The 57,671-nt window shown below is 62.9% G+C and carries 49 protein-coding genes and 1 pseudogene (1 of these 50 running past the window's edge); 25 read left to right on the forward strand and 25 right to left on the reverse strand.

All coding sequences use genetic code 11. The annotated features are described in order from the left end of the window. The first annotated feature begins 136 nt into the window (after positions 1-136). The 4 genes from VGH41_RS06960 to VGH41_RS06970 all read left to right on the forward strand — a co-directional run bounded on the left by VGH41_RS06960 (position 137) and on the right by VGH41_RS06970 (position 1,765). Entirely contained in the window at positions 137-397 is a 261-nt protein-coding gene (locus VGH41_RS06960) for a colicin immunity protein (protein ID WP_331596618.1), read from the forward strand. A 327-nt stretch (positions 398-724) separates the two neighbouring features. Beyond that, on the forward strand, positions 725-1,057 hold the full coding sequence (locus VGH41_RS06965; RefSeq protein WP_331596619.1) for a DUF6984 family protein: 333 nt from the start codon (positions 725-727) through the stop codon (positions 1,055-1,057). A gap of 154 nt (positions 1,058-1,211) precedes the next feature. Further along, the gene (locus VGH41_RS26585) at positions 1,212-1,454 is read left to right on the forward strand and encodes an EndoU domain-containing protein (RefSeq protein ID WP_414696618.1); all 243 of its coding nucleotides are present in this window, start codon (positions 1,212-1,214) and stop codon (positions 1,452-1,454) included. After that, entirely contained in the window at positions 1,451-1,765 is a 315-nt protein-coding gene (locus VGH41_RS06970; protein WP_331596620.1) for a hypothetical protein, read from the forward strand. The genes VGH41_RS26585 and VGH41_RS06970 overlap by 4 nt, the downstream gene beginning before the upstream one ends. Positions 1,766-1,828: 63 nt before the next feature. Here the strand turns inward: VGH41_RS06970 and VGH41_RS26590 are convergent, their stop codons facing one another. Beyond that, positions 1,829-1,930, reverse strand: coding sequence for a SymE family type I addiction module toxin (locus VGH41_RS26590; protein WP_414696619.1), 102 nt, complete (start codon positions 1,928-1,930; stop codon positions 1,829-1,831). Between VGH41_RS26590 and VGH41_RS26595 the strand changes: the two are divergent. After that, positions 1,901-2,191 (forward strand): annotated as a pseudogene (locus tag VGH41_RS26595) (hemagglutinin repeat-containing protein); the annotation flags it as partial. The gene VGH41_RS26590 and the pseudogene VGH41_RS26595 sit on opposite strands and share 30 nt — an antisense overlap. Before the next feature lie 47 nt (positions 2,192-2,238). Here VGH41_RS26595 and VGH41_RS06975 read toward each other — a convergent pair. The 9 genes from VGH41_RS06975 to bcsD form a co-directional block, all read right to left on the reverse strand. After that, entirely contained in the window at positions 2,239-3,162 is a 924-nt protein-coding gene (locus VGH41_RS06975) for a dihydrodipicolinate synthase family protein (RefSeq protein ID WP_331596621.1), read from the reverse strand. A 25-nt stretch (positions 3,163-3,187) separates the two neighbouring features. Next, positions 3,188-4,915 carry an IlvD/Edd family dehydratase gene (locus VGH41_RS06980; protein WP_331596622.1) on the reverse strand — a complete coding sequence of 576 codons (1,728 nt, stop codon included), beginning with the start codon at positions 4,913-4,915 and terminating at the stop codon, positions 3,188-3,190. Positions 4,916-5,166: 251 nt separating this feature from the next. Continuing rightward, positions 5,167-10,017, reverse strand: coding sequence for a cellulose synthase subunit BcsC-related outer membrane protein (locus VGH41_RS06985; RefSeq protein WP_331596623.1), 4,851 nt, complete (start codon positions 10,015-10,017; stop codon positions 5,167-5,169). Beyond that, positions 10,008-11,180 carry a cellulose synthase complex periplasmic endoglucanase BcsZ gene (gene bcsZ / locus VGH41_RS06990; RefSeq protein WP_331596624.1) on the reverse strand — a complete coding sequence of 391 codons (1,173 nt, stop codon included), beginning with the start codon at positions 11,178-11,180 and terminating at the stop codon, positions 10,008-10,010. The genes VGH41_RS06985 and bcsZ overlap by 10 nt, the downstream gene beginning before the upstream one ends. Before the next feature lies 1 nt (position 11,181). Next, positions 11,182-13,650, reverse strand: a complete 2,469-nt coding sequence (gene bcsB, locus VGH41_RS06995) for a cellulose biosynthesis cyclic di-GMP-binding regulatory protein BcsB (RefSeq protein WP_331596625.1) — start codon at positions 13,648-13,650, stop codon at positions 11,182-11,184. Between the two features lie 66 nt (positions 13,651-13,716). Next, positions 13,717-15,927: a UDP-forming cellulose synthase catalytic subunit gene (gene bcsA, locus VGH41_RS07000; protein ID WP_331596626.1), complete on the reverse strand. Its 2,211-nt coding sequence runs from the start codon at positions 15,925-15,927 to the stop codon at positions 13,717-13,719. Next, a complete protein-coding gene (gene bcsQ / locus VGH41_RS07005) occupies positions 15,924-16,712 on the reverse strand; it encodes a cellulose biosynthesis protein BcsQ (RefSeq protein WP_331596627.1) in 789 nt (262 codons plus the stop codon). The genes bcsA and bcsQ overlap by 4 nt, the downstream gene beginning before the upstream one ends. Then, positions 16,709-17,575 carry a cellulose biosynthesis protein BcsP gene (gene bcsP, locus VGH41_RS07010; RefSeq protein ID WP_331596628.1) on the reverse strand — a complete coding sequence of 289 codons (867 nt, stop codon included), beginning with the start codon at positions 17,573-17,575 and terminating at the stop codon, positions 16,709-16,711. Before bcsP ends, bcsQ begins: the two co-directional genes overlap by 4 nt. 80 nt (positions 17,576-17,655) lie before the next feature. After that, the gene (bcsD, locus tag VGH41_RS07015) at positions 17,656-18,111 is read right to left on the reverse strand and encodes a cellulose biosynthesis protein BcsD (RefSeq protein ID WP_331596629.1); all 456 of its coding nucleotides are present in this window, start codon (positions 18,109-18,111) and stop codon (positions 17,656-17,658) included. A gap of 594 nt (positions 18,112-18,705) precedes the next feature. Here bcsD and VGH41_RS07020 point away from each other — a divergent pair. Both VGH41_RS07020 and VGH41_RS07025 read left to right on the forward strand, forming a co-directional pair. Continuing rightward, positions 18,706-19,854 carry a GGDEF domain-containing protein gene (locus VGH41_RS07020; RefSeq protein WP_331596630.1) on the forward strand — a complete coding sequence of 383 codons (1,149 nt, stop codon included), beginning with the start codon at positions 18,706-18,708 and terminating at the stop codon, positions 19,852-19,854. A 210-nt stretch (positions 19,855-20,064) separates the two neighbouring features. Then, entirely contained in the window at positions 20,065-22,392 is a 2,328-nt protein-coding gene (locus VGH41_RS07025; RefSeq protein ID WP_331596631.1) for a bifunctional diguanylate cyclase/phosphodiesterase, read from the forward strand. Positions 22,393-22,401: 9 nt separating this feature from the next. Here the strand turns inward: VGH41_RS07025 and VGH41_RS07030 are convergent, their stop codons facing one another. Next, positions 22,402-23,448, reverse strand: coding sequence for a LacI family DNA-binding transcriptional regulator (locus VGH41_RS07030; protein WP_331596632.1), 1,047 nt, complete (start codon positions 23,446-23,448; stop codon positions 22,402-22,404). 194 nt (positions 23,449-23,642) lie between these two features. On the opposite strand from VGH41_RS07030, the gene VGH41_RS07035 reads away from it, so the two are divergent. From VGH41_RS07035 to VGH41_RS07065, 7 genes are all read left to right on the forward strand, one after another. Then, positions 23,643-24,794 (forward strand): sn-glycerol-3-phosphate ABC transporter ATP-binding protein UgpC, encoded by a 1,152-nt coding sequence (locus VGH41_RS07035; RefSeq protein WP_331596633.1) that lies wholly within the window; start codon positions 23,643-23,645, stop codon positions 24,792-24,794. Between the two features lie 11 nt (positions 24,795-24,805). Then, positions 24,806-26,800, forward strand: a complete 1,995-nt coding sequence (locus VGH41_RS07040; protein ID WP_331596634.1) for a beta-galactosidase — start codon at positions 24,806-24,808, stop codon at positions 26,798-26,800. A gap of 71 nt (positions 26,801-26,871) precedes the next feature. Beyond that, on the forward strand, positions 26,872-28,125 hold the full coding sequence (locus VGH41_RS07045; RefSeq protein ID WP_331596635.1) for an ABC transporter substrate-binding protein: 1,254 nt from the start codon (positions 26,872-26,874) through the stop codon (positions 28,123-28,125). A gap of 78 nt (positions 28,126-28,203) precedes the next feature. Beyond that, positions 28,204-29,160, forward strand: a complete 957-nt coding sequence (locus VGH41_RS07050) for a sugar ABC transporter permease (RefSeq protein WP_331596636.1) — start codon at positions 28,204-28,206, stop codon at positions 29,158-29,160. Positions 29,161-29,170: 10 nt separating this feature from the next. Beyond that, positions 29,171-30,022, forward strand: a complete 852-nt coding sequence (locus tag VGH41_RS07055; RefSeq protein ID WP_331596637.1) for a carbohydrate ABC transporter permease — start codon at positions 29,171-29,173, stop codon at positions 30,020-30,022. A gap of 153 nt (positions 30,023-30,175) precedes the next feature. Next, positions 30,176-30,763 (forward strand): hypothetical protein, encoded by a 588-nt coding sequence (locus tag VGH41_RS07060; protein ID WP_331596638.1) that lies wholly within the window; start codon positions 30,176-30,178, stop codon positions 30,761-30,763. Positions 30,764-31,174: 411 nt separating this feature from the next. Then, positions 31,175-32,623 carry a catalase gene (locus tag VGH41_RS07065; protein WP_331596639.1) on the forward strand — a complete coding sequence of 483 codons (1,449 nt, stop codon included), beginning with the start codon at positions 31,175-31,177 and terminating at the stop codon, positions 32,621-32,623. A 114-nt stretch (positions 32,624-32,737) separates the two neighbouring features. Here VGH41_RS07065 and VGH41_RS07070 read toward each other — a convergent pair whose 3' ends face one another. Further along, positions 32,738-33,187, reverse strand: a complete 450-nt coding sequence (locus VGH41_RS07070) for a hypothetical protein (RefSeq protein ID WP_331596640.1) — start codon at positions 33,185-33,187, stop codon at positions 32,738-32,740. 228 nt (positions 33,188-33,415) lie between these two features. Between VGH41_RS07070 and norR the strand changes: the two genes are divergently transcribed. Then, positions 33,416-35,008 (forward strand): nitric oxide reductase transcriptional regulator NorR, encoded by a 1,593-nt coding sequence (gene norR, locus VGH41_RS07075; protein ID WP_331596641.1) that lies wholly within the window; start codon positions 33,416-33,418, stop codon positions 35,006-35,008. Between the two features lie 30 nt (positions 35,009-35,038). Here norR and VGH41_RS07080 read toward each other — a convergent pair whose 3' ends face one another. The 4 genes from VGH41_RS07080 to VGH41_RS07095 form a co-directional block, all read right to left on the reverse strand. Beyond that, complete coding sequence (locus tag VGH41_RS07080; protein WP_331596671.1) at positions 35,039-35,476, reverse strand: carboxymuconolactone decarboxylase family protein; 438 nt, start codon at positions 35,474-35,476, stop codon at positions 35,039-35,041. 141 nt (positions 35,477-35,617) lie between these two features. Next, positions 35,618-37,087 (reverse strand): PLP-dependent aminotransferase family protein, encoded by a 1,470-nt coding sequence (locus tag VGH41_RS07085; RefSeq protein WP_331596672.1) that lies wholly within the window; start codon positions 37,085-37,087, stop codon positions 35,618-35,620. Between the two features lie 215 nt (positions 37,088-37,302). Next, positions 37,303-37,905: an NAD(P)H:quinone oxidoreductase gene (wrbA, locus tag VGH41_RS07090; RefSeq protein ID WP_331596642.1), complete on the reverse strand. Its 603-nt coding sequence runs from the start codon at positions 37,903-37,905 to the stop codon at positions 37,303-37,305. A gap of 417 nt (positions 37,906-38,322) precedes the next feature. Further along, the gene (locus tag VGH41_RS07095; RefSeq protein WP_331596643.1) at positions 38,323-38,970 is read right to left on the reverse strand and encodes a VTT domain-containing protein; all 648 of its coding nucleotides are present in this window, start codon (positions 38,968-38,970) and stop codon (positions 38,323-38,325) included. Positions 38,971-39,237: 267 nt separating this feature from the next. Here VGH41_RS07095 and VGH41_RS07100 point away from each other — a divergent pair, with 267 nt between their 5' ends. After that, positions 39,238-39,777 carry a GNAT family N-acetyltransferase gene (locus VGH41_RS07100; protein ID WP_331596644.1) on the forward strand — a complete coding sequence of 180 codons (540 nt, stop codon included), beginning with the start codon at positions 39,238-39,240 and terminating at the stop codon, positions 39,775-39,777. A gap of 103 nt (positions 39,778-39,880) precedes the next feature. Here VGH41_RS07100 and VGH41_RS07105 read toward each other — a convergent pair whose 3' ends face one another. The 4 genes from VGH41_RS07105 to VGH41_RS07120 all read right to left on the reverse strand — a co-directional run bounded on the left by VGH41_RS07105 (position 39,881) and on the right by VGH41_RS07120 (position 42,457). Next, the gene (locus tag VGH41_RS07105) at positions 39,881-40,942 is read right to left on the reverse strand and encodes an alkene reductase (protein ID WP_331596645.1); all 1,062 of its coding nucleotides are present in this window, start codon (positions 40,940-40,942) and stop codon (positions 39,881-39,883) included. Positions 40,943-41,038: 96 nt separating this feature from the next. After that, positions 41,039-41,341, reverse strand: a complete 303-nt coding sequence (locus tag VGH41_RS07110) for a metalloregulator ArsR/SmtB family transcription factor (RefSeq protein ID WP_331596673.1) — start codon at positions 41,339-41,341, stop codon at positions 41,039-41,041. Between the two features lie 315 nt (positions 41,342-41,656). Then, positions 41,657-41,890 carry a hypothetical protein gene (locus VGH41_RS07115; protein ID WP_331596646.1) on the reverse strand — a complete coding sequence of 78 codons (234 nt, stop codon included), beginning with the start codon at positions 41,888-41,890 and terminating at the stop codon, positions 41,657-41,659. Positions 41,891-41,992: 102 nt separating this feature from the next. Next, positions 41,993-42,457: an Lrp/AsnC family transcriptional regulator gene (locus VGH41_RS07120; RefSeq protein WP_331596648.1), complete on the reverse strand. Its 465-nt coding sequence runs from the start codon at positions 42,455-42,457 to the stop codon at positions 41,993-41,995. Positions 42,458-42,591: 134 nt separating this feature from the next. Between VGH41_RS07120 and VGH41_RS07125 the strand changes: the two genes are divergently transcribed. Then, positions 42,592-43,221, forward strand: coding sequence for a LysE family translocator (locus VGH41_RS07125; RefSeq protein WP_331596649.1), 630 nt, complete (start codon positions 42,592-42,594; stop codon positions 43,219-43,221). Positions 43,222-43,261: 40 nt separating this feature from the next. Here the strand turns inward: VGH41_RS07125 and VGH41_RS07130 are convergent, their stop codons facing one another. Continuing rightward, complete coding sequence (locus VGH41_RS07130; RefSeq protein ID WP_331596650.1) at positions 43,262-43,444, reverse strand: DUF1289 domain-containing protein; 183 nt, start codon at positions 43,442-43,444, stop codon at positions 43,262-43,264. Between the two features lie 166 nt (positions 43,445-43,610). Between VGH41_RS07130 and VGH41_RS07135 the strand changes: the two genes are divergently transcribed. Beyond that, positions 43,611-43,931: a YnfA family protein gene (locus VGH41_RS07135; protein WP_331596651.1), complete on the forward strand. Its 321-nt coding sequence runs from the start codon at positions 43,611-43,613 to the stop codon at positions 43,929-43,931. Between the two features lie 28 nt (positions 43,932-43,959). Here the strand turns inward: VGH41_RS07135 and VGH41_RS07140 are convergent, their stop codons facing one another. Continuing rightward, a complete protein-coding gene (locus VGH41_RS07140; RefSeq protein ID WP_331596652.1) occupies positions 43,960-44,466 on the reverse strand; it encodes a DUF1993 domain-containing protein in 507 nt (168 codons plus the stop codon). Positions 44,467-44,803: 337 nt separating this feature from the next. Between VGH41_RS07140 and VGH41_RS07145 the strand changes: the two genes are divergently transcribed. From VGH41_RS07145 to VGH41_RS07160, 4 genes are all read left to right on the forward strand, one after another. Then, a complete protein-coding gene (locus tag VGH41_RS07145) occupies positions 44,804-46,360 on the forward strand; it encodes a S53 family peptidase (RefSeq protein WP_331596653.1) in 1,557 nt (518 codons plus the stop codon). A 128-nt stretch (positions 46,361-46,488) separates the two neighbouring features. Further along, complete coding sequence (locus tag VGH41_RS07150; RefSeq protein ID WP_331596654.1) at positions 46,489-48,153, forward strand: S10 family peptidase; 1,665 nt, start codon at positions 46,489-46,491, stop codon at positions 48,151-48,153. 386 nt (positions 48,154-48,539) lie between these two features. Next, complete coding sequence (locus VGH41_RS07155) at positions 48,540-49,037, forward strand: hypothetical protein (protein WP_331596655.1); 498 nt, start codon at positions 48,540-48,542, stop codon at positions 49,035-49,037. A 542-nt stretch (positions 49,038-49,579) separates the two neighbouring features. Then, a complete protein-coding gene (locus tag VGH41_RS07160; protein ID WP_331596656.1) occupies positions 49,580-49,846 on the forward strand; it encodes an RNA-binding protein in 267 nt (88 codons plus the stop codon). A gap of 101 nt (positions 49,847-49,947) precedes the next feature. On the opposite strand, the gene nadE is transcribed toward VGH41_RS07160, so the two are convergent. Next, positions 49,948-50,799, reverse strand: a complete 852-nt coding sequence (gene nadE / locus VGH41_RS07165) for an ammonia-dependent NAD(+) synthetase (RefSeq protein ID WP_331596657.1) — start codon at positions 50,797-50,799, stop codon at positions 49,948-49,950. Positions 50,800-51,058: 259 nt separating this feature from the next. Between nadE and VGH41_RS07170 the strand changes: the two genes are divergently transcribed. Continuing rightward, positions 51,059-52,072, forward strand: a complete 1,014-nt coding sequence (locus VGH41_RS07170) for a L,D-transpeptidase (RefSeq protein WP_414696616.1) — start codon at positions 51,059-51,061, stop codon at positions 52,070-52,072. A 6-nt stretch (positions 52,073-52,078) separates the two neighbouring features. Here the strand turns inward: VGH41_RS07170 and VGH41_RS07175 are convergent, their stop codons facing one another. Both VGH41_RS07175 and VGH41_RS07180 read right to left on the reverse strand, forming a co-directional pair. Continuing rightward, positions 52,079-52,951, reverse strand: coding sequence for a DMT family transporter (locus VGH41_RS07175; RefSeq protein ID WP_331596659.1), 873 nt, complete (start codon positions 52,949-52,951; stop codon positions 52,079-52,081). A gap of 136 nt (positions 52,952-53,087) precedes the next feature. Continuing rightward, entirely contained in the window at positions 53,088-54,656 is a 1,569-nt protein-coding gene (locus VGH41_RS07180) for an ABC1 kinase family protein (protein ID WP_331596660.1), read from the reverse strand. A gap of 164 nt (positions 54,657-54,820) precedes the next feature. On the opposite strand from VGH41_RS07180, the gene VGH41_RS07185 reads away from it, so the two are divergent. Then, positions 54,821-55,576 carry a DeoR/GlpR family DNA-binding transcription regulator gene (locus tag VGH41_RS07185; RefSeq protein WP_331596661.1) on the forward strand — a complete coding sequence of 252 codons (756 nt, stop codon included), beginning with the start codon at positions 54,821-54,823 and terminating at the stop codon, positions 55,574-55,576. Between the two features lie 672 nt (positions 55,577-56,248). Beyond that, a protein-coding gene (locus tag VGH41_RS07190; protein ID WP_331596662.1) for a hypothetical protein crosses the window boundary here: on the forward strand, positions 56,249-57,671 show its 5' portion. 5,081 nt of this gene lie beyond the right edge of the window; the window shows 1,423 of its 6,504 coding nt (coding positions 1-1,423); its start codon is at positions 56,249-56,251; its stop codon lies beyond the right edge, outside the window.

Genomic DNA, 57,671 nt, shown 5'->3' on the forward strand with positions numbered 1-57,671 from the left:
TTCAGATCAGCGACAAGACCGATCCGGAATGGATCGTTGACAGCCGAATTCAATGGAAGAGCAAAGAATGATCATTGATAGAACGAAGCGATACGTCGATGCAAACGACTACTTTTCGCACAATGGAAGTATCGTCATGAAGCTTTCGACCGAAGCAGCAATCGCTGTCTGTGCCGAGGCTGCGAAACGTGGGTTTGTCGTATCACGCATAGAGGGTGGAATATGGCGCAACCCCGGGTTCGAGGCTCGCATAGATTGCATTTGGGACGGTGCGGAGCCACCAGTTGATCCGAACAAGGCACATGTGAATAATCTCACCGCGATCGAATTTATCCGCTCAGAGTCAGCCGAACATGACACGTTCATAGTCACGGCACCATCGATAGCCGGGTGGTGATCGGGGTATGTGCCGGGTAATGCGACGCTCAATAATGGAAACGGCGACGAGCACGCCATAGACAGTGCAGCATACGGCAACCCGAATATTCAGTTCGGGGCCAATGACAATCAGAGCAGCCACACCTTCCGTCACGCAATCAGCGGCGGCTACGATGCCACCGCGGTTCAAAATGCCGTGTGAGTGACCTCAATAACGTTAGGGCGTTGCTACCTCAGGGGCAGTACACGGGCACCGTCGTTGTGAACGGGACGACATTCACCGACAGTTCCTACAAGCTTCCCGACGGTAGATTAACGTCGGACGTATTACACCACCGAGATGAGCATGAACACTGTGAGACCGCTGAGAGATGCTGAGAAGGCGCTGCTAACCCACTTGATCGTTGGAAAACTTCGAGCAGCGCATCTTCTCAGTTCCATCTCCGACGCACTTGTTGAAGAAATGAACGACGGCGGAATGGGGGGCTTGCGCTTTTGTGCTTCGGATGCAAGGCCGCGTTGTCTTGGGGAGCAGTTGGTCGAAAGAGAATTCGTCGATAGCGATGGCATACAAGTTATGGTTGTCGTCAACTTGGATGAGCACGGTAATCTTTACGAGCTTGATATGTGGAAGGTTGACTTTTCCCCACTGAAACAGTTCCCGACCGTGACCAAGTGATTTCGCATGCAGCTATACGACTTCGGAGTATGTACCGGGTTATGCGACTCTAAATAGCGGGAACGGTGATAGTGAGAGCGGCAATAACTCGCTTCTTGACTCGAACGCAGAAACGCATGTTCTCTATGGCGATGGGCCGACTTTTGGCGGGCATCTGTCGGGCGTTGGGAAGCCAGGAAAATCGGAGTTTCCTCCTGCGTGGAGTCCGCAGGATATTACCAACGCCATTTCTGATATAGCCACAGATCCGAAAACGCAGTGGTCTAAGCCGTCAGGAAATGGTTATGTAACACGGGCCGGCACAATCAATAGTGTGGATATCAAGGTGGTCGTCGATCCGAGCAAAGGGCGTATTGTGACTGGTTATCCAACAAATTTGCCGAGAAATCCGAAATGACAAATCAATCAGATCACGAAATCATTGAAATTAACTTAATGCTTGTTCTGGAGGAAATGGAGGGGCAGCCAGAAGTGGGCAACTCTTATCCGCCAGACGGAATTTCATACGAAGATGAGATGGTGCAAATCCGGGAGTTTATTGACCTGGCTGGAGAGTATGGACTTGCGTTCGAATATATAAATGGTGCATTAGAACGCTTCCCGTACAGGATTTCAGGTAAGGCGGCCATCAAGTTACTAGAGGCTGGACTGCTCATGGGATTCAAGTCTGAAAACGATGAGGATAAGAGATTTGATAGAAGGAAATAACTTGGTTTGACAATGGAGATAAACCCGGCCGGCCGTGGCCGGGTCTGTTGGTTGTAGCGTCATTCAATCCGGCGTGATGACGAGCCTGCCGTACTGGACCTCGATCCTTACGCACTGCCCGGGCGGGAAGGCGGCGTGCTCCAGCCACATGCCGGCGATGCGCAGTCACGTAAAAAGACCCTGGTCGCAAGAGTCTGCCGGTACACGGTTGACGGGAACAGGCTTGCGACGACCGACCGGGAATCAGACGTCACGAACAACGCGAGTCCGGTTGGCTCGATCAACGGCAATCCCTCGATCCAGGCGGGCAACACCCTGCATGTGACGGGCAGCGATCTAGTCGCAGGCCAGAACGTTACGGGCACGGCGGAGAACATCATCATCGATGCCGCGACCGATACCGCGCAGCGCTCTCAGACGCAGAAAACGCGTTCAGCACGATTGGTGGAGCGGTCAGATTCCAGTATGCCCCCTCAACCCAACACCCCCAGCCTCTGCGCAAACCGCCGCGCTGCCTCCAGCCCGAAGCGGCTCGGCTGCAATGTCGCAGCGCGGTCGTATTCCACGTCGAAGCCCATGCGCCATGCCGCGATGCGTTTTCCGTAGCAGACCAAAGTATCCAGCGACTGCATGACAAACACGATGGCGGGGAGCACCTCGCGATATAACTGCTCAGCCCGCGCCTCGTCGCCGCTCGCAAAGGCCTCGTAGATGCGTTGCTGCCAGTCGAAGCAATCAGGCGCCACGATCATGCCCGCGCATCCGGCGCGCAGATTGTCGAGCAGCTCCAGTCCACCGCGTCCGTTTAGCACAGGCATCAAATGGCCGATTCTCGCGACAGTCTGCGCCAGTACGATCGACGGCCCCTCGCCTTTGAGGAGGCGAAAATTGGAGCACTGTGCAGCGAGCCTTTCGAGACTTTCGGGCGAGAGGCCCACACCCAGATATTCGGGGGCATTCTGAATACCCACCGGCACGTCGAAACCTTGCATGACCGCAGCAAAGAAGTCGAAATAGAACGCTTCCGGCCGAGGCGCCTCGCCGGCGAGCAACGCGGGCGGTTGCAGGATCAGCCATGTCGCGCCCTGGGCGACCGCAAAACTCGCGAGGTCGCGTTGCGCGTCCACCGTCGCGCCGCTAATCGTGACTGCTAGCGGCAACCTGCCGCCGCTGTCCTCGACCGCCCAACGAATCACCTGCTCACGCTCGCTACGCGAGAGCTTGTTGACCTCGGTGGCAAGGCCGAGCATGGCCACGCCAGGTGCGCCGGCGTTTGCGATGGCCTGCATTTGCCGGCGCATCGCGGTGCGATCGAGCTGATTGCTGCGATCGAAGAACGCATACAGGATCGGATAGATACCGGCAACGCCTGAAGATGGTGTGCTTGACGGGTTCATGGCATCAGGTACTCGGCTTGACTGTTCAATGCGAATCGCGCGGCACTTCGGCACCGCTGGAGCCGACCAGGAAATCCAGATCGGCACCGAGATTGGCTTGCTGGACGCTATTGACATACAGCTTGTACCAGCCGCGCCTAGGCGCCTCGGGCGCTTTCCATGCGGCCCGGCGGCGCGCCAGTTCCGCGTCGTTGACATCGAGGTGCAGCCGTCTTCCCGCAACATCGAGTTCGATCATGTCGCCGTTCTTGACCAGTGCGAGGGTGCCTCCGGCGGCGGCTTCCGGTGCGACGTGCAGGACCACCGCGCCGTATGCCGTGCCGCTCATGCGGCCGTCGGAGATGCGTACCATGTCGGTAATCCCCTGTTTCAGCACCTTGGTCGGCAAGGGCATATTGCCGACCTCGGCAAAGCCGGGGTAGCCCTTCGGTCCCGCGCCTTTGAGGACCATCACGCAACTGGCGTCGATATCCAGGTTCTCGTCGTTGATACGCGCGTGCAGATCTTCGACGCTCTCGAACACCACCGCGCGTCCGCGATGCTGCAACAGCGCCGCAGTGGCCGCGGAGGGCTTGATGACGGCGCCGTCCGGTGCAAGATTGCCCTTGAGCACCGCAATGCCGGCCTTGGCCTTGAAGGGCTCCGCCAACGGAAAAATCACCTTGCGATCGAAGCATTCGGCTCGGCTGACGTTGTCCCAGAGGGTCTTGCCGTTGACTGTCAAGGCGTCGCGGTGCAGCAAGTCGCCGTTACCCAACTCGCGCAACACGGCGGGCAGGCCGCCCGCGTAGTAAAAGTCTTCCATCAGAAACTCGCCCGAAGGCTGCAGGTTCACGAGGCACGGCACGTCCGAGCCGCGCTCCCAGTCTTCGAGCGTCAGCTCAACGCCGATGCGTCCCGCAATGGCCAACAGATGCACCACTGCATTCGTCGAACCGCCGATCGCGGCGTTGGCACGTATTGCGTTCTCGAAAGCGGCGCGCGTCAGGATCTTGCTCATGACGAGGTCTTCACGGACCATTTCCACGATGCGGCGTCCCGCCATGTGTGCCAGAACCTGGCGGCGCGCGTCGACGGCGGGAATGGCCGCGTTGTGCGGCAATCCCATGCCGAGCGCCTCGACCATGCTGGCCATCGTCGACGCGGTACCCATGGTCATGCAATGACCCCGCGAGCGATTCATGCAGCTCTCCGCTTCCACGAATTGCTCCATGTTCATCGTGCCCGCCCGCACCTGCTCGGACATTTGCCAGACTCCCGTGCCGGAGCCGAGCGTCTGGCCGCGATAGCGACCGTTGAGCATCGGGCCGCCGGAGACGGCGAGGGTCGGCAGATCGCACGATGCCGCGCCCATCAGCAGCGCCGGCGTGGTCTTGTCGCATCCGCATAGCAGGATCACACCGTCAATCGGATTGCCGCGGATCGACTCCTCGACATCCATCGACGCCAGATTGCGAAACAGCATGGCCGTAGGCCGCAAATTCGATTCGCCGAGCGACATGACCGGAAACTCGACCGGAAAGCCACCGGCCTCGTATACGCCTTTTTTGACGTACTCGGCGAGTTCGCGGAAGTGGGCGTTGCACGGCGTCAGTTCAGACCACGTGTTGCAGATGCCGATGACCGGTCTGCCGTCGAAGAGATGATGCGGCAGCCCCTGGTTTTTCATCCAGGAGCGGTGAATGAAGCCGTCTTTGTCCGCTTTGCCGAACCAGGCCTCGCTGCGCAACGGCTTTTTGATGGCAGTGCTCACGGTCGTCTCCTCACATGCGTGAATGATTTGGATGACGCGGAGCGGAAGGCTTTGGCTCCGGCTCCATCCGCTAAGGGTGTCGCGGCTACCTCGCCGACTGATTTTACTCCGCTCGACCCGGCCGGCCTGCGGGCAGGGAAGACCTCGCAAAAGCGCTGGCATGCAAGAAAGGCCGCTTGGAACGAAAAAAGCCGCGCGTGCATCGAGCACGTGCGGCTTTCACCCAATCCCGGCCTCAACGATCTGTTGACTCAGTTGGACAAGGACACGTATGGCGAGGTCAAAGGCGTCGGTGGGAACGGCTGCAATCCACCTTGCCTCGTGAAGCTATAGCGCACATAAACGGCGGCCAGCCATTCACGATACTGATACGCATTGCCAAGCGACCCCGTCGCCCCCACCGCGAGTTGCGGCGCGAGTTGGTATTCGCCGGTCGCGTTGAACGAATACGACACGCCAGTCTTGCTCTGACCGGGATAAACCGCGCCGCCGTCGACGCTGTCACCCGCCAGCGCCGCTAACGCTGCCGCTTGCGCCGCGTTATTCTGGCGGCCGCCATCGAGCGGGAAGTACGGCGAAGAGTCCTGACGATAGTGCTGTACGCCGATCGAACCCTTGAGGTCGTAGGTGAAGTCGCCATTGCGACCGGTCCACTCCACCGGCAAGTTCAGGATCACATACTGCTGCGGGCTGAAGTAGCCGCCCTGGCCGTATGTGAAGTAGGAGAGGTTCTTGTCGTAGTGCATCAGCGTCGTATTGACGCCGATGGTCAAGGTCGTGTCCGCGTTCTTGAAGAGACGCGTGTACACGCCGCCGCCGCCCTTGACCGCATTGTTGCTTTCGACGTGATCCCCCATGTAGTACTGGTACGTCGCATTCAGATACAGGCCGCTCGTGCCGTCGTCCCAGGCAAGACTGGCAAGCGCGCCGTTCGAGGTCACGCCGCCCCATTCGAGATTTGCTCCCTGATCGCGCGCGCCGGCATAGGAGAGCAGGCTGTCGGTGACGGCGCGGCGGGCCACGGCGAGCGAATACGACACCTGGTCCGTGACCGCCCCGTTGTATTGCGCGCCGCCCACCACGTTCTTCTCGGGGAATCCCAATGGCGTGACGCCGACATCAGCCGAGACGCTGCGGTCCACATAGCCGACCGAAAGTCCGACGCCATTCGCCGTCTGCTGACCGAAGGTGTTCTGGCCGAGCGTCGCCTGTGCCGTTCTGCTCGCGAGTGCGCCAGGAGGCGTGCCATTCGAGAGCCCGGAGCCGAAGCGCGCTGTCGTCGGCACACTGGTGCCGGACGTGCTCGCATCGAGCGTCACCGGCGTGGCCGTCACGACGACATGGCCATTGCCTGCCTGGATCTTGCCTTGAATCGGCGCTTCGATATCAGTGAGATTCGACAGACCGTCCTCGCCCGAGCGGTTGCGAAACACGATACCGCCCGAGACCGTGCTGGTCTGCTCACGATTGACCTGGGCCAGTTCTTCCGCGACACCGAGCGTCTGTGAACTGGCCACGCTGGCGGGCGAGGGCGTGTAATTGCCACCCGCGCCCCCGGGCTGCGCGCCCGGTTGCGGCGGGTAGTAAGGCTGCGCGTAACCGGCAGGCGGTTGCGGGATATACGGCTGTTGCGCGTAGTACCCCTGATTCGCGTAGCCCTGGTTCTGGTAAGGCTGCGGCGCATAGCCTTGCTGCTGTGGATAAGGCTGCGGCGCGTAGCCTTGTTGCTGCGGCGGATAAGGCTGTTGCTGTGCGTAATACGCTTGCTGACCATAGGCCTGCTGCTGCGGATACGGTGGCTGCCCGTAATACGGCGGTTGTTGCGGATACCCTTGCTGCCCGTACGGCGCTTGCGCATACGCCTGTCCCGCCGCATTCGCATTGCGGTTGGGGGTGGCGTTGCGGGAGGCCGTCTTGCTTTTGCTCGCCGTACGCTTCGCGTTTGACGTGGCTGGGTCATTGCGTGCCTGCTGACCGCCGGCGGCATTGGCCTGCGCTTCGCGAGCGGCCGGCGACATCGGCCACGGCGTGGCCTCGTAGGGCGCCGGTGCTCCATAAGGCGCGGCTGCCTGCGGCGCATACGGTGCGCCATAAGGCGCCGCATTGTAGGGCGCGTTATACGGTTGTTGCGGCTGCTGAACCGGCGCCTGCCCCTGACCCGGATACGGCTGCAACGGTGCCGCGGCAGGCGCGCCCGCTTCGCTCGCGCCGTAGTTGTCGGGACCATAGCCGTCCGCCCCGGCGTTATAGCTCGACGTGCTGGACGGGCCGTTCGGCAGGGCGGAGGGCGCCACGTACGGCGTCACATAGGGCGCCACGTAGGGTGCGGGCTGCGAGGGCGGCGGATAGCTGGGCACGGTTTGCGTCGGCAAGGAAGACTGCGAATACGGAGAGGCGGCGGGCGCCGTGTAGGGCAGCGCGGGCGGGGTCGCGTTGAAGCCGGGGCTGCCGGTGGCGGCAGGGGATGCGTCGGTTGCGGGGATGTCGACGGCGGTTTTTCCTTCGAACGGATTGGTGCCCGGCAACGGATTGGCGCCGATCCGGCGCATCGCCACTTCCCAGCCACGCGGCACATTGGCCGCGGATCCGGCGCGCGTCGCGGTGCCCGTCACCGGCGTGGTGGAGGCGACCAGCGAGCGCTGCAGATAGGTCGCGGCCAGCGACAGCTTGCCTTCGGCGCGATACATGCGACCCACGGCGGCCAGCACATCGGGATTGTCCGGCGCGGCATTGAGCGCTTGTGCGGCGATCTGTTCGGCGTACTTGAAGTCTTTGGCGCCGGTCGCAGCGGGAATGGTGGGCAGCAACAGAGCCAGATCGTCGGGACGGCGTGCGAGCGCGGTGCGATAGCTCACCAGCGCATTGCGGTCGTCGCCGGAGGAGGTATAGAGACGCGCAAGCGCGGCCTGCAGGTCCGGATTGTCGGGCATCGCCGCGAGCCACGGCGCGATCACGTCGTATGCACTGGCCAGGTCGCCGCGCTGACGCACCGAGTCTGCTTGCCGGATGACAATCGCCAGATTCAGATTACCGAAACTGGTGCGTTGCTGCGGCGTCATCTGGGTCGCGGCGAGCCGCCGCATCACCATGCCGAGTTCGTTGTCCTGATGCGTGGCGAGCAGGATGCCGGCGTATTGCAGCAACAGATCGGTGTCGCCGGGCGACGCGTTCATCGCACTGCGCACGAGCCACAGCGCGCGGTTCGAATCGCCGATCTGCTGATACGCCGAGGCCACCACGCCGATCAGTTCCGGACTGCCCGCGGCAACCGGTTCGGCGCCGCGCAGCATCGCAAATGCCTGTTGCGTCTGGCCGCTGCGCGCCAGCTGCGTGGCGAGGCTCGCCTGCTGATGCACCCACAAGCGGTGCTGCAAGGTGGCGATCGCGTCGGTGCGCTGGGCGGTCGGAATGCGGTCCAGTTGCGCAAGACCGGCTGACCAGTCTTCGGTCTCCGCCGACAGCAACGCGCTCGCATACAGCGCGTCGGTCATGTTGGGATGGGCCGCGAGCAGACCATCCATCATGCTGCGCGCGTTGCCGATCGCCCCCTGACGCACGTAAATGCGGGCGAGATCGAGGCGCATCCAAGGATCGTCAGGATTGCTGAGAAGTGCATCTTCGAACAGGCTGCGCGCGCTGCCCAGGTCGCCGCGCGCTTCGGCCGCGCGTGCCTGGGCGGCTTGTGCTTCGCCGCGCAGACGGTCGATGCCGCCAGCCTTTGATTGCTGTTCCGCGTTCAGTTGATTGGCAAACTGCAGCGCCTCATCGCCGCGTCCTTGCGCGGCGAGCGCGCCGACCAGACCGCGAATCGCATCGGGGTTGTCGGCCTGGCGGCGCAGCGCCATTCGATAGGCTTGCTCGGCGCCGACCGGATCGCCGTTGGCGAGCAACATTTCGCCGAGCAGCACTTGCGCGGTGACATCCGACGGATTCAACGCAATCGCACGTTCGAACAGCGACTTCGCTTTCGCGAATTCGCCATTGCTGCGCGCGCCGATGGCCTCGCTGGTATAGGTCCAGTAGGTCGCGCTCAGTAGCGCGTCTTTCCAGCGTGCCGGATTGGCGCCGCGCGAGGCGCGTTCGAGGTAATCGCGTGCCTCGGAGAAATGTTCCTGCTTCAGCGCGGCAATACCCATGCCGCCAAGTGCGTCGGTATCGTTCGGAGTGCTGCTCAACACCGAAGAAAATCTCGCGCGCGCCGTGACGAGGTCGCCACGATCGAGCGCCGCAAAGCCGTCGGCGATCGTGCGGCCGCGTGCATCGACGGCGGCGTTTTGCTGCGCGCGATCGCGTGCCGCCTGGTCCTGCTGCACCATCGAATCGAAGCGTGCCTTGACGGCCGCGTCGTCGGGCGCGGCTTGCAGGTACGACTGATAGAGCGGGGCATCGGACGGACGGGCGTCGAGCCACAACAGCGCCTGGCGCCAGCTCTTGCGCGCCGCCGTGCCGACCGTGCTGTCGCCGGACAGCTTTTCGAGGCGCGCGATCCCTTCGCGCCGCGTGAGATCGCGATAGGTCAGATGTTGCGCATAGGCGAGCGCATATTTCGGGTCATCCGGATTCTGCTGGACAAGCTGCTGCAGTCCACGGCGCGCCTGGTCCCAGCCCTGCGGCGTGGCGGCGAGCGCCTGGTAATACTCGAGTTGCAGTTGCGGCGTGGCGGGCTTGCCTTCGAGCGCACGCTGATACTCCTGCACGGCGCTCGCGCTCTGGCCGCTTTGCTGCAGGCGCCGCGCGTCGTTGACGGTCTGATCGCGCAGACTGCTTTCGCCGAGGCGCCGGCCGAGTTCGTCGATGTTCGGATAGTTCGGCGCAACCGCCCGCAAACGCGCCAGATATTGTTGCGCGCCGCTGCCGTCCTTGCGGTCGGCGAGCACCATGCCCATCCCGAAGAGGGCGTCGGGCTGTTTCGGATCGAGCCGCAACACTTTCTGCCACGCCTGCTCGGCGAGGTCGCCGCGCTGATGCGACTGCCAGTATTTGCCCTGATCGATCAGCACGTTGAGCGGATCGGTCGAGGCTTGCGCCTCGGCGGCAGACGGCAGGGTCGCCGCGCAGACGCTCGCGAGGCTCAGGGCCAGCGCAAGGGCGCTCAGTCGCATGCGTTTCTCCAACCCGGCACGAGCCGCCCAGTGTCGTCGAAACGATAGCGGCCGTCGACGAAACCGGTGCCGAACAGACCCAGCACACGATCGTAGTAGACCGGTTCATGACCTTGCACCGGATTGTCGAGCGCGGCCAGATGCGTGCGCGCGAGAGCCAGGTCGTGCTCGTCGCCGAGCGCCTTGAAGTACGGTGCGAGCGCACCCCAATAGCTGAGCGGGCCTTCGCCGCTCGGCGCGCCGGTGATGGATGCAACCTTCTCCGGCGGAAAGCCGTTCTGCGAAACCAGTGTGTGCATGCCACCGAGCGCGGCGAGCCAGGGTTTGGCGAGCGCGTCGGCGGGCGCGGTCATACCGGCCCACAGATAGACGCGAATGGCATCGTAGCTGCCCACGTCGCCGGTTTTCGGGTCCACGACGAACTGGCCGGCGCGCCACGCGGCCCAGTCGGGCGCGAAGCCCTGCGGCGCGGTGGTCTTGATCAACTGATAGGCGTTGTCGGCGAGCTTGCTCCACGGGCCGCCCGGCATCTCCCTGGCCAGTGCGCGCAACACGGGCAGCGGCAGGTAGCTCGGGTTCAGACGGGTGAGCTCGCCAGTCTGGAAGCCTTGCGGCCCTGGCAGCAGCATCGGACCGAGACCGGGCAGCGACGTGATTTCCTTCTTCACGATCTGCGCGGCGAGCGCCTCGCCGAGGGTCGTGTAGCTGTTGTCGCGCCACAGGCGGCCGGCTTGCAGCAGATCGTAGGCGATCCATAGATCGGCATCCGCAGCGGAATTCGGATCGAGCACGCCGTAGGTGCCGTCCGGTTTCCTGCCCCACTGCCAGGCCGGCAGACGCGGGTCTTGTGCGTCGAACTGGTTGCTCGCGAGATTCGTGCGGGTCCATGCGAGCAGCCGGTCGAAGGTGGCGCGGTCGTTTGCGACCAGCGCGAAGAACATGCCGTAGGACTGGCCTTCGGAGGTGGTTTGCAGGGTCGGCGTCGAATAGTCGATCACGCGCCCGTCAGCCTGCACGAAGTGCTCGACGAACGTGCGGTAGGCCGGCCAGTCGCATTGCGCGGCAGTGGCGGCACGCGCCGGCGTGGTGAAGCCCAGTGTGCTCAAGGATGCAAAGAGTCCGAATGCGAATGCGACCGGCGCCGTTTTTATGCTTACCGGCATGTCAGTTCCTCAAGCGGCGCGCCGCGATCGCGCGCAGCGCACGGTAGAACAGGGCCGCGATAATCAGCGCGGCGAGCACGCCTCCCAGCAACAGCAGCAGCGGATGCGACGACAGCGCCCAGCGCAGATATTCCTGCGGCGACAGATGGCCGATGTAGTACGCGTTGCCATTGGATGTAATGGTGACGGTGCGGCCGTGAATCACGGCCATGGCGCCTTGAATCTGCGCCAGCAGGTCGGCGTCGAGCAAGGCGGCGCTGAGATCGGCGTCCGACTGTCCGGCCGCGCTCACCAGCGCGACCGCGCTGCGGTCCTTCTGCAGCGGCGACTCGAAACCGGTCACGAGCGCCGCGCCGTTCGAGCTGACGAGCGACAGGTCGGCGCGCGCCGGCGTGCGTTCGACACCGCGCTCGCCGTGCCACCAGTCTTCCAGCCTGAACGTGATGTCCGACAGTTCGAAGGTGCGCGAATCGCCGTCGCTCGAGAACGGCATGGCTTTCGCCCAACGCTGCAAGAGCGGCTGACGGCCCGGCGCGCCAAGCACCAGCAGATCCTTGCCGGCCAGCTGGTCGGTGTCGTTGGCGGTGGCGACTGTCACGCCGGTGGCCGGATAGCCGGTCGAGGCGCCCATGCGGCCCATCTCCAGCAGATACAGGCTGTAGTCGCTCGAATCCGCCTCGTTCGGCAGGATCACGGCGGTTTCGGAAAGGTCCGCCATGCGCGTGAACGGGAAGCCGCTATTGGCGAACGCGGCCAGATCCGGCAGCGCCATGTAATGCGGGAACGACGACAGATCGATGGTGGAATTCGGATCGACCGCGCCCACCACGTTCTGCAGCAACCGGCCATGGCATTCGCCGGTGTTCGGAATGTCGTAGTAGAAATAGAGGCGCAATTGCGCGCGCGGCGTCAGCAGCAGCGGCGGGATGTGAACCGTGCGGCGCGCCGAGGCGCTGTTGTCCGGCAGGATCGTATTGAAGTAGTAGCCGGGATCGAACACCGATGCCGGCCTGGCGGGGATCGGCAAGGCTTGCACGAAGCCGTCGTTGATACTGACGTTGAGCGACGAGCGGTCGGGCAACGGACGTACCGTGTAGCGATAGCGCAGATCGATGGGCGCACCCTTGGTGTGCCACATGAACAGATCAGGCGGCACGCGCAGGTTCACGCGCACGGCGTCGGCGTTGTAGCCGGAGACGGTCAGGTCGCGTGCCTCGGCCAGTTCGCCGAACCGCACGGGCCGGTTGGTGGGCAGCCAGTTCGGCGCATCGTACGGCTGGCGCGGGCCAAGCTCGTTCAGCTGCGTGATGGTCGCGCTCTGTCCGGTCAAGGTGCTCTGGCCAATGCCGAGCGCTTTCGCCGCGGTCTTCAGTTCGGCTTCGTTACGCCCGAGCACCAGCAGCAGCTTGCCGCGCGCCGGGGCGTCGCGATCCACTACAGCAATGGTCGGCCCGGAGATGGGCGGAATCGTCACGCCGGCCGGACGCTGGTCCGAGGTTGCGAACACTACCGCGTTGCCCGACAGCGGCGCTTCGTCCAGTTGAGCGGGGAACAGGGCACCGCGATAGCCTGCCAGCGCGCCGAACCAGGACGCGACGATGCCCGCGGCTTCCAGCGTCTGTGTACCCGGTTTGGCGGGCAAGACGAACGGCAGTTCGAGGCGCCGCACGTCGCGGCGGTCGAAGAACGGGGTCGGCAACGCCGCCAGATCCGGCTTGCTGGTGAGCGAGGCGTAGGTCAGATCGAGCGAACTCGCATTGCTGACGGTGGCCCACAACGACGAGTTGGCCGGATCTTCGCACTGCTGGGTGTAATGGCCGATCAACTGCACGTTGAGGTGGTTGAATTCGGTGATGAAGCGCGGATCGATCGAAACGTCGCGGGCCAGCAGCATGCCCGCCTGTTCGTGCGGCACCGGCAGCGTAGCGGCGACTTCACCGTTGACCAGCACCTTCAGCTGCGAGAGGTTCGGCAGCAGCGCGGGCGAGTAGCTGTAAATCAGATGCAAGATCGCGCCGGTCACCACTTCGTCGCCGCGCACCGAAAACGCAATCCCGTTCTGGCCGTCGGTGCCGCTCAACTGCAGCGGATCGCGTGCGCCGAAGTCGGCGAAGGTGAGCGTCTGACGGCGGCCGCCCGGCACCAGGGTGCCCGGCTCGGCGGTGGTAGGCGTGTGGATGCCGAGTGCTTTCACCGACGACGCGGCCAGTGCCGGGGTGGGCATGGCCAGAGCGGGTTGGGCCAGCGCGTTCGGATCGAACGGGACGGCCGCGCTCGGCGCCGGCACATTGCCGACGCCGACGGCAAGCGGCGCGCCCGGAAGCGTGGCGCCGGGGGGCAAGCTGGCAGCCGGGTCGGCGGCCGCGGCGAGCGACGCCAGCGGCCCCGCCAACGCAGTCTGTAACGCCAGCCAGCAGGCCAGTGCGCGAGCCAGCCGGCGCGAGCGCAAGCGCCCGGTTCGCCCTGTCATGCCGCGCTTGCCGTGTACGCGTTGATCCTGTCGATCGTGGTCCTTCGCCATCCCATTGCCCATAAATCAGTCTTTTTTCGTTTCCAGCTTTTTGACATCGATAGGGCGGCCACCCATCCAGCCGCGCAGGTCGCTGTAGAGATGGTCGAACAACCCGCCGATTCCGCGTGCGCCGACCATCAGCACATGTGACAGCCCGCGTAGCGGCGTGTCCTGCTGGCGTCCTTCGGCCCAGCCCATCCAGGCATCGGCGCGTGCGAAGGTGGTTTTGACGAACTCGTATTCCTGCTCGCGCGAGAGCTCCGCGAAACGCAGCCCGACGCGGCCAGGCGCCGTAAAACCGACCGTGGCCGGGAACGCAAATTCTTCGTCGCCGCGAAACAGCGACACGCTCACGCGCTCGTGCATCGGCACCTGGATGTTCTGCGGCAACGCCACGCCCACGCCGCCTTCCGAATAGTCGATGGTCTCGCAGGCGAGCGTGCGCCCCGTGGAGAACTTGAGCATCACCGGCATTTTCATGGCGACCCGGTGCACCGCGCGAATCTGCCGGCGCTCGCTCGCGGCGGCCACGCTCGCGCCGAGGATCAGCATGTTGTAGCCGGTCCACGCGAGGTTCAGGACGGTGGTCTGCACGACGCTATGCAGGTTCCAGTTCAGGTAGATGTGCACGACGCCGGCGATGAAGCCCACCAGGTTGAGCAGCAGCAGGAACAGGTACGGCCGCGAGATCGCCCAGTCGAAATAGTTCTTTTCGATCTGGCCGCCTTTGGCCGTCACGTTGAACTTGCCGAGCTTCGGGTTGATCAGCGCGAGCAGGGTCGGCGCGGTGATGTAAGAAGCCAGCACCGACTCGTACACTTCGGCCCAGAACGAATGGCGGAACAGGCGCTGCATGCGCGAATTGGTGATGCTCGCGTGCATCATGTGCGGCAGCGCGTAGATGGCAATCGTGCTGGCCGCGGCTTCGATCACGTGCGCGCCGAAGAACAGATAGGACAGCGGCGCCGTCAAAAACACCAGACGCGGGATGCCGTAGAAGAAGTGCATCATCGCGTTCAGATAGCACAGGCGCTGGCCGATTTTCAGGCCCTTGCCGGTCAGCGGATTGTCGATCCGGAAGATCTGCGTCATGCCGCGCGCCCAGCGAATCCGCTGGCCGATGTGGCCCGACAGGCTTTCGGTCGCGAGCCCGGCCGCTTGCGCGATGGCCAGGTAGGCGGTCGTATAGCCGAGCCGGTGCAGCTTGAGCGCGGTGTGCGCGTCTTCGGTCACGGTCTCGACCGCAATGCCGCCGATCTCCTCCACCATGCTCCGGCGCAGCAGTGCGCACGAGCCGCAGAAGAAGGTGGCGTTCCACAGGTCGTTGCCGTCCTGCACGAGGCCGTAGAACAGTTCACCTTCGTTGGGCACCTTGCGGAAGGTGCCGAGGTTGCGTTCGAACGGATCGGCTGAGAAAAAATGGTGCGGCGTTTGCAGCATCGACAGCAGCTTGTCGCGCAGGAACCAGCCAAGGCCGACCTGCAGAAACGAGCGGGTGGGGATGTGATCGCAGTCGAAGATGGCGAGGTATTCGCCGTTGGTGATCTTCAGCGCTTCGTTGATATTGCCGGCTTTCGCGTGCCGGTTATGCGTGCGGATGGTCCAGTGCACGCCCACTTCTTCGCAGAAAGCCTTGAACTCCGGACGACGGCCATCGTCGAGCACGTGAATGGCGAGCTTGTCGGTGGGGTAGTCGAGCGCGAGCGCGGCGAAGATGGTCGGTTTGACGACGGACAGCGGTTCGTTATAGGTGGGGATGAAGACGTCGACGGTCGGCCATTCGTCGCGCGAGGCCGGCAAGGGCATCGGTTCGCGCTGCAGCGGCCATGCTGTCTGGAAGTAGCCGAGCAGCAGCACGATGGTCGAATAGACTTCGGCTGAAACCAGCAGCAAACCCCAGGCGGCATCGAGCGGATGCTCCCAGTAGGTCGTGGCGGTCAGACGCCAGAACATGTAGCGGCCCGACGCGACCACCGACAGCATGATCATCACGAGCGTCGCATAGCGTCCCTGCAGGCGGCGAAACAGCAGTGCGCAGATGAAGCAGCAGGTCGCGAAGGTCAACTGCTCGTAGAACTCCAGCGGCACGGTGAACACGAAGTACAGCATCGTCAGCGCGAAGAGCGTCAGGACGATCACGACCGGCATGCTGCTCCACAGCCGCGCGTCGACGAAACGTTCCAGCCTGGAAGGCGCGCTGTCGGTTTCGATACCGGGCGATTGCCGCGTGCTCATGCAACACTCCGAGGCGAAACGGCGCTCGCGTCGAGGCGCGCCATCAGCCATTGTCCGCAGGCGCGGAAATCGGCGGCGGCCTGGCTGAGCGAATCGTAGTGGATCAGCGTGGTGTCGCAGGCAAGCGATTCGCTGACGCCTTCATCCTGATGAATCACCCCCGGAAACAGCTTGTCGCCCAGCAGATGACGCAAGACCTTGAGCACGTCTTTGGCGAGCTGGCGCGACTGGTCGACCTGATTGATCACGTAGCCCTCGCCGGCGAAGTCGGCGCGCGGCGCGGCGTACGTTTCAATCATCCGTTCCATCTGCGGGATCGCCGCGTATGACGCGGCGTCGGCCAGCACGACGTTCAGCGCGAAGCCTGCCGCGCACAGCGCGGTGCGCGTGTAGACCGACGAGCCCGGCGGTGTGTCGATGATCACGATGTCGGAGGCGTCGAGCCCGAGGCTGTCGAGCGTATTCGCGAGCCACCTCGGATCGTGATCCAGATGCGCTTCGAAGCGGCGCCGGTCGTCTTCGAGGACGGCGCCGTACGGCAGCACGGTCACACCGTCGACACCATCGAACATCACCGATCTCAAGGCATCGCCGCTCAACGTGGCGCGCGACAGGCCGTCGATACTGTCGAGCGGCACGCCGAAATGCAGACGCAGCGCGTTTTGCGGATCGAGATCGAGCGCGATGACGCGCCGGCCGCTCGTCGCCAGAACGGAAGCAAGATTAGCGGCGAGCGTGGTCTTGCCGACGCCGCCCTTCGCGGATACGACCGCAATGACTTTCATGAGCGGCGCGGGCCGTTCGACAGCCACGCATGAGGCGCGGCGCCAGCAGCGCTGTTGTCAGGCGTGTTGGCCGTACCGCGCAGGCGATCGAAGACGGAATGCAACGCCACGCCTTCGCTGCCGCTCGCCTGGGCGGGCGGTGTACCCGACGCGGCGGCCGTGAAGAGCTTGCCGAGAATGGATGGCGCATGGCTGGCCGCTGCCGCTGTCGCCGCAATGGGGGCTGCCGGCGCGGTCTGTGCGGTCTGTGCCGTCCGTACTGCGGATGCTGCTGGCGTGCTCGCCCAGCCTGGCGCGGCAGCGGGCGCCGCAGGCCGCGGCGCAAACGAGGGCGCAGCGGGCGGCGCGGACGCACGCACAGGCTGCGCGCCGGGCACCGCCGCGGCAGCGCCGGACACCGGCGACGTAAGCTCAACTGACTCCGCGTGGCCGCTGGCCGGTGCGACCGGATCAACGAGATCGGCCGGCGCGGCAAAGCGATCGGCGCCACGCGGTTCGTCGGCTTTCATGGTGTTGGCAACTGGCGGAATATTGCGTCGATGCGCGCGCGCGAAAAGCGGCGCCTTGGCGCGCGCATCGCGCGTGTCGGCTGCTTGAGCCGCTTGAGCCGCTTGGGCCGCGTCAGCAGGCGTTGCGCCGGCACGTTCGTCCTTCGCCTGTGCGCTTGCGTCGCGCGGTGCCGTGTGGGGATCGCGCCGTTGGGCAACCGCTGGAATGGGCGGCTGTGTCAGGTCGAGTGTGACGAGAAGCGGCCAGCGTGTGCGCGCGCTGCGCGCCTCGTTCTCGCGACCGATTTCCTGGTAGTCGCCGGCGTTGCCGCCAAAATGTCCGAAGAGTGTTTCGATGTCGCTGGAAGGACTCATGTTGCCGCCGTCTTGTTCATATCTTCTTGCCCCTACCTGCTTACACAGCCGATAACGGAAGAACCATTACGCAGAAGTACCTATGCCGGATATCGGCCGAGCCGGAATTCCAGCTTGGCGGTTGCATCGAATTCGCTTGCCTGCGCGACGGACAGCCCGTCTGCGCCGAGTGCGCTGAGCCAGCTCTGATACGCACCTTCGAGGAATGCCGGCGTCCAGCTCAGGGCCGCGTTGCCGAACGCCTGGAGCGGCGCGCAGTAGTGCTCGATGCGCAGGTATTGCGCCTCATCCGACAGTTCGACGTAGCCCCAATCCTCCTGCTGCCAGACCGCGTTCAACGCTTCTGCGAGATCCGCGGTGGAGGCGCAGGCCGGTAAGGCATGCGCTGCCGCATAACGGCAGCCGATCCGATACATCAACTGACGCAGTTCACCGTGTCCGATCTGCGCTTCAAATTCTTCTGCCAATGCAGTGAGCAAACCGCGCCATTGAGGAGATATCTGGCGAGCAAGCAGGTAGTCGAGAATTGGGACCATATTTTCCGAAAGGATGACCGTTCGTTAAAACCGTAGTGGCACGGGTGCGTGAAAACGGACATCTGAAATACGTTGCCGGGTAGACGCGCGTTGCACGCGCCCGGCGGTGACTGTTATGCGTTCTGCTCGATCCAGTGTGACCCGCCGCCCCTTTACGCGCAGTCTACTGAAGAGAATAACTTTTCGCTACCACCGGACGCTTCCGGGTTATATGCCCTTACGCACGTTTCGCGACATCAGATGCAATTCAAACGCGAAAATTTTTCCGATGCATTGCGCGTGGCCTTTTATCAAGGGCACCTGCAAGATTCGGTAAACGTAAAACCGTACGCGCTTTTGCGTCAGCTGGCCGCAGGTAGCGGCTTGCGCAGGTGTTGTGCGCCTGCATCAGTGTGTCCGGCATAACTTACTGATGGACGCCAATCGTTTGCCGATTCTTTTTGGTTGACGATGCAACCGTTGCTTCGCATTCTGGTGTGAAATACGGCACCTCAATGGCCGCTCGCGTCAATGCAACGGTTAGCGGGTTTTGTCTCAACCGTCGTCATAACCGTTCGTGCGCCGGATCGTTCCGGTTTGCACCTTACTCCGCGCATGCTCAACCCAGTCAGTATTCTCGTTGTGACCGTGCTGTCCGGCCTGATGGCGGCCGCGGTGCTCGGATCGTTGCTGCCGGCGGCCATCCCGGGTCTCGGCTTGTGGATCGGGGCCAACGTGCTGGCCATGGTGTCCATGCTGCTGTATGCGACCCAGGGGCATGCGTCGCCACTACTGTCCATATTGACGGCGAACCAGCTGCTGGCGGTATCGCTGCTGCTGGTGCTCGAAGGCTGTCACCGTTTCATGGGGCGCGGCACGCATCCGGTGGATGGCTACGTGGGTGCCGTCGCCGTGTTCGCCGGTATCGTTTACTGGACCTTCGTGAAGCCGGATTTCGACGCGCGGGTGGCGGTCGTTTCGGCATTCCATGGCTATCTGTACGCGTCGCTCGCGTGGATGATGCTGCGCAGGCGGCCCTCGGACCGTCCGGCTTACGGTTATTACTTCGTGGCCGTCACGGCGCTGCTGCTATGTGTCGGTCATCTGGCGCGCGGCATGCTTTACGGCACCGGGCAATTGACGCAGACCAGTCTCCTGCAGGTCACACCGGTCAATATTGCCTTCATGGGCATCGGCATTCTGGCGTTGCCGTGCGTGTCGATCGGCATGGTGATGCTCGCGCACGATCGTCTCGCCCAGCGTCTCGAGCGTCTTGCCAATGTCGACGATCTGACCGGTGCGTGGGGGCGGCGCGCCTTTCTGCTGAAAGCGCAAACCATGCTCGATATGTCGGCGCGCAGCGGGACGCCGGTCGCGCTCGCCATCATCGACATCGACCGGTTCAAGCTGATCAACGACACCTGCGGCCATGCGACGGGCGACTCGGTATTGACGCACTTCGCGTCGTTCGTCGAGGGTCAGCTTCGAGCCGGAGATGTGTTCGGGCGGCTGGGTGGCGAGGAATTCGGCGTGCTGTGCCCGCGTACGACAGTCTCCGAAGCGGCAGCCATGCTGGAGCGCTTGCGCCAGCAACTGGCCGAACGCGGTGGTCCCGCCTTGCCTGGCGTGTCGAAATACACCTTTAGCGTCGGCGTCGACCAGCACCGCCTGGGCGAACCGTTGTCCGCGCTGATGGCGCGGGCGGACGCCGCGCTTTACGCGGCCAAGGCTTCGGGACGGGACCGGGTGATGCGGGCGCTTTAAAGCCGGCATGTGGCGAGCTGCGCGCGGAGGCCCGTAAGACAGGCCGCGCAGAAGAGCCGGCGGACCGACCAGCGGGAAGGGCACCAGGAGGAAAAGCGGGAGCTGCGCGGCGGGCTTCGGTTAATTTTGTTAAGTGGGAGCATTAATATTTGTCAGACAGATGCCGTTATACATGGGCAAAGTGACGGAGCTGGACTGATTTCTATCAATATGCTTTCCATCCCAACGCAACACATGACCGATGCCCATTTGCGTCACCGCTTCCACCGCCGCTCGCTAGAACAGCAACGGCCGCTTTCGACGGTTACGATGGCCTTTACGGTAGTGGCCGCCCTGGCATTCGTGCTGGCGCGCAGCCTGGTCGCGGGTCCTACCGTTGCACTGCCTTACCGTCTCGCCTGCATCGTGTGCCTGGCGCTGCTGGTCGCGAGTATCCGCAAGGCGCACAGCACCTTGCTGTTCGGCGCCGTCGGCGTGGCCTATGTGCTGGTGCTGCTGCTCGACATCGGGTTGAACCTTTATGGTCTCGAGCAACCGCTGTTGTGGGCGCTGCCCGCGCTGCTCGTCATTCCGATCTGCGCCGGGCCGCTCTGGCTGACCCCCGGTCATTTCCTCGTCGGCACCTCGCTTTTCTATGCGGCAGGCATCCCGCTGCTGTTCAGGGAGCCGCACGTCCACGACGTGAACGTGGTCGCCTGGCTGTGGGTCGTGATCGGCCTGCCCACGGCGGCGGTGTTTCACCTGGGCTTTTACTGGTTCAGACGCGATCATTTTCTGCTCGAAAACCGCCTCGCGGAGCTGGCCGCCACCGATCCGCTGACCGGCCTGCAAAACCGCCGCGCCTTCATGGAGCAGGCCGAGCGGCGCCTCGCCGCGCTCGGTGCCGAAGCGCGCGTGTGCGCCATCTTCGTGGATATCGACTACTTCAAGTCGCTCAACGACCAGTTCGGCCATGCGATCGGCGATCAGACCTTGTCCGAAGTCGCGCAGATGCTGATGGACCAGACTACCGCGCAGGACAGCGTGAGCCGGATCGGTGGTGAGGAGTTCGCCGTGTTGCGGCCGGAAGGGCTGACTTCGGCCATCGCGCTGGCCGAACGCCTGCGCGGCGCGATTTCGGGCATCGCGCGTCCCGACGGCTACGTGACGGCCAGTTTCGGCGTGGCCGAGCACCGTGCGGGTGAAAGCATCATGGCTCTGCTCGACCGCGCCGACGAAGCCTTGTTGCGCGCCAAGCATTCCGGCCGCAACCGCGTATGCGCCGAGCGCGCGATGTCGTTCGATCCGCTGCAACTGTTCGCCAGCGGCGCGCTCGGCGATGCGTCGCAAGCCGTGCGGCCGCGTTGGGACGACTATTACCTGATGTCGCACTTTCAGCCGCTCTACAGCCTGTCGCATCAGAAGCAGGTCGGCTTCGAGGCACTGCTGCGCGGCGAGCAGGCCGACGGCACGCTGGTGCCGCCCGTAGTGCTGTTCGCGCCACGCCCGCTCAGTGACGAAGGCGCGCTCGACCGCGCCAGTCACGTGGTGCACCTGAGCAATGCGCGCTCGCTGATTCCGAGCGACGCGTGGATCTTTCTCAACATCCTGCCTGCCACTTTCGTGGCCGACGGCTATGCGGACCAGCTGGCCGGCATCGTGCGCTCGGCACGTCTCGCGCCCGAGAAGATCGTGCTCGAAATTCTGGAGTCGCATGGCGGCAGCGTCGACGATATGTCGAAGGCGGCGGCGCGTTACCGCGAACACGGTTTCCTGATCGCGGTGGATGACTTCGGCGCGGGCCAGTCGAATCTGGACCGGCTGTTCCGGATCCGGCCGGATTTCGTGAAGCTCGACGGCGAACTGATCCGCGCGACGATTCCGGGCACCCAGCAGTCGATCCTGCCCAAGCTCGTGTCCTTGCTGCATCAGGCCGGCATGCTGGTGGTCGTCGAAGGGGTGGAGACGACCGAGGAACTGATTCTGGCGGTCGAATCGAACGTCGACTTCGCGCAGGGCTTTTTGCTGGGGCGTCCCGCCGCCGAGATCGCGCCGCCGGACTCGGTCAACCGGCTGATCGACCAATCATTCGATGTCATCGCGCAAGGCCGCGCGCATCTGCATGCGATGTTCGAAAGCGAGCTGCAGCCGTACCGCGCGGCGCTGCGCAGCGCCGCCGACGCGCTGATGAACGGTGTCGCGATGGAACACGCCTTCGCGGAACTGGCGCACAAGGCGCTGTGCATCAGCTGCTTCATTCTGGATGACACAGGGCGCCAGATCGGCCATGAGATTCCCGGCCGGGCGGCGGCGCACGACGGCGAGTCGCTGCAGCCGGTGGCGGACCCGCGCGATGCGCGTTGGGATCATCGTCCGTATTTCAGAAATGCGGTGTTGCTGCCGGGCGTGCCGGTGACGAGCAACCCTTATCTGTCGCTCGCGAGCGGGCGGCCGTGTATCGCGGTGACGGTGGCGATCCAGTCGCCCGAGCGCCGTCTGGTGGTGGGCACAGAACTCGACTGGTCCGCCCCCCATCTGCCCTGGCCGGCCAGCGAATAGCCCCGACCCTCAACGGGCCCGGCTCGAGTTGGGCGGCTGGGTCGTGCCGCGCACGACGAGTGTCGGCGCGGAGGTCACGTCCATGCGCGGTGTTGCACCGGCTATCGCCCGTCCGCGAGGCGACGCTTCGATCAGTTCGCGCAGTAGCGAGACCGCCAGTTCTGCGGCTTCCACGGTCGGCACGGCGACCGTGGTCAAGGCGGGACGCGATTCTTGTGCGAGCTGAATATCCGTGATGCCGGTCACGGAGAGATCCTCGGGCACGCGCAAGCCGAGATCAGCGGCGGCGTGCAGCACGCCGAGCGCCGGAAGGTCATTGGTGGTGAAAATCGCCGTGAGTCGCGGGTCCGCTTCCAGTAGTGCGCGCGCTGCGCGATAGCCGCCCTGGGTCGTGTCGGGCGCGTGAAGAACGGGGGCGTGGGATGGGTCGAGACCGGCGGCCCGTAGTGCGTCCAGAAAGCCTTCGTAACGCGCGGCGTGAATACCCGACACCTTGCTGCCGACAATCGCCCCAATCCGGCGATGCCCCAGTTCCAGCAGATGCTGGCCGGCCAGTTCGCCGGCCAGCCGGAAATCGACCGCCACGCATGGCAAACCCGGCGACTGGTTGGGCCGCTCCCACATGCACAGCACGACTGGCGCGCCACGCGCCTCCGTCTTGTGCAGATCCGCGAAGTCGAGATTGGCGTTCATCACCAGCACACCCTCGGAGAGCGTGCCGGCGATCTGTTCGAGGTACGCGCGGCCCATCAGCGGATCTTCGTTCGTATTGCAGATGATCAGGTACTGGCCGCTGCTGCGCGCGGCGCGCTCGACCGCCAGCGCGAACTCCGGATAGAACGGATTGGCGATGCTCGACACCATCAGCGCAATGGTCGGCGCGCGGCCTTCGGCGAGGGCGCGTGCGGCCAGGTGCGGCTGATAGCCGAGCGCTTCGACAGCGGCGAGCACCCGCTGGCGGGTCTGTTCACCCACCCGGCCGCGATTGCGCAGCACGTTCGACACGGTGGCAGGGGTGCAGCCGGCGCGGCGCGCGACTTCGTTCAAGGTTGCCATCACAGATTCACTATTTGGGACGATTTCTCAAGATTTGCGTCCGGACGTAAGCCACGGCAACATTTGCCGCATAGACCTAGACGAATCCGGAGACACTGCAAGCCCATTGATCGCGCGCGGTCAATTTTTTTCGGCTTCGCAGGTTAAGCGCTTAATCTCCGAATTTGACGCGATTAAATCACGGAGACGAGGCAATGGCGAGCATTTCGTTGAGAGGCGTCCAGAAATCGTACGGCGATGGCCCCGCGGTCATCCGCAACGTCGATCTGGAAATCGGCGAGAACGAGTTCTGCGTGTTTCTCGGGCCGTCGGGCTGCGGTAAGTCCACCTTGCTGCGGATGATCGCCGGTCTCGAAGACGTCACCGACGGCGACCTTTCCATCGGCGGGCGTATCGTCAACGACGTGCCCTCGGCCCAGCGCGGCGTGGCGATGGTGTTCCAGAGCTACGCGCTGTTTCCCCACATGTCGGTGTTCGAGAACATGGCCTTCGGCCTGAAGCTCGCCAAAACCCCCAAAGACGAAATTGACCGCAAGGTGCGCGAGGCCGCGCGCATCCTGCAACTCGAAGCGCTGCTCGAACGCAAGCCCAAGGCGTTGTCCGGCGGGCAGCGGCAGCGGGTGGCGATTGGCCGCGCCATCGTGCGCGAGCCGGGCGTGTTCCTGTTCGACGAGCCGCTTTCCAATCTGGATGCGACCTTGCGTGGCCAGACCCGCGTGGAGATCGCGCGTCTGCACAAGCAGTTTGCCAGGGCGAGCGTCGTTTACGTGACGCACGACCAGATCGAGGCGATGACGCTGGCCGACAAGATCGTGCTGTTGCACGCCGGCAAGGACACCGAGCGGTTCGGCAGCATCGCGCAGATCGGCGCGCCGCTCGAGTTGTATCACCGTCCGAACAGCCGCTTCGTGGCCGGCTTTATCGGCTCGCCACGGATGAATTTCCTGCCGGCGCGCGTGACGGCGATCGACGCATCCGGCGTCGGTATCAGGCTCGATGCCGGCAACGAAACCGTACGCCTGAAGGTCGACGGCACGGGTCTGAGCCTGGGCCAGGCGGTGACCTTCGGCGTGCGGCCCGAACATCTGGAACTGGTCGACGCCACGTCCGCCTCCCAGGATGCCGTTCTCACGCGCACGGTTTCGCTCGTCGAACAACTGGGCGAGCACAGCTACCTTCATCTGGACGAGGCCAACGGCGCCGTGCTGGTCGCCAAGGCGCCCGGCGATACACGTCTGAAGCAGGGCGATCGCGCCAGCTTCCGTGCGCCCGCATCAGCCTGTCACTTGTTTACCGAGGACGGCCTGGCCGTCGCTTCTCTCGAACCCGTCGAACACTACGCATAAAGGATCTTCGAATGCGCCTTGGAGTCTGCTATTACCCGGAACACTGGCCGGAATCGATGTGGGAAGACGATGCCCGCCGGATGAAAGCGCTCGGTATCGAGCAGGTGCGGATTGCCGAATTCGCATGGAGCCGGATGGAACCGTCGCCCGGCGAATACGATTGGGGCTGGCTCGACCGTGCCGTCGACGTGCTCGGCGCGGCCGGCCTCAAGGTGGTGATGTGCACGCCCACCGCGACGCCGCCGAAGTGGCTGATCGACCGCCATCCGGACATTTTGCCGGTGGGCGCCGATGGCCGGCCGCGCGGATTCGGTTCGCGTCGCCATTACGACTTTTCGTCGCCGTCGTATTTCGCCGCGTCGCAGCGCATCTGCACGGCGGTCGCCGAGCGTTACGGCAAGCATCCCGCGGTGGCGTACTGGCAGACCGACAACGAATACGGTTGTCATCAGACGGTGGTGAGTTATTCGCCGGCGGCGGTGGAGCGGTTTCGCGAGTGGCTCAAGGCGCGCTACCAGACCGTTGACGCATTGAACCGCGCGTGGGGCACGGTGTTCTGGAGCATGGAATACCGCAGCTTCGACGAGATCGACGCGCCGGTGGCGACCGTCACCGAGGCGCATCCGTCGCACCGGCTCGATTACCGGCGCTTTGCCTCGGATGAGGTGGCGCGCTACAACCGCATGCAGGTCGAGATCATCCGCGCGCATTCGCCGGGGCGCCCGGTCGCGCACAACTTCATGCAGCTTTTCACCGAGTTCGATCACTACAAGGTCGCGGCGGATCTGGACGTGGCCAGCTGGGACAGCTACCCGCTCGGCGCGCTCGAAGAGCAGTGGTTCGCGCCGGAGTTGAAAGCGAAGTGGCTGCGTACCGGTCATCCGGATTTCGCATCGTTCAATCACGATGTCTATCGCGGCATGTCGAAGCTGCCGTTCTGGGTGATGGAGCAACAGCCTGGGCCGGTGAACTGGGCGCACTGGAATCCCGCGCCGTTGCCCGGCATGGTGCGGCTGTGGAGCTGGGAAGCGTTCGCCCACGGCGCGGGTTGCGTGTCGTATTTCCGCTGGCGCCAGGCGCCGTTCGCGCAGGAGCAGATGCATGCCGGTCTGAACACGCCGGATAACCGCCTGGACATGGGCGGCAGCGAGGCGGCGCGGGTGGCTGAGGAGATTCGCGAGGTGCTGTCAGCCACCGCGGATGCGAATGCCAACATCCGCTCGAAGGTCGCACTGGTCTACGACTACGAGGCGAAGTGGCTGTTCGAGATTCATCCGCAGGGCGCCGACTTCCACTATCCGCGCTTCGCGTTCGAGTATTACTCGGCGCTGCGTGGCCTCGGTCTGGATGTGGACGTGGTGCCGGTCGATGCAGCGCTTGACGGCTATCAGATGATCGTGGTGCCGCCGCTACCGGTGGTGCCCGTGGGTTTTGCAGAGCGGCTTGCGCAATCGGGCGCGCAGGTCGTGCTCGGTCCGCGCACGGGTTCGAAGACCGTTGATCTGCAGATCCCGGCCGGCTTGCCGCCGGGTTCGCTGAGTTCGGTGTTGCCGATGCGCGTGTGGCGCGTCGAGTCGTTGCGGCCCAATGTCGCCGAAGCGGTCCGGCTGACCGGCAGTGCGAATCTCAACGATGGCTTCGGGCGGCACTGGCGCGATCTGCTCGACACCACGGCTACGGCCGCGTCGGGCCCAGCGGCGCCGGAGGTGCTCGGACGTTTCGCGGATGGCCATCCCGCGTATGTTCGCAGCGGCGCGATCCATTACCTTGCGAGCCTGTTCGACGACGCGCTGACGGCTCGCCTGTTTGCGCAGATTGCGCGTGAAGCCGGGCTCGATGTGACGGCGGTGGGCGACAGCATTCGCATCAGCAGGCGAGGCGGCCTGACCTATGTTTTGAACTACGGCGACGCGATTCATACGCTCGCGGACATCGACGCGTCGGCGTTCGTGATCGGCTCGCGCGACATCGAACCGCAAGGCGTGGCGGTCTACCGCGGCAGCTGAGGACGCACGGCAATCCTTTTAAGGCAGCACCCTGGCAGCATCGACAACGACGTAAAACCAAGGAGACAGGCATGACACTCAAACTACGCAAGATTCTGCTTGCCGTGGCGCTGACTGCGGCTAGCGCGGCGGCATCGATGGCGGGCAGCGCGCAGGCCGGCACGCTCGCCATCAACATCGCGTTCAAGGGCGCAAGCCAGCGCGCGGTCTGGCAGGAGGTCGTCGATGAATTCAAAAAGGCCCATCCCGGCACCGACGTGAACGTCTCGTTCATCGATGAGGAAGCCTACAAGGTGCAGCTGCCTGGCTGGCTCACGACAGTCGCGCCCGACATCGTCAACTGGCACGACGGCGAACGGATGGCGTATTACGCGCAACGCGGCCTGTTCGAGGACCTGAGCGGCGACTGGGCGAAAAACGGCTGGAACAATACTTATGCTTCGACGAAGGAAGCGTCGTCGTACAAGGGCAAGCAATACGCCGCGCCGACGGTGTACTACTCGTGGGGCATGTTCTACCGCAAGGACCTGTTCCAGAAGGTCGGCATCGCGAGCGAGCCGAAGACATGGGATGAATTCCTCGACGCCTGCAAGAAGCTCAAGGCCGCGGGCATTACGCCGATTGCCGTGGGCGGGCGCGATGCGTGGACGCTGGCCGGCTGGTTCGACTATCTGGACCTGCGCCTGAACGGCAATGCGTTCCATCAGAAGCTGATGGCGGGCGAAGTGCCGTACACCGATCCGCGCGTGAAGAAGGTGTATACGACGTGGAAGCAGCTGATCGACAACGGCTACTTTATCGATAATTCGCTGTCCTACGATCTGGACGCCGCCCAACCGTTCCTGTTCCAGGGCAAGGCCGCGATGATGCTGATGGGCACGTTCATCACGGGTGGTTTCCCGGCGAACGTGAAACCGGAGATGGGGTACTTCCAGTTCCCGATCATCGACGCGAAGGTGCCGACCGCCGAAGATGGTCCGGTGGAGTCGCTGCACATTCCGTCGAAGGCGAAGAACAAGGCGGACGCGCACGCATTCCTCGCCTTTGTCGAGACGCCGGAGATTGGCGCGAAACTGGCGACCGGTCTCGGCTCGTTGTCGGCGAACAGCAAGTCGCCGGAACCCGAAGATCCGATCTCGAAGATCGGCTTTCAGATTCTTGCCAACACGAAGGGCGGTATTGCGCAGTTCTACGATCGTGACATGACCAAGGAAATGGCCGACGAAGGCATGAAGGGCATGCAGCAGTTCGTGTCCGATCCGTCGAAACTGGACGACGTGCTCGCGCAACTCGAGCAGACCCGTCAGCGGATCTACAAGAAGTAAGCGCCACAGGCGAGGGCGGTGAGTGCTTGCCGCCTTCGCCGAACCAGGCTGTGACCCGTATCGATCAGGAGAATCGCCGTGCTTCACTCCGTCAGCCGTCGTTCGATTCCTGGGGACGCCAATGGGCCAGACGGTGCCGCGCAGTCCGGCGCCTCCCGTCTCGCGTCAGCGCGCCGTCCGTCACCCACGGCGCGCCGCCAGCAGCGTGCGGCTTTCCTGTTCCTCGCGCCGGCATGTGTGATGGTCGCGATCTATGTGGTGTGGCCGATTCTCTCGACCATACGCATCAGCTTTTTCAACTGGGACGGCATGACCGATCCGGGTTTTGTCGGACTCGCGAATTACATTGAGTTGTTCCATACGGCGACCTTCTATACGGCGCTGAAGAACAACCTGATCTGGCTGGTGCTGTTCCTGCTGGCCCCGCCGATGGGGCTCGCCGTCGCGCTGTACCTGAACCAGGCGGTGGGCGGCATTCGCATCGTCAAGTCGCTGTTTTTTGCGCCGTTCGTGCTGTCGGGCGTGGTGGTCGGGCTGATCTTTTCATGGTTCTACGATCCGACTTTCGGGCTGCTCGCGCTGATGCTGGGGCACGGTGTGCCGGTGCTCGGCGACCCGCATTATGCGAGCTTCGGCATCATCTTCGCCGCGCTGTGGCCGCAGACGGCTTACTGCATGATTCTGTATCTGACCGGCCTGACTTCGTTGAATGGCGAACAGGTCGAGGCTGCGCGCATGGAAGGCGCACACGGCTGGTCGATGCTGTGGCATGTGATCCTGCCGCAACTGCGGCCGACCACCTTCATGGCCATTGTCGTGACCGTGATTGGCGCACTACGCAGCTTCGATCTGATTTCGGTGATGACCGGCGGCGGTCCGTTCGAAAGCTCGACGGTGCTCGCGTATTACATGTACGACCAGGCGATCAAGTATTACCGGATCGGCTATTCCGCGGCGGTGGCGGTGGTGCTGTTCGCGATCATGCTGGTCTACATCGTCTATCACCTGCGGCGGATGTTGCGCGCCGAGCAATAAGGAGCCCGTCATGTATCCGCTGCCGATTGCCAAATGGAAACCCACGACGCGGCGTCTGTACAAGCTGTCGTTGCCGGTCGCACTGCTGATCTGGCTACTGCCGATGATCGCGGTCCTCGTGACGTCAGTGCGTTCGTCCGACGAACTGAGCGAAGGCAACTACTGGGGCTGGCCGAAGCACTTCGCGATGTGGGACAACTACCGCGACGCGCTCACCACGTCGCCGATGTTGCATTACTTCTGGAACAGCGTCCTGATCACGGTACCGGCGGTGGTGGGGTCGATCACGATGGCGGCAATGGCGGGCTTTGCGCTGGCGATCTACCGGTTTCGCGGCAACAGCACGTTGTTCGCCACTTTCGTGGCGGGCAATTTCGTACCGGTGCAGGTGTTGATGATTCCGGTGCGCGATCTGTCGCTGAAGCTGGGTTTGTTCAACACGGTGGGCGCCTTGATCCTGTTTCACGTTTCGTTCCAGACCGGCTTTTGCGCGCTGTTTCTGCGCAACTTCATCAAGCAGCTGCCGTTCGAGCTGGTGGAGGCGGCCCGCATTGAAGGCGCGAACGAGTGGACGGTGTTTTTCCGTATCGTGCTGCCGCTGATACGTCCGGCGCTCGCGGCATTGGCCATTCTGGTGTTCACCTTTGTGTGGAACGACTACTTCTGGGCGCTGTGTCTGACACAAGGCGACGCGGCCGCGCCGATTACAGTGGGTGTAGCGGCATTGAAAGGGCAGTGGACCACGGCGTGGAATCTGGTGTCGGCGGGTTCGATTCTCGCCGCGTTGCCTTCGGTCGCGATGTTCTTTGCCATGCAGAAGCACTTTGTCGCCGGACTGACGTTTGGAGCGACGAAAGGCTGAATCTGGATGGTCGTACCGTGTTCTCCTCCGAGAGGGTTGCCCGCGTCAGCGGGCTTTTTTTTGTGTGGCCGTTCGACATTGTCCGTTTGGCTGATCTGGTGTTCAGATTTGAGGTGGCTATAGAATAATAAGCTATCCGAACAAAACAAGGTAATGTCGAAGATCGAAGTTCAAGCTGTTGATGTCTCGCCAGAGGCCGCGCAATGCTGCCGGAAAGTCTTCTGCCGCGGAATTCCGTGGGATCTGACCCATCTCGATCCACCCGCGTTTAAGGTTGATCCCGGTCTCGGTAGCGACGTCACGGTACTCGTGCTGTTTTCGTGTCACTGCTTTTCGCATAGCCTCCGGCGGGACGCACGACCGTCTCACGCCATACCTGTCGATGAGATTTATGACGATGGCAAAGAGCGTCGCGTCCTGAACGTCAGCCGCTACGAATTGTCCCGCCGCTATTTGCGGAATATCGTTCACAGTCTTTTCAGTCGACGAATCACCGTTGCTGACCATAGACAACCCAACTTTGTCACGCTGGAGAACATAGGCGCTGATGGAACAACCTCTCTGTACGCGGTTTTCCTTGAAGTAAAGCGAGACAGAAGCCGCAGGCGCCGCCTCGTGCTCCGCGTCCAATCGGCATATGTGCGGGACAACGGACTAACGAAGCGTCAGGCAAAGGCAGGAAAGGTCGTATTCGAGACCCTCCTGCGCGCAACATACCTTGGCAAAAACATCCGCAGCTAAAGGAACGCACCAGGAACGGTAAGGTGGGGATGCAGAAAGACCAACGGCCACCTTTCGGTGGCCGTCGTATGCGGGGCTCTCTATCTGCCTTTCGACAGAACTCCCACTCCAGGTGGGACCCGGTATCCCGGGCGGCACTACGTTTTTCGCACCCGCTCGTACGTAGTATTGAAGGCCGAATGTTACCTCCTGGTAAGTGCCAGGTCAACTCGTCCGCATGACCGCTTCCGCACGACCATGCGCCTCGTGTCCATCAGCGCAATTTCCCGACATTTAAGACCACGCGATTCCACAGGCTGACTAATATCAATGAGTCAGATGTACGGATTCCGCTAGTGCCCTACCTCAGGCTTTGCTGTTCCAACGCATCGCGGCGCCGGTCGGCGCTGCGCTCAATCAAGAAGGCAGACCATGAACAAACTCACTACTGCATTTGGTGCACCCGTCGTCGACAATAACAACACCCTGACCGCCGGTCCGCGCGGCCCCGCGTTGCTGCAAGACGTCTGGTTTCTCGAGAAGCTCGCGCACTTCGACCGCGAGGTGATCCCCGAGCGCCGCATGCATGCGAAAGGATCAGGCGCATTCGGCACGTTCACCGTGACGCATGACATCACGAAGTACACACGAGCGAAAATCTTCTCCGAAATCGGCAAGCAGACGCCTATGTTTGCGCGTTTTTCCACCGTCGCCGGCGAGCGCGGCGCGGCCGATGCCGAACGCGACATTCGCGGCTTCGCGCTCAAGTTCTATACGGAAGAGAGCAACTGGGACATGGTCGGCAATAACACGCCCGTGTTCTTCATGCGCGATCCGCTGAATTTTCCCGACCTGAATCACGCCATCAAGCGCGATCCGCGCACCGGCCTGCGCAGCGCCGAAAACAACTGGGACTTCTGGACGCAATTGCCCGAAGCGCTTCATCAGGTCACCATCGTGATGAGCGATCGTGGTTTGCCGAAGTCGTTCCGGTACATGCACGGCTTTGGGAGCCACACCTTCAGTTTCATCAGTGCAGCCAATGAGCGGCATTGGGTCAAATTTCATTTTCGTACACAGCAGGGTATCGAGAACCTGACGGACGCCGAGGCCGAAGCGCTGGTCGGTAAAGACCGCGAGAGTTCGCATCGCGACCTGTACGAGGCCATCGAACGCAAGGAGTTTCCGCGCTGGACGTTCTTCGTGCAGATCATGCCGGAGAAGGACGCGGCGACGTATCACCTGAATCCGTTCGATCTCACGAAGGTCTGGCCGACCGGCGACTATCCGCTGATCGAGGTCGGTGTGGTGGAACTGAACCGTAATGCCGAGAATCACTTCGCGGATGTCGAACAGTCGGCGTTCAATCCGGCCAACGTCGTGCCCGGTATCGGTTTTTCACCGGACAAGATGCTGCAAGGGCGGCTCTTTTCGTATAGCGATGCGCAGCGTTATCGCCTGAGCGTCAACTTCAACCAGATTCCGGTGAATGCGCCGAAATGCGCAACGCACAGCTATCACCGCGACGGCTTGATGCGTGTCGACGGCAATCGCGGCGGCACCACCCCGTACGAACCGAATTCGCGCGGCGAATGGGTCGATCAGCCTGACTTCAAGGAACCGCCGCTCTCGCTCGAAGGCGCGGCGGACCATTGGAACCATCGCGTCGACCAGGACTATTTCTCGCAGCCGGGCGCGCTGTTTCGCAAGATGTCGCCGCAGCAGAAGCAACTGCTGTTCGACAACACCGCGCGGGCCATTGCCGGCGTGTCCAAACCGGTTCAGCAGCGGCATATCGACCACTGCACTCAAGCGGACCCGGCATACGGCGCGGGGGTGGCGAAGGCGATTCTGGAGCATGAGCAGGCCGCTCGCGGGTAAGCGGCGAACCAGAGGCGCATGACAAGCTGCCAACAAACTGCTGACAGGCGGAATGGATTGATATGAGGCGCCTACGACTCGCTCCGTTTGACAGGCGCGAGTCGAAGGTGTCTTTCATTGCCGTTTGAGGCATCCGATCGCGAAGCTCGCAACGAGCGCCGCTTTGAGCACGCACTCGATCAACGAGAGCGCGAACAGTTCATGCGAAATCGTGAATTCGAACGGCAGCGACGATGCCACCGCAATCACACTCGATCCGCACAGAAACACGAACAGCGGACGGGCGTAGGACAAGCCAAAAAATGCGGCGGCACCCGCGCCGAGCAGCACGCATTTGGAGAGCAGCAGTGCGATGATGCGCGCCACCCCATCGGAGGGTCCGAACTCCCAGGGCGTTTCCAGGATCGACCACAGGCAAACCAGGCCGATCGCCACGCGCATGGCGTGCCAGACCGGCGGCGCGTGGCGGGCCCGCTGCAACGGCAGGGCTGGCGTCTGTGGGTCCGGCGCCCCGTCGATGTGCGCGTGCTGGATCGGCTCGCCCCATGACTTTTCGATGTTCATGAATTGCTCCGTCATCGGCCTGGTGTTGATTCAGTCTGTGTGATATCAGACGGTTACCCAAGCAAATTTTTGCTATCGCGACGCGCCGGACCGCTCAAGAATTCAACAGGGTCGGGGATGGATCACCGCAGCAACCGTCCGACGCGCGCTCGAACTTCGGGCAGGCTCGCCGTCGCGCAATTGCGCGGCAGAGTAAAATTTCGCTAAATCAATTATTTAAATCCATTGATGGTCCATTCGACCCTGGTTAGACCGACTGCAAGCGAAGTCGGAATGACTGCGCGGGCGCTCCTCGATGCGCTGGTGCCGCTGATGCAGGACCTCTCGCGCGATCTCACCGACAGCGAGCGCTACCGGCGCCTGCTCAGCAGTCTGCGCACGCTGTTTCCCGGCGATGCCGCGGCGTTGTTGCGTCTGGACGGCGATACGCTGGTGCCGCTCGCCATCGACGGCCTGAGCAGCGACACGCTGGGGCGCCGCTTTCGGGTCAGCGAGCATCCGCGCTTCGCGCAACTGCTGTCGCAACCCGAGCCCACCCGCTTCGCCGCGGACTCCGATTTGCCCGATCCTTACGATGGCCTCGTGCAAGGGGTCGACGGGCAACTGGAAGTACACGATTGCCTTGGCTGTCCGCTGTTGATCGGCGGCCGGCCCTGGGGGCTGCTCACGCTCGATGCGTTGGACCCGGCGCGTTTCGACAGCATCGATATGGCATCGCTGCAGGCGTTTCTGAGCCTCGCCGCCGCGACGGTCAGCGTGGTGGAGCGTATCGATACGCTGGCGCGTACCAGCGACGAAGAGCGGCGCCGCGCGGAAGCGTACCGGCAGGCGAGCGGCCAGAGCCGCCGCGAAATGGTCGGCAGCAGCAAGTCGCACCGGCACTTGCTGGGAGAAATCGAAACGGTAGCTGGCAGTGACCTGACCGTGCTGATTACGGGCGAGACCGGCGTCGGCAAGGAACTGGTGGCCAACGCAATTCACGCGCTGTCGGCGCGCGCGAACAAACCGCTGATCAGTTTGAACTGCGCGGCATTGCCGGACACGCTGGTTGAAAGCGAACTATTCGGCCACGTGCGAGGCGCGTTTTCGGGCGCCTCGTCCGATCGACGCGGCAAATTCGAACTCGCCGACGGCGGCACGCTCTTTCTGGACGAAGTGGGGGAACTGCCGCTCACCGTGCAGGCAAAGTTGCTGCGTGTGCTGCAAAACGGCCAGTTGCAACGGATTGGCTCGGATCATGAACACAAGGTGGACGTGAGACTGATTGCGGCGACCAACCGCGATCTGGCTGAAGAAGTACGCGCGGGCCGCTTTCGTGCAGATTTGTACCATCGGCTGAGCGTTTATCCCTTGCGTGTTCCGCCACTGCGGGAACGGGGACGCGATGTGCTGTTGCTGGCGGGTTTTTTCCTCGAAGAGAACCGCTCGCGGCTGGGCCTCCTGAGCATGCGTCTGGCCGCCGACGCGCAAGCTGCCTTGCTGTCCTATGGCTGGCCTGGCAACGTGCGTGAACTCGAGCATCTGATTGGACGAAGCGCGCTCAAGGCGCTGGCGGCCAATCGCGAGCGCCGCCGGATTCTCACGTTGAGCGCCGCTGATTTCGCGTTGTCCGGCGTCACCCCGGCGCAAGGCGACGGGTTGCAAACACTCGCGCCGGAAAATCCGCAGCCTGACTTCCGCAGCGCCGTGACGGCGTTCGAGCGCACCCTGGTTAGCGACACGCTTGCGCGCCACAACCAGAACTGGGCTGCGACGGCGCGCGAGCTGGGTCTGGATCGCGCGAATCTCAACCGGCTGGCAAAGCGGCTCGGGTTGAAATGATGCCGCGCGTGAACGTCGCTCGGGTCCGTCTCAAGCCGGCATCTTGCGAAAAGCAATTGCGAGGCGGTTCCAGCCGTTGATGGCCGAAATCAGCAAGGTCAGGTCGACCAGCTCCTGTTCGGTGAAATGCGGCTTGACCGCTTCCCAAACCGCATCCGGCACATGGGTTTCGGATACCAGCGTGACGGCTTCAGTCCATTCGAGCGCGGCACGTTCGCGCTCGGTGAAGAAGGGCGTTTCGCGCCAGGTGACGACGCTGGCGAGCCGCCGGTCGGTTTCGCCGCCTTTACGGGCATCCGTCGTGTGCATGTCGACGCAAAATGCGCAGCCGTTGATCTGCGACGCGCGCAGGCGCACCAGTTCCGCCAGCGATTTTTCGATGCTGCTCTTGCCGATAAACTCTTCGAGCCCCAGCATGGCCTTGATCGCGTGCGGGCTGGCTTTGTAGAAGTCGAGACGGGATTGCATGATGGTTTCCTCAGGCTTGGTTGATGCGCCGGGCGGCGCGACATGAGTAAGATTAGGCGCATCACTGGCTTTCTGAAATAACCAATTTCTGGAATTTTGAGGGTACCGGTAGCCAGTGCGCAGATGCCTGATCACACGTGCCTAGACGCCTTTGCGCAGGAGCCTCGCGATCCGCTGCAGCGCGGTGTCGATATCCTGCGCATTCATGCCGCCGTAGCCGAACAGAAGTCCGTGGCGCGCCGGCTCGCTCACATAGAACACCGAAATGCCGTAGAGGGCGACGGATGCGTCGTGCGCGGCCGCAATCAAGGGAGCTTCCTCCACCCCGTCCTTGAGCCGCGCGATCAGGTGGATGCCCGCGGAAGGCACGACGGGCTCCATCCAGCGGGCGAGGTCGCCATGCAGATGCGTGAGCAGGACCTTGCGGCGCGCCTCGTAGTGCTTGTGGACACGCCGCAGATGTTTGGCGAAGTCGCCATCCAGCATGAAGCGGGCGAGGGCTGTCTGGGTCAGCGTGCAGGTGTGCCAGTCGCCGATCTGTTTGGCCTTTTGCAACGCCAGATTCAGCGAGCGCGGCGGCACCACGTAGCCCACCCGCAACTCAGGGAAAATCGTCTTCGAGAACGTGCCGACGTAGGCGACGAGGCCGGCGCGGTCGAGACTCTTCAGCGATTCCATTGGCCGTCCTTCGAAGCGGAATTCGCTGTCGTAGTCGTCCTCGAGAATCACCGCACGACTGCGCTGCGCCCATTCGAGCAGCTCGATGCGCCGCTCGAGACTCATCGGCACACCGAGCGGAAACTGGTGCGACGGCGTGACATACACGAGGCGCGCATCGCGCGGCAGGCTGGCTGTCACGATACCGTGCGCATCCACCGGCACGCTGACCACCGTTGCGTCTTGCGCGGCGAACAAGGCCCTGGCAGGCGGATAGCCGGGGTCTTCCATCGCGACGATATCGCCCGGCTTGACGACGACGCGCGCCAGCAGATCGAGCGCCTGCTGCGCGCCTTGCGTGACGATCACGTCCTGCCAGTTACACAAGACCGCCCGGCTAAACGCGACGTAGCGCGAAATGGCGAGGCGCAGTTCCTGTTCGCCGCCCGGCTCGCGATACTCGCCGCGGCTGCGCGCCTGGACCCGCAATGCGTGGTTGATGCAGCGGCGCCAGGCGTCGAACGGAAACTGGGTTTTGTCGGTCACGCCGCCGCGAAAATCGAAGGGCAGGGCGGCGCGCAATTCCGGCATGCCCAGCGCGTCCGGAACCTCGGCCCAGATCGAGCGCGCGGCCGCCCGGTCCGTGCCGGCCGCGGCTGCATCGCCGGGAGCGATCTCATCGAGCGCGTGAGCGGCCTCGTGCGGTACGCGCACGAGCCCTTCGGCGACGAAGGTGCCGTCGCCGGGATGCGAGCGCAGATAGCCTTCCGTGACGAGCCGCTCGAACACTTCGAGCGTGGTTTTGCGCGATACGCCGAGCTGGCCGGCAAGATCGCGGGTCGACGGCAAGCGTTCACCGGCCACCAGCCGACCGTCGATGATGCCCGCGCGCAATTGACGATAGATCTGGCCCGTCAGATCCTGACGGCCATGCAGACTGATGTGCATGTCCACGGCACTGGCTACCTTGAATGAAGGAGAGTCCTTCATTCTGGCATGCCAGCCGTGTTTATCTCTGATCTCACGCGCGCCGACAGACAGGCCGTGCAAGGTGTGGAAGTGTTGGCGTGAGAGAACCGGCAAGGCAAGCGCGAGGCACAGGTCTTACAGAATGAAGCCGCGGCGAACCCGCGCGCCCGGACGCCGGACGCCGCGGCCGGGCGAAAAACTCAGCCCGCCAGTTTCGCCGCGATTTCGGCAACGTGCTTGCCCTGATAGCGCGCGATCTCCAGCTCGTTTTGCGTGGGCTGGCGGCTGCCGTCCGTGTTGGCGAGCGTGGTCGCGCCGTACGGCGTGCCGCCCGTGACCTCGTCCATCTTCATCAGCCCCGCGCATGCGTACGGCACGCCCACGATCACCATGCCGTGATGCAGCAGCGTGCTGTGAAACGACGTGATGGTGGTTTCCTGGCCGCCATGCTGGGTGCCGGTCGAAGAAAACACGCTGCCAATCTTGCCCACCAGTCCACCTTTCATCCACAAGCCGCCGGTCTGGTCGAGGAAGATGCGCATTTGTCCCGCCATATTGCCGAAACGCGTCGGCGTGCCGAAGATGATGGCGTCGTAGTTGCCCAGTTCGTCGGTGGTGGCCACGGGTGCTTTCTGATCGAGCTTGACGCCGTGTGCCTTCGCCTGATCGGCAGGAATGGTTTCGGGAACGCGCTTGATCGTGACCTCGGTGCCGGACACCGAGCGCGCACCTTCGGCCACCGCGTCAGCCATCGTTTCCACGTGACCGTACATCGAATAGTAGAGAACCAGTACTTTCGCCATGATGACTCCTTGAGTGAGAGTGTTCTTCAGTCCGCTTGTTGCTCAATCCCCGTAGCCGCCGCGGGGCGCGTGCGGCTGGGGACCTGTTGCGAGAGAGGGCACTGCTACGGCTGGCCTGGGCAATCGTTCGACGGGGTTTGACGGCACCTCCAGTGTGTATGGCAGACGCTGTTGCTAAGCAGTCTGCATGTTTTGTATGACACGAGGGCAATGGAAAACACACGCCGCCCTGGAATGGGCGTGGTGCGTGGCGAGCACGACGGCGGCGCGCGAACTTAACAATAGCATCCCGAATGCGTGCTTGCCGGGTAACTGCGCGGCCGCTGGCGGGGCAACAGGCTCCTTCATCCTGTTGTCAGGAGCTTTCGATGACGGTCTGTGTTCCTGCACTGTTGCCTGCCATCGCGGCCGATGGCGTCAGGCGCGTTGCCGCCGCTTGTGCACGAAGCGCCAGACGCTGCTCACCGCCAGCGAGCCCACACCGAGGCCGACGCCGAGCAGCACGATCGAGCTCATGTGGTCGCGCACCACCGGCACGTTGCCGAACAGATAGCCGGCGGCGACCAGCAGCACGATCCACAGCGCGGCGCCGGCGACGACGAACGACACGAAGCGCGTGAAGGTCATTCGCGAGACGCCTGCGACAAAAGGCGCGAAGGTTCGTACGACCGCAATGAATGGCGACAGCAGAAAGGTCAGGCCGCCGCGCGCCTCATAGAACGCGTGGGCTTTGAGCAGCGCGTGCTTGTCGAGCCAGCGGTATTGGGCGGTGTAGACCTTCTCGCCAATCGCCCGGCCAATCAGAAAGTTGACGATGCTGCCTGCCACCGTCGCGGCAAACAGTACAGGGACGACGAGCCATACGTTGAGGGCGCCGGTGGCGGCAAAGGCGCCGCAGATGAAGATCAGCGGGTCGCCCGGCAGAAAGAACAGCGGCAGGAAGCCGATTTCCACGAACACGATTGCGAACAGCATGCCGTAGACGGCCGTGCCGTATTGCGCGATCAGGCCGCCGAGGTTTCGGTCGACATGCAGGGCAACCTGCAAGAGGTGCATCAGATCCATCGGGCATCAGGGGAGTTCAAAGGTTTCGGCAGTGTAGTCCGGCGGGAGCCGCGTGGGCTTACACCGAGCCTGCGAGCACGGCTATTTTCGATGTGTACCACCCGGTTGCCCGTGGCAAAACGGCGATTGTGCTTGCGCGTGCCTGTTCGTGTCGGCGCGGCGGTGTCAATATTCAAGGCGGGTCGGGCGGCGCGGGCACGACGCGGTTCCGACTGCGTGTGCCGTGTCGTGCGATGCTTCGAAGCTTCCTTTGATCTTGACGTATCTATGCCGGACGCTGCCTCCATCACCTTTCGCTTTGCTGCGCCGCATGAGGCGCAAGCCGTGCGCGCCATCGAGTATGAAGCGGCGCAGCGTTTTGCCGACATCGACATGGTGGGTATCGCCGATGCCCGGCCAATGGATGTGGCCTTTGTGCGGCGCAAGATCGAGGCGGCGGAGGTTGTCGTCGCCGTGGACGATCAGGCGCGCTGCGTGGGCTTCGTGATGTTCGCGCGGCTCGTCACGCGGTTTTATATCCAGGAACTGGATGTGCTGACCGGCTGGGCTGGGCGCCGCATCGGAGCGGCGTTGCTCGAACAGGTGGCCGGTTTGGCGCGCACGGCGGGCGCGTCGCAACTGGTGCTGTCGACCTTTCGGGATGTGCCGTGGAATGCGCCGTACTACCTGCGACTCGGCTTTCGCGTGATGGACAGCGCGAGTCTCGACGCCAGATTGCGGGCAATCCGCGCGGCGCATGTCGAGCGCGGGCTTGATGAGTCGAAACGTGTGTTCATGTGCCGCGGGGTGGGGGCGGGGCACGATTGATCTGGCCCAACCGGAACGCGGCGGGGTCGATCCGGATGTCACTCCGGCCGACCCCGCCGCGTCATTTGTAGCATGCGCCTGACGGCGCGTCTCGCTGCGTTTCTTATTCCACCGTTTCCAGGGTCGGATAGTCGGTGTAACCGGCTTCGCCCTCGGCATAGTAGGTGGCAGTGTTAGGCTCGTTCAGCGGCGCGTCCAGCTGGAAGCGGCGCGGCAGATCCGGATTCGCGATAAACAGCGCGCCCCATGCGACGGCGTCCGCTTCACCGGCGTCCAGCACTTTCTGCGCGGAGGCCTTGGTGAACTTTTCGTTGACGATATACGGGCCGCCGAACGCTGCCTTCAACTGCGGTCCCAGTCGATCGTCGCCGAGCGCTTCGCGTGCCGCAATGAACGCAATCTTGCGCTTGCCGAGTTCACGTGCCACATACCCGAAGGCGGCGGCGCGGTCCGAGTCGCCCATCGAATGCGCGTCGCCGCGCGGCGCGAGGTGCATGCCGACGCGCCCGGCGCCCCATACCTCGATACACGCATCAGTGACTTCGAGCAACAGGCGGGCGCGGTTTTCGATCGAGCCGCCGTATGCATCAGTACGTTTGTTTGTGCTGTCCTGCAGGAACTGGTCGAGCAGATAGCCGTTCGCGCCGTGCACCTCGACGCCGTCGAAACCGGCCGCCTTGGCGTTTTCGGCACCCTTGCGATACGCGTCGACGATGCCCGGAATTTCCGACAGTTCCAGCGCGCGCGGCGTGACGAACGGACGCTGCGGACGCACCAGGCTCACGTTGCCTTGCGGTGCAATCGCGCTGGGCGCAACCGGCAGTTCGCCGTTCAGGAAGAGCGGGTCCGACACACGGCCCACGTGCCACAGTTGCAGAAATATCTTGCCGCCCGCTGCGTGTACCGCGTTCGTGACGAGCTTCCAGCCTTCGATCTGCTCCTGCGACCAGATACCGGGCGTCGCGGCATAGCCGATGCCTTGCGGCGTCACCGAGGTGGCTTCGCTGATGATCAGCCCGGCGGACGCGCGCTCGGCGTAGTACTTCGCCATCAATGCGTTGGGCACGCGGATGTCGCCGGCGCGTTGGCGCGTCAGCGGCGCCATGATGATGCGGTTTTTCAGCGTGATGTCGCCAATCTGCAGCGGGTCAAAAAGATTCGGCATATAAGGTCACCTTTCCTGGCGGGCACGATGCCCGCGACGATAACAACTGCGTGATGAAAGAAGTGCGGCACTACCGGAGCGGCGCCGGAGATCCGGTCACAACTCCGTGTTCATGTACTCGAGAAACGCCTGAATGACGGCGTCGTTCCGCTTGAAGAAGATCCACTGGCCAACCCGTTTCGAATTCACGAGACCGGCACGTTGCAATGCGGCCAGGTGCGCCGAAACCGTGGATTGCGACAGACCGCAGCGAGCGTCGATCTTGCCGGCGCAGACCCCCTGGTCCAGCGGCAATTCCTGATCGGCGAAATACCGCTGCGGTTCGCGCAGCCACCGCAGAATCTCCCGACGGGCCGGGTTGGCTAACGCCTTGTGGATCGCATCGATGTCGATCGTCATCGGACTGGGCTTCGAGTTCATGGAGAGCGACAGATGAGGCACGAGTCGAGCCAGTCATCTGTATCGCAACAGGGCGAATCATATATCGTAATTTAACGATATGTATGAAACCACTACGGTTAATGGGGTCGATCAAAAGATTTTTTGGCGGGGACAGAAGCGGTGGCCGTTGTGAGCCGTCATCTGACGCTTCAAACGCAACTAACGGTCAGCCGCGCCGAGTGCCCCCGAATTCGCGGTCGACACCACGGATGACTCAAGGTCAACCGCCGCGAGACCCGCAGCGGCTACCCACGAGCGGCGCGGATAGACGACTCAACGCTTACCGTCAAGGAGGTCACCCAGCAATTCATCGAAGGCGGCTTGCGCGTCTTCGAGTTCCTGCAGTGCAGCGTCGAAGGTTTGCAGCGCGAACTGCGAGGGACGTCCTTCGCCGACTGGCGGAAATTGCGATTGCAGCGAAGCGAATGCACTTTGCACGCGCATGGTGGCGGCCAGCACGCGCTCCATTGCGCGCGATTCTTCGGCTCGCGCCTGATCGTGATTCATGAGGAAAGCTCCGTGGTTGATACGGCAATGCGGCCATGCGGTCACTATGCCACGGCGCACTCGATGCGCACGCCTGGCAAGGGACGAGAGATTAATACAAATTCAGATGACTGGCAGGCCGCCGTTCGCTTTGACCTCACGCAGGGACAGCGATGATTCGACCGAGGTGACGCCAGGCAGACTGCGCAATTGATCGCGCATGAAGGTGCCGTAGTCGTCGAGATCACGCGCGACCACCTGCAGCACGTAATCTGCGCTGCCGGACACGTTGTGGCAGGACAGGATGCGCGCAATAGCCTGCACCTCGCGTTCGAAACGCGTAGCGACTGCACGGTCGTGGACCGCAAAGCGCACGTAGACGAACGCGACCACGCCATAGCCGAGCGCCGAACGTGACAGCACGGCGCGGTACTGGTCGATGTAGCCGTCGTTTTCGAGCCGCTTGAGGCGCCGCGCACAGGGTGTCTCGCTCAGGCCGACGGTTTCGGCCAGGCGCGCGTTCGACATGCGGCCATCGTTTTGCAAGGCCACGAGAATTGCGCGGTCGACTTTATCGAGGTCGTTCATTGTTGGGGAAAAGGTCTAAAGGTGGCTTGTATCTTAGCGTGTTCCCCTAACGTGAAGCCATTTTTCTGCCAAAGTCGCCAGAAAAAGCTCACGGGTCGATAGCAATATAGAGCCCTCGAAACCGTGAGGCTCACATGATTTCCGCGCATCTTCTGATCGTCTATATCGCGGCCCTGGCGGTCGTTTATGCCGTGCCTGGACCGGACATGGCGTTGCTGCTGCAAACAGCCATCGCGCGTGGCGCGCGAGGCGGTTTTGCGACGGCCGGCGGTCTCGGCGTCGCACGCGCCACGCATGTGACCTTGTCCGCCTGCGGGGTCGCGGCGTTGCTGCGTAGCGCGCCGTGGCTCTACGAAGTCGTACGGTACGGCGGCGCGGCCTATCTCGGCTGGGTGGCCGTGCAGATTTTCCGTTCGCCGGTTTTTGCGTTGCCGACGGACGCTGCCATAACGGCAGACACGCGGCCCTTGCGGCACGCGTTCGCCAAGGGGCTGCTGACCAATCTGCTTAATCCAAAGGCACTGCTGTTCTGCTCGGTGCTGCTGCCGCAGTTCGTGCGGCCGGAGGCGGGACCCGTCGCTTTGCAGATGGTTGAGCTGGGCGTGATTCTGCTGGTGATCGGCGTGTGTTTCGACACGGTGTATGCGCTCGGCGCCGCCCGTATCGCAAACTGGATGCGCTCGCATCCGCTCGCGCAAACCGTACAGCGCTGGACCTTTTCAGCCGCATTGATCGGATTTGCCCTGCGCCTGTCGCTGGACTAGGCCGATCAAGCGGACAAGCGGACCAAGCGTCTGAGTGCTTTTACTTCGCCGCGCGGTCGAGCTTTGCCGCGCGCCGCGGGCGCTCGTCAATGATTTTTTGGCGGCGCGTGTTTTTCATCTTCTTCCATTCCTTGCACTCGTCGCGTGTACGCAGACAGCCAATGCACAAACCCGTTTTGCCGTCGAACTTGCAAATGTCGATACAGGGAGATTTGATACTCATCTCGCAGTGATTAAACAAATTGAATGTGCCGACTTTCGCATGGACGTCATGCGAAAGGCAAAGTGATTGCGTTAATTGCGGCAATAGACCCAGCGACCTGTGATTGCGACGGCTCAGTCATAATGCCTGAGTCATTGCCTGATACTTAATCACCTGTCTGTCTTCGATGAAAACTTTTGCGTTATATGTGGTAACCGCGTTTGCCGAGATACTGGGCTGCTATCTGCCGTGGCGCTGGTTGAAGGACGGCGGCTCTGCCTGGCTGCTTGTGCCCGGCGCACTCAGTCTGGCGACCTTCGCGTGGTTGCTGACGCTGCATGGCACGGCGGCGGGCCGGGTATATGCGGCGTACGGCGGGGTGTACGTGGCAGCGGCGATCTTGTGGTTGTGGTGGGTCGAGCAGGTTCGCCCGACCATGTGGGACCTGGCGGGCGTCGCGCTCACGCTGGCCGGAATGGGAGTCATCGCATTCCAGCCACGCGTCTAGCGACTCGCCAGGTCGCACTCAGTTCGCTTTAACGGCCGCCCAAAAAGTCGAGCTTGCCGACTTCCACGCCGTTGTGACGCAGGATGCCGTACGCGGTCGTAATGTGGAAATAGAAGTTCGGCAGCACAAATTGCAGCAGATAGTTGAGGCCCGTAAATTCAACCGGCCCACTGCGCATCTTCAGCGTGACCTGACGCTCTTCCGAGCCGTCGATCTGTTGCGCATTGAATTCCTTCAGGTAATCAATCGTTTTCTGAATGCGGGCATGCAGCTCTTCGAACGAGACTTCGACGTCTTCGTACTTCGGCGGCTCGACGCCGGCCAGACGGGCCGCGCAGCCCTTGGCCGTGTCGGTCGTGATGTAGACCTGACGCACCAGCGGCAACATGTCCGGAAAGAGGCGGCCGTTGATGAAAACCGCCGGGTCGATCTGCTTTTCTGCCGCGTGTGCTTCAGCCTTGCCGAGAATATTTTGCAGGTTGGTCAGGCCGCGCACCAGGACGGGCACGGACGCTTGATACATCGAAATGGACATGGAACGTTCCTCTGGTTCACTTTGATTCTTCATGGCGCGCGCAACTGGGCGCATGAGGCAATGCAACGGCCGGATCGCCGCTGCAGCATCATAACGTGGATCGCTCATGCATTCATATTGGCCATTCGGCCGACTGTTGAAGGTTCTGGAACTGTGGTCGAATGGATTTGTCGGACGGCTTGACGATGTCCTTGAAATCAATATCCCGTGCGGGTTCGGATGCGCTGCAACGAGGCACGGGTCGTGCACGAAGCTGTGCACGCAGTGTGCGTTCAGGCGTCTTCTGCCGGGAATAACGTGTGACCCGCGTGGTCACGCATCCAGGAGTGTCGATACTATGGCCAAGCATCCCCTGAAAGGCAGTGAACGGGCAGTAGCGCAAGATTCGAAGGTAGTTGGACAATGCGATCCCGCAGAACGGATCGAAGTCCATGTGGTCCTGCGCCGTCCCGCGCAGGACAAGTTCGACGCGTTGATCAGCAAGATCGAGGCGGGGGACGCGGGCGCGAAACCCATGTCGCGCGAAGCGTTCGCCAAAGAGTTCGGCGCCACCTCTGAGGACATCGCCAAGGTCGAGGCGTTTGCCAGGCAGGCGGGTTTGACGGTGGTGCGTGAAGATCCGGCTGCTCGCACCGTTGTGCTCAGCGGCACGATTGCGCAGTTTCAGGCTGCATTCGAGGTCCAGTTGCAGCACTACCAGCATCATTCGGCGGGTCAGTTTCGCGGCCGTACCGGTTCGATCAGCGTGCCCGACGAACTGTCCGGCATCATCACAGCCGTGCTCGGGCTCGACAACCGGCCGCAGGCACGCCCGCACTTTCGCATCCGGCCGCCGTTTCATCCGGCCACCTCGCAACAGCCGAGTTCGTTCACCCCGCCGCAGCTTGCGGCGCTCTATCAGTTCCCGCAGGGCGACGGCAGCGGCCAGTGCGTGGGCATCATCGAACTGGGCGGCGGCTATAAGACGTCCGACCTGAAAAGTTACTTTGCGAGCCTCGGAGTGCAGGCGCCCACGGTGGTTTCCGTGGGTGTCGATCAGGGCAGCAACCAGCCGACCGGCGATCCAGGCGGGCCTGACGGCGAAGTGACGCTCGATATCGAAGTGGTCGGCGCAGTCGCACCGGGCGCGAAGCTCGCTGTGTATTTTTCGCCGAATAGCGACGCGGGGTTCATCGATGCTGTCAGCCGTGCGGTGCACGACACCACCAACCAGCCATCGGTAATTTCGATCAGCTGGGGCGGACCGGAGACGTCGTGGACCGCGCAGTCGCTGCAGGCGTTCAACAGCGTGCTGCAATCGGCAGCCACCATGGGCATAACCGTCTGCGTCGCGTCGGGAGACAGCGGCTCGAGCGACGGAGCCGGCGGCAACGTGGCCGACTTCCCGGCATCCAGCCCGTACGTGCTTGCATGCGGCGGCACCGCTCTAACCGCCTCGGGCCAGTCGATCACGCGGGAAGTCGTGTGGAACGACGGTGCGCAAGGCGGCGCAAGTGGCGGCGGAGTGAGCACGAAGTTTCCAGTGCCGGCATGGCAGCAGGGTTTGTCTTCCACCAGTGCGAGCGGCGGCTCGACGCCGCTCACCGGCCGCGGCGTGCCGGACGTGGCAGCGGACGCATCGCCGGAGACCGGTTACGACGTACTGGTCGACGGGTCGCAATCGGTAGTGGGCGGCACGAGCGCGGTCGCGCCATTGTGGGCGGCGCTCATTGCGCGCATCAATGCAGCCAAAGGTCAGCCGGTGGGTTTCGTCAATCCGAAGCTTTACAAAGCCACCGGCGCATTCAACGACATCACCCAGGGCAACAACGGTGCCTATGCGGCATCACCGGGCTGGGACGCGTGCACGGGTCTTGGTAGCCCTAATGGTCAGAAAGTCGCGGCCGCACTATAGTCTCGCGAGCAGGCGCCGGCAATGCCGGCGCGCGCTCGAAACGTTGTGCGATGGTAGGGCAGCGCATGGCCTGCTACGACGCTTTGGTATGGCGCCTACACGACTTAAAACGAATCCATGGAGCGATCATGACGAACACCGAGTCAGCATCCGGCAGTCCGCAGTCGTCTCACAACTCCCATGCGGCCCCGTCGCCGGCCGCGGCGGCCGCAGCTAAGGCGGCACTCCCGGCAGGCGCACAGCCTTTCTTCGACCCTGTCGCATACGGAAACGGGCCGGACGATTCCGTCACCGACGCGAGCGAAAACGCCGCAATCACGAAGTATTCAATCACCATCGGCGGGCGCAAGATTGCGTACACCGCAACGGCCGGCCATCTGGTGATCGTGGATCCAAGCAGCTCGGTGCCGAACGCCAAGATGTTTTACGTGGCATTTACGCAGGACGGCCAGAAAGAGGAAACGCGCCCGGTTACGTTTTTCTACAACGGCGGTCCGGGTTCGTCTTCGGTGTTCGTATTGCTCGGGTCGTTTGCGCCGCGCCGTATCAAAACGGCCATGCCGAGCTTCACGCCGCCTGCGCCCTATTCGATGGAAGACAATCCGGACAGCATGATCGACAAGAGCGATCTGGTGTTTATCAATCCGGTGGGCACGGGTTATTCGGCAGCCATTGCGCCCGCCAGGAATCGCGATTTCTGGGGCGTGGATCAGGACGCGAAATCGATCAAGCAATTCATCAAGCGGTTCTTGACGAAGAATAACCGCTGGAACTCGCCGAAGTTTTTGTATGGCGAGTCTTACGGCACGGCGCGCAGCTGCGTGCTGGCCTATCTGCTGCACGAGGACGGCGTCGACCTGAACGGCGTCACGCTGCAATCTTCCATTCTCGACTACACGCAGTCGGGCAACCCGGTTGGCGCACTGCCCACTGCGGCGGCGGATGCGTGGTACCACAAGAAACTCGGCGTCGCGCCCACGCCAACCGACCTGGGCGCGTTTGCCGAAGAGGTGGCCCAGTTCGCCCGCACGGATTATCTGGCTGCCTTGCGCAAGGTGCCGGCTACCGATCCGGCCACCGTCGAAAAGCTCAGCGAGTACACCGGCATCGACAAGCCGACACTGCTGGCGTGGAGCCTCGACATTGCCGGGTACGACAGCCGCGGCAACTCGCTGTTTCTGACCACGCTGCTGAAGTCGAAAGGGCTGGCGCTGGGCGAATACGACGGCCGCGTGACCGCCATCGAAACGGGTATCGCCGGCAAAATCGATCCGAATTCCGGCGGCAACGACCCGACCATGACTGCGGTGACGGGCGTCTATACGACCATGTGGAATGTCTACCTGAACGAGCAGTTGCTGTTCACGTCGAACTCGTCCTTTACCGACCTGAACGATCAGGCCTTCCAGTATTGGGACTTCAGCCACATCGACCCAACCGGCGCGCAGAAGGGTCTCGACGCAAAAGGCAACGTGATCCTCTACACCGCTGGCGATCTGGCGGCAGTGATGGCGCTCAATCCCGATCTGAAAGTGCTGTCGGCGAACGGCTTCTTTGACTTCGTCACGCCGTTCTACCAGACGGTGATCGATCTGCAGCGGATGCCGCTCGTCAGCGCTCAGGTGCGGCAGAACCTTTCCGCACGTTTCTATCCATCGGGACACATGGTTTATCTCGACGGACCTTCGCGCACTGCGCTGAAAGCGGATCTGGCGAAGATGTACGACTCGACGGTAGCGAACACGCAGGCGCTGACGAGGGTGCGGGCGTTGCAGGCGCGCAAACCGACCTAGCGCCGCGCGGTTCGCTTGTCTCGTCGTGGCAGCGGTACAGGTATAGGCCGCTCCACGGAGTCCCGGACGGACGGCGCGGCAATTCGCATGCAGCGCCGTTCGCCATAGTTTCGCGAAGCGGTACGAGACTCGGGCGACCTGGCGAGCGGCGTGCCGGCTCGCCTTGCCCCCCTGGTTCTACTGGAGCGGCTTTTTACGGCGCAAATTCGAATGTGTTTTAATTGCCCAGCTAATAACCTAATCCGCGCCACGACCTGGCGCGTCGGCGAATGGATCCAGGAAAGGCAGACAGACGCGGCAGAACGCTGCGCTTCGGGGAATCAAACGCGGGCTTTACCACGCAACGCGCAGATCGGTGCAACGCTGTGCGGATGACGCGTAAGGGCGTGGTGATCGTGCTGGGCATGCTCATCGGGCTGCATGACAGTCTCGCGAGCGCGCAGGATACGGCAATGCTCGACGGGCGCGTGACCCAGCAATCCATTGCTGGCACGATTTGCCGACCCGACTACGTCGACGCCGTGTCACCGTCATTCGATGTGTTAATGGGCCATAAGAACCGGCTGCTCGCCGAACGCGGCATCAGTGCCGCGGATGGCGCCAATTACGCGCTTGACCGGCGTGTACCGGTCCTGCTGGGCGGCTCGCCGGATGCCCCGGCCAACCTCGATCTGCTGCCGTGGGCGGGCGGTCAGGGCGAACGCCGCAAGGCGCGGTTCGTCGTGCATCTCAAGCGTTGCGTCTGCGAGGGCAAGATGAGTCTAAGCGATGCGCAGGCATCGATTTTGGGCAATTGGTCGGCTGCCTATCCGGGCTTTGGCCGCGCATCGTGCGATGCGGGTAACGTCGATGCTGCCGCCGGCAGCCACGAAATTGAGCCATAACGCATGAAACCCAACGCATGAAACCTAACGCGTGAAACGGGCAGGAGCAGGTAGGCTTCTGGCCGGATTGCCTTGGGTATTTTCGTGACTCGGCATGGCCATTATTCGGCGGAGCGGTCGTTTTCGGCCGCAAGTGTTGTGGTAGCGTCAAAGAGCAGCCAAAGAGCGCTCGTCGATATTTTTCTTCGCGCATATTCAGGTACAGTTCACTGACGGGTTTCCTGCAGTGCCGCTTTGGAGCACAACGGCCAACAGGGCAGTCCGTTATTGAAATGGTCTGGCAAGCTCTGCCGGGGCGCCACAGCAGGAATCAAACTTGCTCACCGCACCATGTCACATCGTATCTGCGTTCGATTCTGACTATCCTGATAGCAGGACGAAATTCGAAGGGGATATTCTAATGATTGCCTTATATCTGTCGCTGGCCGTACTTGGGGCCGCCCTCATCAGCAACGCAGCCATGGCGGAAGCCAGAAAACGCGCGAGCCTCCAACCGGTACGTGTGCGCAGCACGGACCGTCGAGGGCGGTAACGCCACGGCCATGAACCTGTTTGTCTGGAACATTCCCGAATCGTGTACCGAGCAGCAAGTGCGCGAGTTTCTCGAGCATGAACTGGGTCACTACGCGAAAGGCGTAACGGTGCACGACGTCGGGACGCCCAAGGCATACGCGACAGTCGAACTCGCTGCGGACGGCCCGTACCTCGGCGAAGTCATCGCGCGGGAACTGCAGGGCAAGCACCTGGCGGGCACGGCGCTGGTCGTGAGCTCGGAACTGTTCGGCGACGACGCGTCTGCGCCAGCCTGAAGCGAAGCCGGCCAGTCTGCGCTACAGCGGGTGCCACGTCTGCGGGCATTCAGCCGCGCTTCCAGTCAATCGTCGCGCAATGCTCGCTGCGCAAGAACGGGTCAGGGCTGCGTCGGCCAGTCAAACGGCGTGTACGGCAGTGCGCGCTTATGACGGGTCGCCTCGTAAAAGCGCAGCACGGTCTCGTATGCTGCGGCGCTGACCGGTTTGCCTTCCAGAAAATCATCGATATCGCTGTACGGAATACCGTACGCGTCTTCGTCAGGACGTTGCGGACGCAACATCTCGAGATCGGCAGTCGGCACCTTGTGCGCCAGCACATCCGGAGCGCCCAGGGCACGCGCAACCTCGCGCACGCGTCGCTTGTTGAGCCCGGCGAGCGGCAGAATGTCAGCGCCGCCGTCGCCGAACTTCGTAAAGAAGCCCATCACCGATTCGGCCGCGTGATCCGTACCGATCACCACCCCGCGTCGCGTTCCCGCCACCGCATACTGCGCGATCATCCGTTGGCGCGCCTTGATGTTGCCGTGGACGAAATCCCGCTGGGTAGGGTCGGCAAACTGTACGCCACCGGCGATCAGCGAGGCGAGCATCGCGTCGGCTGCGGGCTTGACGTCGATGGTCAGATTTTCGTCGGCACGAATAAACGCGAGCGCCTGCCGCGCGTCCGCTTCGTCCTGCTGGACGCCATACGGCAAGCGCACGGCTACAAACCGGGCTTGCTGGCCCTCGGCGCGGAGTCGTTCCACAGCGAGCTGCGCGAGCCGTCCCGCGGTCGTCGAGTCCACCCCGCCGCTGATCCCGAGCACATACGTCGTGAGGCGGCTCGCCCGCAGGTATTCGGCGAGGAAGGCCACGCGCCGTTCGATTTCGCGTTCCGCATCGAAATCTTCTGCGACATGCATTTCGGCGGCAATACGCCGTTGGCGTTCGATTGAATCGTCCTGGGTCATGGTGTTTGTCTTCCGTTGTCCGGTTTAACTACTGATATGCAGTTTATATTCGATGTGGCAGACAGATTTAAATCTGCTCAAGCGGCCGGCACTTCGTCAGTTAAATGTCGGATATTCGAAACGCTGGCCGCCGCATTGAGGGCCGATCCGGGATGATCTTCCGTCGACAGAATCTGGCGTGCTGAGTAATATCGTGTTCGTCTGCATGCTGCATGCACCGCTGGACGGTCAATCATAGGCAGGTTTGCCCAAATACGCGATGAACGACGAGATATGGCTTGACCAGCTTGGAAATAGCAGAACGATCTATTTGGCCGGAATTAATCCAGACGTTGCGAATCGCCCATCCGCTTCTGGAAATATAAGCCGTCTGTTTAGCGCTGTGTTTTGCGGGTTGTCCTGTGGTCTGGTTTTCGCCGCGGGTGCGCCGCAAAACAGCACGCACCTGCCGGCCGATCTGTCGGCCTCCGCCGTTGCCGCCCCCGATGCGGCCGGCGTGGTCGACCCGCACCGTGCGCTGATGTTGCGCGACCTTTTCACGCGCGACGTCACGCGCCGCCTGAAAGTGCCGGCCGCCGTTCAGGACGAGTATGGCCGGCGCCTGCAGGCAGGGCTCAAGGCGCATGAACTGGGAGATCTGTCGGGCGAGTATGTGGTGCTGGTCGACCGTGACGCGAACGTCCAGGCGCTCTTCATCTATTTCCGTCCGGCACCGTCGGATACGTGGGTGATGATCGGCGCATCGCCGGTGGCGACCGGGCGGCCCGGCGAATTCGATCACTTCATTACGCCGCTTGGCGTATTCGAGCACACGCCCGACAACATGGACTTTCGCGCGGAAGGCACGATGAACCAGAACGGCATTCGCGGCTATGGCAATCGCGACATGCGCATCTTCGATCTGGGCTGGGCGCAAGGCGAGCGCGGCTGGGGCAAGGGCGGCATCTCGCAGATGCGCTTCCAGATGCACGCCACGGATGCCGACAAGCTCGAACCGCTGCTCGGCATCCGTCACTCGAAGGGATGTGTGCGCATCCCCGCGTCGCTCAACGTGTTTCTCGACCACTACGGCATCCTGGATGCCGAGTACCAGGCGCTCGTCGATTCGGGCAAGTCGCTGTGGGTGTTGCACTCGGATCGTCAGGTGACGCCATGGGCGGGCCGCTATATCGTCGTCATCGATTCCGACCGCAAAGCACGTCCCGCGTGGTCGCCCGGTCCCAGCAGCAAGGCGCGCGCGAAAGTGCCGGCCAAGGCGGATACGGCGGATTGATCGCGCTCACGAGCGAGTCAGCAACACGCCCAGCAGCGCGAGCGCGAAGCCCGCGACCTGCACCGGCAGCAGCGTTTCGCCGAAGCCGAAATAACCTTCCAGCGCGGCCAGCGGCGGCGCCAGAAACAGCAGCGCGGTGGCGCGCGACGCGTCGCCGCGCCGCACCATCCACACGAGCAGCGTCACGCTGATGCCCGACAGCATCACGATGCCCCATGCAAGCGACGCCCACAGGGTGGCTGAAGCAATCCAGCGATGCTCGCCCAGAGCCAGAACAAGGATGGCCGCCACGACGGCCGCGCCGCAATTCTGCACGGCGCTGGCGCTGCGAATATCCGCGCGTGCGAGCGACGTTTTCTGAATCAGCGTGCCCGCTGTGATCGCGCCGACGGCGAGTATCGATACGGCAACCACCAGCCATCCCGGCGCCGCACCGTGCGGCACGGAGGGTGCGGCGGCAACGAGCTTCGGTTCCAGGACCAGCATCACACCCGCGAGGCCGAGCCCCATGCCGGCCCAGCCGCGCCGCGACAGACGCTCGCCGAACAGCGGCGCCGCCACTGCCGCTGTCAGAAGCGGCTGCAACGCGCCGAGCAGCGCCATCACGCCCGCGCTCAATCCTTGCGCGACGGCCCAATAGCCGGCGCCGAGATAGACGCCCTGCAGCAACGCGCCGGCCAGCAGATGCTTGCCGAGATCGCGTCCCTTGGGCCATTCGGCGCGCGCTATCACCGCGGCCAGCGCGAAGAGCAGGGCGGTGCCACCAAAGCGGGCGAGCAGGAACAGGTTGGGATCGGCGAACGGCGTGATCGCGCGGGCAACCACAAAACCCGTCGACCAGAGCACGACAAACAGGGCGGCGAAAAACGAAGCAAGCATGGGACGTCGTGAGGCGGCGCAAAAGTTCGCAGTATTGCGTGCCGTCAGCGCGACGTCTTGTTCAAAACTGCACCCGCTCAACCTGCAGTTGGAGCGCTGAGGCTGATGGACCAGGTTGATTGGCCAGCGCGCGCGCTCAGCGAATGAACAGCACCGCTCCCGCGCCAAGCAGCCCGCCACACACCGCGCAAGCCCACAGCAGACCGCGCGTGCGCCGATACTCGCGACCGAGGTCCTGCATCAGTTGCACGTGTTGCCGGCTGGCGGCGGCCGTATCGTGCTGGCGCTGCAGATAACGCATGGCCAGCTGCGGGATGCGTGGCAAGGTATGGGCAAGATGGGGCAACTCCTGACCGATGCGCCTGATCCAGCCGCGATGGTCGAGGTCGCGTTGTGCGATGCCGGCCAGCACGGTTCGCGCGACATTCCACGTATCCACGCCGGGATGCAATGCGCGCGCCAGCGCTTCGGCCTGTTCGAACGAACGTTGGGCGGTGGCGAGCCGCGTCGACACCACGCCTTCGAACGGCTGAACTGCATGCAGCAGATGATGAAACAGCGCGCCGGCCGAGCGGTCTTGCGGCTCGGCGGCGAAATGCGCTTCACTGCGCCGCCGCAGTTCGGCTTCGAGCACTTCGGTTCGGGTGTCCTGATGCACGTGGCCCGCGTCGCGATGCAACTCGGCGAGGCGCGCATAGTCCTGATCGAAGAGCGCCTTGGCGCCATGGACGAAGAACTCGCGTTCGTGCGACGAGAGACTCGACATGGCCGCGAATTTTGCCAGCACGAGCCGGCCCAGGGTGTCGGCTTCGATGCTCACGCGGACATGCTCGGCGTCGAACGTGGCGTGAAAAAAGCCGTGCTCGAAAGCTTGCTCGGTGACCACTTCGACGATATGCGTCGCCAGCGGCGCGAGCTTGATGCGATGTTCGAGCAGTCCGGTGAGATCGGTCGCCGCGAGGGTCTCGATGTGCTGCACCGCCAGCGTATGGGTGGTGCACAGATCCCATATCACGTCGGGGATGACGAGGCGCGGGTCGGCGTCGAAATGATGGCCGGTCTGGCTCAGGTTCGCTGCTTCGGCGCGCAGATCGAAGCGGCGCAGCACGTCTTCGGTGAAGGCGCGTGCGAGCGTGCTCACCTCCAGGCGCCGGGCGGTGGTCGAGAACTTCTCCAGCCAGCGCGCCGCCCAGCGCAGCAACGCGAGTTCGTCGCTGATCTGCTGCACCTGGGCCACCCGCACGAGCTTGATGGCGATGTCGTAGTGGCCGTTGACCGGATTGACGAGGCGGGCAAGGTGCGTCTGCTCGGCGAAGCCGCTGCGCGCCGGCACCGGGTCAAAGTGGGCGAACAAGGCAGGCAGCGTCGACACCGGACGGCCCAGCGCGTTCGCGAGAGCGGGCGCGACTTCGGCCGGCGGCAGCGGCGTTTCCATACGGCCGACTGCATCGAAGGCGTCATGCAGCGTACCGGTTGCGAGCTCCGGGCGCTGCGCCAGCGTTTGGGCAAAGTTGCTGGCGAGCGGCCCGAGCGCGGGCAGTATGCTGTGCAGGTTGTCGCGGCCGCCTTCTGACGCGTGCACGCGCTCGAGGAGCGTGACGATCCAGTGCAGCTTGTGGTCGCGGGGCGCCGCAAGCCAGATGAGGCGTGCGCCGTAGCGCAACGCGTGATAGAGCAGCAGGAGTCGGCGAAACAGGGGTGGCATTGGCAGACCGGTTGACGGCGCGCATCCATTGACGCGCAGCCTGAACGCTCAAGATTAGCAGGGAAGTCGAGCTTGGGGCGCGTCGAAGCGTCTCGCGTACTACAATACGGCGGCCTCCTGCCCGTCCGAACCCCTTTTAGTGTGCCGCTCCCGGCTCTCGACAGATGCTTGCAGAACAACGACATCAATACATCCTCGCGCAAGTCGCCAAGAACGGCGCGCTGTCGGTGGCTGAGCTTGTGCGCGAACTGAACGTATCGCGCGAGACCATCCGGCGCGATCTGAACACGCTGGCTGACCGCGGCCTGATCGTGACGACGCACGGCGGGGCGCTGTCGAGCGACCGCCGCGAGCCGGATCTGGATGTGCGCGACGCCACCAACGCCGGCGCCAAGCGCGCGATCGGCGAACGCGCGGCGCAGCTGGTGCCGGACGGCGCGTCGCTGGTCATCGATTCGGGCAGCACCACCCAGGCCGTGGCGCGGGCGCTGACCGACCGCCACCGGCTCACGGTCTATACCAACGACTGGCGCATCGCGCTCCTGCTTGGGCGGCGCAACGACAACCGCGTCACGCTGCTGGGCGGCGAGCTTTCGGACAACGAGGACGCCACCTTCGGCCTCGACACCGTGCATCAGTTGACCCAGTATCACGCGGACTTTGCCTTCGTCGGCGCGGGCGGCATCTCGCCGGATGCATGGCTCACGGACTACACCCGCATGGCCGCCGAAGTACGCAGCCGCATGATCGCCGCGGCGGATCTGGTCGTGGTGGTGGCGGACAATTCCAAATTCGGCCGCGTCACGCCGGTGCGGATCGGCGGCTTCGAGAGCGCGCGTTACCTCGTCACGGAACTGGCGCCGGAACGCGCGCTGGGCAAGGCCATTGCGGCGCGTGGGCCGGAAATCCTGATTGCGTGATTTGATTACCTGAGCGGGCGAAGTGCCTGCCGGCCTTCATGACACCCCCAGGCCGAGACGGCAAGTCCGTAGCGTTAAATGCTGGGTCTCCCGCACGTGAGACCGGCGTGGGCCATTCGTCAATCCCGTTCAGCAACAGGAGCGTGTCGCGTCTCGTCCACTGATCGCCCGTGCATACCTGCCCGGCAAGAAATGTGGGAAAGGCAACGCGCTCGATTCCGAATCGAAGCATCATATCGAATTGGATTTCGAAATATTCAAACGCAGCCAGCCTGTCTTCGTCAGTTTCATTTTCGTTCATATAAAAACATATCGTTTTAGGGGACTGGGAGAATTTTCGATACCTCCTTGGTATTGCAAATAATGTTCACTAAAACACAGGTTTGCTATCTAAGCTTGCGCTCGAAAAACTAATTCCTTGCAGAGCAGGTTGATTTACGCGAGGAGAAAAAACGAAGACAGCCGTGACGGGGCATGGCAAACGCTGGAATTCAAGCTCGCCGCGGTGCTGCTGATCATAGCCTCGCAAAGCATGGCGGCTGTGGCGGCGATTCTGTAGCTGATCAGACGCAGTACACCTGGGAAACGGCTCTTCCGGAAGGCAAGCTGGTCGACTGATAAAAATGTTATTGCACCGACGGTGAAGACGATACGGAGCAGTGAAGTCAGCCAATGAAGCTCATTGTTTTCCGCGTCCTGGAAATAGCGGAGAAACGTATGTCTGATACCGAATACCTGAGGAAAGAAAAGGGGCACGTGAAGAAGCCCGGGGACCGGGCGCATGCAGAGGAGCAGGGGTTAGATGAAGATGTCTTTCATGAGGCACTGTCCGGACTGGACGATGAGGACGACGACATTTATCACGACGCGACGTCCCGGATGGACGGTTTAGGGGGAGAGCTCAATGGAGACTCTCGGTTTGCACGGAGGATAGCGCAGGGAGGTGCGGATTCGCAGCCGATGGTGGCCATGTTTTCGGGGCTGGCGTCGCGCGTGGCCCAGCAGGTGGCTGGGCGGATGGTTGAGCACGTGCTGGCCCGTTTTTTTCGCGGACACGGCGACGTGCTTAAGCTTTCTCGGTCGCTGCGCGACTTATATGAGAGCGAAGCACTGACCCCGGGCCAGAAGCTAGGGCAGATAGCTGAATTGGCGCACACAAACCGAGACCTTCTCCCAGAAAGATTTGCGACAGTGGGGGCGTCTTTGGAGGTGGTCGGAAACGTTCTGAGGGATTACGAAGAAATTGTCGAGCTACATCAATCTTTCAGCGACGCTTATGGGGATGTCGGGTTATCGGGGGTAGCGAAGCTGAAGAAAATGGCAGAGCTGCTGGAGGCGGCGCAGACGATCTTTGCAAAGTGGTCCTCGAGCGTGGCGGATGGTCCCAAAGTCATGGCGCAAGCTTTCCGGCTGGCAGCCGACACGCTGTCATTAGCGGGCACAGGTGCTGACGAGGCGACGCTGCTGGAGCGCATCAGGGACGCGCTCTCCGTTCTGGAAGACATGATCGCCCATCCGTTGGTCAACTCACTGCTGCCGGCCGGCGCCGCAACCGGTTTCATCTCGACGCTGAAACCGGTGCAGGGGTTACTGAACCAGGCCTGTGAACTGGTATCCATGCCCGAAGAGAGCACGTTTGACGACTATCTGACGGCGCTCATGCGCAACGGGGGGCGGGAAAACTGGTTACCGGAGCCGGTACGCAATCTCCTGCCTCTGGTGAAAGTGGTCGCGAATGTCGCGAATGAAGTGGCAGGCGGAGCGGGGGGCTCCCCGGGCAATCCGGCCGGGCAGCTGAGGTGGTTCATGGAGGAGGTGCTTGCCAATGAAACGCGGATGGCACAGATACTGCCGCATCTCCCTGGTGAAACTGCGCAGCTGCTGAAAGAGGGGGCGGTGCTGTTTCGCCAGATGGGTACCTTTCCCGGCGACGCGTCGCTGGGCCAGCAGACCAGCTGGCTGCTCGGGCAGATGAATGCGCCATCGACACGCGCGCTAGCCGGACGGATCGGCCTTGAGCCGGTTATCGAGAGCGTCAGGCAGAAGCTCGGACTGGACTCCTCCTCGCTGGACCTGATGGGTATCCTGTCTGGGC

It is taken from the genome of Paraburkholderia sp. (assembly GCF_036488795.1).
Taxonomy (GTDB): Bacteria; Pseudomonadota; Gammaproteobacteria; order Burkholderiales; family Burkholderiaceae; genus Paraburkholderia.

Bases quoted from the DNA above. Each gene is read 5' to 3' on its own strand.
- VGH41_RS06985 (WP_331596623.1), bottom strand. From the start codon at position 10,017: ATGCGACTGAGCGCCCTTGCGCTGGCCCTGAGCCTCGCGAGCGTCTGC.
- VGH41_RS07170 (WP_414696616.1), top strand. From the start codon at position 51,059: ATGAACGACGAGATATGGCTTGACCAGCTTGGAAATAGCAGAACGATC.
- VGH41_RS07120 (WP_331596648.1), bottom strand. From the start codon at position 42,457: ATGAACGACCTCGATAAAGTCGACCGCGCAATTCTCGTGGCCTTGCAA.
- VGH41_RS06975 (WP_331596621.1), bottom strand. From the start codon at position 3,162: ATGAACCCGTCAAGCACACCATCTTCAGGCGTTGCCGGTATCTATCCG.
- VGH41_RS07175 (WP_331596659.1), bottom strand. From the start codon at position 52,951: ATGCTTGCTTCGTTTTTCGCCGCCCTGTTTGTCGTGCTCTGGTCGACG.
- VGH41_RS07185 (WP_331596661.1), top strand. From the start codon at position 54,821: ATGCTTGCAGAACAACGACATCAATACATCCTCGCGCAAGTCGCCAAG.
- VGH41_RS07125 (WP_331596649.1), top strand. From the start codon at position 42,592: ATGATTTCCGCGCATCTTCTGATCGTCTATATCGCGGCCCTGGCGGTC.
- VGH41_RS07130 (WP_331596650.1), bottom strand. From the start codon at position 43,444: ATGAGTATCAAATCTCCCTGTATCGACATTTGCAAGTTCGACGGCAAA.
- VGH41_RS07140 (WP_331596652.1), bottom strand. From the start codon at position 44,466: ATGTCCATTTCGATGTATCAAGCGTCCGTGCCCGTCCTGGTGCGCGGC.
- VGH41_RS07160 (WP_331596656.1), top strand. From the start codon at position 49,580: ATGAACCTGTTTGTCTGGAACATTCCCGAATCGTGTACCGAGCAGCAA.
- bcsD (WP_331596629.1), bottom strand. From the start codon at position 18,111: ATGGTCCCAATTCTCGACTACCTGCTTGCTCGCCAGATATCTCCTCAA.
- bcsP (WP_331596628.1), bottom strand. From the start codon at position 17,575: ATGAGTCCTTCCAGCGACATCGAAACACTCTTCGGACATTTTGGCGGC.
- VGH41_RS07040 (WP_331596634.1), top strand. From the start codon at position 24,806: ATGCGCCTTGGAGTCTGCTATTACCCGGAACACTGGCCGGAATCGATG.
- VGH41_RS07135 (WP_331596651.1), top strand. From the start codon at position 43,611: ATGAAAACTTTTGCGTTATATGTGGTAACCGCGTTTGCCGAGATACTG.
- VGH41_RS06970 (WP_331596620.1), top strand. From the start codon at position 1,451: ATGACAAATCAATCAGATCACGAAATCATTGAAATTAACTTAATGCTT.
- VGH41_RS07095 (WP_331596643.1), bottom strand. From the start codon at position 38,970: ATGGATCTGATGCACCTCTTGCAGGTTGCCCTGCATGTCGACCGAAAC.
- VGH41_RS07025 (WP_331596631.1), top strand. From the start codon at position 20,065: ATGCTTTCCATCCCAACGCAACACATGACCGATGCCCATTTGCGTCAC.
- VGH41_RS07070 (WP_331596640.1), bottom strand. From the start codon at position 33,187: ATGAACATCGAAAAGTCATGGGGCGAGCCGATCCAGCACGCGCACATC.
- VGH41_RS07030 (WP_331596632.1), bottom strand. From the start codon at position 23,448: ATGGCAACCTTGAACGAAGTCGCGCGCCGCGCCGGCTGCACCCCTGCC.
- VGH41_RS07055 (WP_331596637.1), top strand. From the start codon at position 29,171: ATGTATCCGCTGCCGATTGCCAAATGGAAACCCACGACGCGGCGTCTG.
- VGH41_RS07100 (WP_331596644.1), top strand. From the start codon at position 39,238: ATGCCGGACGCTGCCTCCATCACCTTTCGCTTTGCTGCGCCGCATGAG.
- nadE (WP_331596657.1), bottom strand. From the start codon at position 50,799: ATGACCCAGGACGATTCAATCGAACGCCAACGGCGTATTGCCGCCGAA.
- norR (WP_331596641.1), top strand. From the start codon at position 33,416: ATGGTCCATTCGACCCTGGTTAGACCGACTGCAAGCGAAGTCGGAATG.
- VGH41_RS06965 (WP_331596619.1), top strand. From the start codon at position 725: ATGAACACTGTGAGACCGCTGAGAGATGCTGAGAAGGCGCTGCTAACC.
- VGH41_RS07060 (WP_331596638.1), top strand. From the start codon at position 30,176: ATGTCGAAGATCGAAGTTCAAGCTGTTGATGTCTCGCCAGAGGCCGCG.
- bcsB (WP_331596625.1), bottom strand. From the start codon at position 13,650: ATGACAGGGCGAACCGGGCGCTTGCGCTCGCGCCGGCTGGCTCGCGCA.
- bcsQ (WP_331596627.1), bottom strand. From the start codon at position 16,712: ATGAAAGTCATTGCGGTCGTATCCGCGAAGGGCGGCGTCGGCAAGACC.
- bcsA (WP_331596626.1), bottom strand. From the start codon at position 15,927: ATGAGCACGCGGCAATCGCCCGGTATCGAAACCGACAGCGCGCCTTCC.
- wrbA (WP_331596642.1), bottom strand. From the start codon at position 37,905: ATGGCGAAAGTACTGGTTCTCTACTATTCGATGTACGGTCACGTGGAA.
- VGH41_RS07035 (WP_331596633.1), top strand. From the start codon at position 23,643: ATGGCGAGCATTTCGTTGAGAGGCGTCCAGAAATCGTACGGCGATGGC.
- VGH41_RS07180 (WP_331596660.1), bottom strand. From the start codon at position 54,656: ATGCCACCCCTGTTTCGCCGACTCCTGCTGCTCTATCACGCGTTGCGC.
- VGH41_RS07065 (WP_331596639.1), top strand. From the start codon at position 31,175: ATGAACAAACTCACTACTGCATTTGGTGCACCCGTCGTCGACAATAAC.
- VGH41_RS07045 (WP_331596635.1), top strand. From the start codon at position 26,872: ATGACACTCAAACTACGCAAGATTCTGCTTGCCGTGGCGCTGACTGCG.
- VGH41_RS06960 (WP_331596618.1), top strand. From the start codon at position 137: ATGAAGCTTTCGACCGAAGCAGCAATCGCTGTCTGTGCCGAGGCTGCG.
- VGH41_RS07115 (WP_331596646.1), bottom strand. From the start codon at position 41,890: ATGAATCACGATCAGGCGCGAGCCGAAGAATCGCGCGCAATGGAGCGC.
- bcsZ (WP_331596624.1), bottom strand. From the start codon at position 11,180: ATGCCGGTAAGCATAAAAACGGCGCCGGTCGCATTCGCATTCGGACTC.
- VGH41_RS07110 (WP_331596673.1), bottom strand. From the start codon at position 41,341: ATGACGATCGACATCGATGCGATCCACAAGGCGTTAGCCAACCCGGCC.
- VGH41_RS07145 (WP_331596653.1), top strand. From the start codon at position 44,804: ATGGCCAAGCATCCCCTGAAAGGCAGTGAACGGGCAGTAGCGCAAGAT.
- VGH41_RS07080 (WP_331596671.1), bottom strand. From the start codon at position 35,476: ATGCAATCCCGTCTCGACTTCTACAAAGCCAGCCCGCACGCGATCAAG.
- VGH41_RS07150 (WP_331596654.1), top strand. From the start codon at position 46,489: ATGACGAACACCGAGTCAGCATCCGGCAGTCCGCAGTCGTCTCACAAC.
- VGH41_RS07105 (WP_331596645.1), bottom strand. From the start codon at position 40,942: ATGCCGAATCTTTTTGACCCGCTGCAGATTGGCGACATCACGCTGAAA.
- VGH41_RS07020 (WP_331596630.1), top strand. From the start codon at position 18,706: ATGCTCAACCCAGTCAGTATTCTCGTTGTGACCGTGCTGTCCGGCCTG.